Origin of the sequence: Bradyrhizobium sp. WYCCWR 12699, assembly GCF_032144035.1 — a bacterium.
GTDB lineage: Bacteria > Pseudomonadota > Alphaproteobacteria > Rhizobiales > Xanthobacteraceae > Bradyrhizobium.
Window position 1 is genome coordinate 333,394 of sequence record NZ_JAVTJN010000032.1, and the last position, 57,268, is coordinate 390,661.

General features: G+C 64.5%; 49 protein-coding genes (1 of these 49 cut by a window edge). 22 read left to right on the forward strand and 27 right to left on the reverse strand.

The window, feature by feature from the left end; all coding sequences use genetic code 11:
• A protein-coding gene (locus tag RPS27_RS16420; protein ID WP_212067936.1) for a glycosyltransferase crosses the window boundary here: on the forward strand, window positions 1-144 show its final stretch. 849 nt of this gene lie to the left of the window's left edge; 144 of the gene's 993 nt are visible here — the last part of the coding sequence; its start codon lies beyond the left edge, outside the window; the stop codon is at window positions 142-144.
• 3 nt (window positions 145-147) lie between these two features.
• Here RPS27_RS16420 and RPS27_RS16425 read toward each other — a convergent pair whose 3' ends face one another.
• On the reverse strand, window positions 148-1,176 hold the full coding sequence (locus RPS27_RS16425; protein ID WP_212067935.1) for a glycosyltransferase family 2 protein: 1,029 nt from the start codon (window positions 1,174-1,176) through the stop codon (window positions 148-150).
• A gap of 6 nt (window positions 1,177-1,182) precedes the next feature.
• Window positions 1,183-1,407, reverse strand: coding sequence for a hypothetical protein (locus RPS27_RS16430; RefSeq protein WP_313754136.1), 225 nt, complete (start codon window positions 1,405-1,407; stop codon window positions 1,183-1,185).
• A 163-nt stretch (window positions 1,408-1,570) separates the two neighbouring features.
• Here RPS27_RS16430 and RPS27_RS16435 point away from each other — a divergent pair, with 163 nt between their 5' ends.
• From RPS27_RS16435 to galE, 4 genes are all read left to right on the forward strand, one after another.
• The gene (locus RPS27_RS16435; protein ID WP_212067934.1) at window positions 1,571-2,371 is read left to right on the forward strand and encodes a bifunctional 2-polyprenyl-6-hydroxyphenol methylase/3-demethylubiquinol 3-O-methyltransferase UbiG; all 801 of its coding nucleotides are present in this window, start codon (window positions 1,571-1,573) and stop codon (window positions 2,369-2,371) included.
• 291 nt (window positions 2,372-2,662) lie between these two features.
• On the forward strand, window positions 2,663-5,035 hold the full coding sequence (locus tag RPS27_RS16440; RefSeq protein WP_313754137.1) for an exopolysaccharide transport family protein: 2,373 nt from the start codon (window positions 2,663-2,665) through the stop codon (window positions 5,033-5,035).
• A complete protein-coding gene (locus RPS27_RS16445) occupies window positions 5,028-5,831 on the forward strand; it encodes a WecB/TagA/CpsF family glycosyltransferase (RefSeq protein ID WP_194405990.1) in 804 nt (267 codons plus the stop codon). Before RPS27_RS16440 ends, RPS27_RS16445 begins: the two co-directional genes overlap by 8 nt.
• A gap of 21 nt (window positions 5,832-5,852) precedes the next feature.
• Entirely contained in the window at window positions 5,853-6,845 is a 993-nt protein-coding gene (gene galE / locus RPS27_RS16450; RefSeq protein WP_212067932.1) for a UDP-glucose 4-epimerase GalE, read from the forward strand.
• A 22-nt stretch (window positions 6,846-6,867) separates the two neighbouring features.
• On the opposite strand, the gene RPS27_RS16455 is transcribed toward galE, so the two are convergent.
• On the reverse strand, window positions 6,868-10,983 hold the full coding sequence (locus RPS27_RS16455; RefSeq protein WP_313754138.1) for a GAF domain-containing protein: 4,116 nt from the start codon (window positions 10,981-10,983) through the stop codon (window positions 6,868-6,870).
• 293 nt (window positions 10,984-11,276) lie between these two features.
• On the opposite strand from RPS27_RS16455, the gene RPS27_RS16460 reads away from it, so the two are divergent.
• Genes RPS27_RS16460 through RPS27_RS16470 form a run of 3 tightly spaced genes read left to right on the forward strand, consistent with a single transcriptional unit; the run spans window position 11,277 to window position 14,517 of the window.
• Entirely contained in the window at window positions 11,277-12,329 is a 1,053-nt protein-coding gene (locus RPS27_RS16460) for an Ldh family oxidoreductase (protein ID WP_211418567.1), read from the forward strand.
• Window positions 12,330-12,348: 19 nt separating this feature from the next.
• Window positions 12,349-13,716 (forward strand): LLM class flavin-dependent oxidoreductase, encoded by a 1,368-nt coding sequence (locus RPS27_RS16465; protein ID WP_212067930.1) that lies wholly within the window; start codon window positions 12,349-12,351, stop codon window positions 13,714-13,716.
• A 15-nt stretch (window positions 13,717-13,731) separates the two neighbouring features.
• The gene (locus RPS27_RS16470; protein WP_313754139.1) at window positions 13,732-14,517 is read left to right on the forward strand and encodes a fumarylacetoacetate hydrolase family protein; all 786 of its coding nucleotides are present in this window, start codon (window positions 13,732-13,734) and stop codon (window positions 14,515-14,517) included.
• A 112-nt stretch (window positions 14,518-14,629) separates the two neighbouring features.
• Here RPS27_RS16470 and RPS27_RS16475 read toward each other — a convergent pair whose 3' ends face one another.
• Window positions 14,630-15,085, reverse strand: a complete 456-nt coding sequence (locus RPS27_RS16475) for an Lrp/AsnC family transcriptional regulator (RefSeq protein WP_212067928.1) — start codon at window positions 15,083-15,085, stop codon at window positions 14,630-14,632.
• 154 nt (window positions 15,086-15,239) lie between these two features.
• Between RPS27_RS16475 and RPS27_RS16480 the strand changes: the two genes are divergently transcribed.
• Window positions 15,240-18,689, forward strand: a complete 3,450-nt coding sequence (locus RPS27_RS16480; RefSeq protein WP_212067927.1) for an indolepyruvate ferredoxin oxidoreductase family protein — start codon at window positions 15,240-15,242, stop codon at window positions 18,687-18,689.
• A gap of 46 nt (window positions 18,690-18,735) precedes the next feature.
• On the opposite strand, the gene RPS27_RS16485 is transcribed toward RPS27_RS16480, so the two are convergent.
• Window positions 18,736-19,797, reverse strand: coding sequence for a DUF3616 domain-containing protein (locus tag RPS27_RS16485; protein WP_313754140.1), 1,062 nt, complete (start codon window positions 19,795-19,797; stop codon window positions 18,736-18,738).
• A 319-nt stretch (window positions 19,798-20,116) separates the two neighbouring features.
• Window positions 20,117-21,028 (reverse strand): LysR family transcriptional regulator, encoded by a 912-nt coding sequence (locus tag RPS27_RS16490; protein ID WP_212067925.1) that lies wholly within the window; start codon window positions 21,026-21,028, stop codon window positions 20,117-20,119.
• A 132-nt stretch (window positions 21,029-21,160) separates the two neighbouring features.
• Here RPS27_RS16490 and RPS27_RS16495 point away from each other — a divergent pair, with 132 nt between their 5' ends.
• Genes RPS27_RS16495 through RPS27_RS16505 form a run of 3 tightly spaced genes read left to right on the forward strand, consistent with a single transcriptional unit; the run spans window position 21,161 to window position 24,418 of the window.
• The gene (locus RPS27_RS16495) at window positions 21,161-22,312 is read left to right on the forward strand and encodes an HlyD family secretion protein (protein WP_212067924.1); all 1,152 of its coding nucleotides are present in this window, start codon (window positions 21,161-21,163) and stop codon (window positions 22,310-22,312) included.
• Window positions 22,313-22,316: 4 nt separating this feature from the next.
• Window positions 22,317-23,927 (forward strand): MDR family MFS transporter, encoded by a 1,611-nt coding sequence (locus RPS27_RS16500; RefSeq protein WP_212067923.1) that lies wholly within the window; start codon window positions 22,317-22,319, stop codon window positions 23,925-23,927.
• A gap of 29 nt (window positions 23,928-23,956) precedes the next feature.
• Complete coding sequence (locus RPS27_RS16505) at window positions 23,957-24,418, forward strand: carboxymuconolactone decarboxylase family protein (RefSeq protein ID WP_211418575.1); 462 nt, start codon at window positions 23,957-23,959, stop codon at window positions 24,416-24,418.
• A 125-nt stretch (window positions 24,419-24,543) separates the two neighbouring features.
• Here the strand turns inward: RPS27_RS16505 and RPS27_RS16510 are convergent, their stop codons facing one another.
• The 6 genes from RPS27_RS16510 to RPS27_RS16535 form a co-directional block, all read right to left on the reverse strand.
• A complete protein-coding gene (locus RPS27_RS16510; RefSeq protein WP_211418576.1) occupies window positions 24,544-25,404 on the reverse strand; it encodes a D-amino-acid transaminase in 861 nt (286 codons plus the stop codon).
• A 205-nt stretch (window positions 25,405-25,609) separates the two neighbouring features.
• Entirely contained in the window at window positions 25,610-26,341 is a 732-nt protein-coding gene (locus RPS27_RS16515) for an amino acid ABC transporter ATP-binding protein (protein WP_135166113.1), read from the reverse strand.
• A 12-nt stretch (window positions 26,342-26,353) separates the two neighbouring features.
• On the reverse strand, window positions 26,354-27,046 hold the full coding sequence (locus tag RPS27_RS16520) for an amino acid ABC transporter permease (protein ID WP_194405976.1): 693 nt from the start codon (window positions 27,044-27,046) through the stop codon (window positions 26,354-26,356).
• Between the two features lie 3 nt (window positions 27,047-27,049).
• Window positions 27,050-27,781, reverse strand: coding sequence for an amino acid ABC transporter permease (locus RPS27_RS16525; protein ID WP_212067922.1), 732 nt, complete (start codon window positions 27,779-27,781; stop codon window positions 27,050-27,052).
• Window positions 27,782-27,895: 114 nt separating this feature from the next.
• On the reverse strand, window positions 27,896-28,807 hold the full coding sequence (locus tag RPS27_RS16530; RefSeq protein WP_409517550.1) for an amino acid ABC transporter substrate-binding protein: 912 nt from the start codon (window positions 28,805-28,807) through the stop codon (window positions 27,896-27,898).
• Between the two features lie 37 nt (window positions 28,808-28,844).
• Window positions 28,845-29,819, reverse strand: coding sequence for a LysR family transcriptional regulator (locus RPS27_RS16535; RefSeq protein ID WP_212065998.1), 975 nt, complete (start codon window positions 29,817-29,819; stop codon window positions 28,845-28,847).
• 424 nt (window positions 29,820-30,243) lie between these two features.
• Here RPS27_RS16535 and RPS27_RS16540 point away from each other — a divergent pair, with 424 nt between their 5' ends.
• Window positions 30,244-31,509, forward strand: coding sequence for a D-amino acid dehydrogenase (locus RPS27_RS16540; RefSeq protein ID WP_212065978.1), 1,266 nt, complete (start codon window positions 30,244-30,246; stop codon window positions 31,507-31,509).
• 191 nt (window positions 31,510-31,700) lie between these two features.
• Window positions 31,701-33,284: an amidohydrolase family protein gene (locus RPS27_RS16545; RefSeq protein WP_212065977.1), complete on the forward strand. Its 1,584-nt coding sequence runs from the start codon at window positions 31,701-31,703 to the stop codon at window positions 33,282-33,284.
• 178 nt (window positions 33,285-33,462) lie between these two features.
• Here RPS27_RS16545 and RPS27_RS39720 read toward each other — a convergent pair whose 3' ends face one another.
• From RPS27_RS39720 to RPS27_RS16560, 3 genes are all read right to left on the reverse strand, one after another.
• Window positions 33,463-33,738 (reverse strand): hypothetical protein, encoded by a 276-nt coding sequence (locus tag RPS27_RS39720; protein ID WP_409517551.1) that lies wholly within the window; start codon window positions 33,736-33,738, stop codon window positions 33,463-33,465.
• A 70-nt stretch (window positions 33,739-33,808) separates the two neighbouring features.
• A complete protein-coding gene (locus RPS27_RS16555) occupies window positions 33,809-34,720 on the reverse strand; it encodes an amino acid ABC transporter substrate-binding protein (protein ID WP_194405972.1) in 912 nt (303 codons plus the stop codon).
• Window positions 34,721-34,824: 104 nt separating this feature from the next.
• Window positions 34,825-36,219 (reverse strand): M20 family metallopeptidase, encoded by a 1,395-nt coding sequence (locus tag RPS27_RS16560; protein ID WP_212065976.1) that lies wholly within the window; start codon window positions 36,217-36,219, stop codon window positions 34,825-34,827.
• 322 nt (window positions 36,220-36,541) lie between these two features.
• Between RPS27_RS16560 and RPS27_RS16565 the strand changes: the two genes are divergently transcribed.
• Window positions 36,542-37,918 (forward strand): LLM class flavin-dependent oxidoreductase, encoded by a 1,377-nt coding sequence (locus RPS27_RS16565; RefSeq protein WP_212065975.1) that lies wholly within the window; start codon window positions 36,542-36,544, stop codon window positions 37,916-37,918.
• 85 nt (window positions 37,919-38,003) lie between these two features.
• On the opposite strand, the gene RPS27_RS16570 is transcribed toward RPS27_RS16565, so the two are convergent.
• From RPS27_RS16570 to RPS27_RS16585, 4 genes are all read right to left on the reverse strand, one after another.
• Window positions 38,004-39,665, reverse strand: coding sequence for a thiamine pyrophosphate-binding protein (locus RPS27_RS16570; protein ID WP_212065974.1), 1,662 nt, complete (start codon window positions 39,663-39,665; stop codon window positions 38,004-38,006).
• Window positions 39,666-39,952: 287 nt separating this feature from the next.
• Window positions 39,953-40,456, reverse strand: a complete 504-nt coding sequence (locus RPS27_RS16575) for a GFA family protein (RefSeq protein WP_212065973.1) — start codon at window positions 40,454-40,456, stop codon at window positions 39,953-39,955.
• 144 nt (window positions 40,457-40,600) lie between these two features.
• The gene (locus tag RPS27_RS16580) at window positions 40,601-41,728 is read right to left on the reverse strand and encodes an alkene reductase (RefSeq protein WP_212065972.1); all 1,128 of its coding nucleotides are present in this window, start codon (window positions 41,726-41,728) and stop codon (window positions 40,601-40,603) included.
• 112 nt (window positions 41,729-41,840) lie between these two features.
• Window positions 41,841-43,337, reverse strand: coding sequence for an aldehyde dehydrogenase family protein (locus tag RPS27_RS16585; RefSeq protein ID WP_212065971.1), 1,497 nt, complete (start codon window positions 43,335-43,337; stop codon window positions 41,841-41,843).
• A 182-nt stretch (window positions 43,338-43,519) separates the two neighbouring features.
• On the opposite strand from RPS27_RS16585, the gene RPS27_RS16590 reads away from it, so the two are divergent.
• Window positions 43,520-44,365, forward strand: a complete 846-nt coding sequence (locus RPS27_RS16590) for an SDR family NAD(P)-dependent oxidoreductase (RefSeq protein WP_212065970.1) — start codon at window positions 43,520-43,522, stop codon at window positions 44,363-44,365.
• Window positions 44,366-44,401: 36 nt separating this feature from the next.
• Here the strand turns inward: RPS27_RS16590 and RPS27_RS16595 are convergent, their stop codons facing one another.
• The 3 genes from RPS27_RS16595 to RPS27_RS16605 all read right to left on the reverse strand — a co-directional run bounded on the left by RPS27_RS16595 (window position 44,402) and on the right by RPS27_RS16605 (window position 45,762).
• Window positions 44,402-44,608, reverse strand: coding sequence for a hypothetical protein (locus tag RPS27_RS16595; protein ID WP_028134265.1), 207 nt, complete (start codon window positions 44,606-44,608; stop codon window positions 44,402-44,404).
• A 143-nt stretch (window positions 44,609-44,751) separates the two neighbouring features.
• Window positions 44,752-45,027: a YiaA/YiaB family inner membrane protein gene (locus RPS27_RS16600; RefSeq protein ID WP_063197515.1), complete on the reverse strand. Its 276-nt coding sequence runs from the start codon at window positions 45,025-45,027 to the stop codon at window positions 44,752-44,754.
• A gap of 39 nt (window positions 45,028-45,066) precedes the next feature.
• Complete coding sequence (locus RPS27_RS16605) at window positions 45,067-45,762, reverse strand: PspA/IM30 family protein (RefSeq protein WP_211418586.1); 696 nt, start codon at window positions 45,760-45,762, stop codon at window positions 45,067-45,069.
• 101 nt (window positions 45,763-45,863) lie between these two features.
• Between RPS27_RS16605 and RPS27_RS16610 the strand changes: the two genes are divergently transcribed.
• Window positions 45,864-46,472, forward strand: coding sequence for a TetR/AcrR family transcriptional regulator (locus RPS27_RS16610; RefSeq protein ID WP_212065969.1), 609 nt, complete (start codon window positions 45,864-45,866; stop codon window positions 46,470-46,472).
• Window positions 46,473-46,536: 64 nt separating this feature from the next.
• Here the strand turns inward: RPS27_RS16610 and RPS27_RS16615 are convergent, their stop codons facing one another.
• Window positions 46,537-47,214: a peroxiredoxin-like family protein gene (locus RPS27_RS16615; protein ID WP_211418588.1), complete on the reverse strand. Its 678-nt coding sequence runs from the start codon at window positions 47,212-47,214 to the stop codon at window positions 46,537-46,539.
• A 98-nt stretch (window positions 47,215-47,312) separates the two neighbouring features.
• Here RPS27_RS16615 and RPS27_RS16620 point away from each other — a divergent pair, with 98 nt between their 5' ends.
• The gene (locus tag RPS27_RS16620; RefSeq protein WP_212065968.1) at window positions 47,313-48,194 is read left to right on the forward strand and encodes a LysR family transcriptional regulator; all 882 of its coding nucleotides are present in this window, start codon (window positions 47,313-47,315) and stop codon (window positions 48,192-48,194) included.
• A gap of 38 nt (window positions 48,195-48,232) precedes the next feature.
• On the opposite strand, the gene RPS27_RS16625 is transcribed toward RPS27_RS16620, so the two are convergent.
• A complete protein-coding gene (locus RPS27_RS16625; protein WP_212065967.1) occupies window positions 48,233-49,576 on the reverse strand; it encodes a glycoside hydrolase family 3 protein in 1,344 nt (447 codons plus the stop codon).
• Between the two features lie 189 nt (window positions 49,577-49,765).
• Between RPS27_RS16625 and RPS27_RS16630 the strand changes: the two genes are divergently transcribed.
• The 3 genes from RPS27_RS16630 to RPS27_RS16640 are packed head-to-tail and all read left to right on the forward strand — an operon-like array spanning window position 49,766 to window position 53,568.
• Window positions 49,766-51,268, forward strand: coding sequence for a DUF4173 domain-containing protein (locus RPS27_RS16630; RefSeq protein ID WP_212065966.1), 1,503 nt, complete (start codon window positions 49,766-49,768; stop codon window positions 51,266-51,268).
• A 12-nt stretch (window positions 51,269-51,280) separates the two neighbouring features.
• Complete coding sequence (locus tag RPS27_RS16635; protein WP_212065965.1) at window positions 51,281-51,985, forward strand: response regulator; 705 nt, start codon at window positions 51,281-51,283, stop codon at window positions 51,983-51,985.
• Complete coding sequence (locus RPS27_RS16640; RefSeq protein ID WP_212065964.1) at window positions 51,982-53,568, forward strand: ATP-binding protein; 1,587 nt, start codon at window positions 51,982-51,984, stop codon at window positions 53,566-53,568. The genes RPS27_RS16635 and RPS27_RS16640 overlap by 4 nt, the downstream gene beginning before the upstream one ends.
• Here RPS27_RS16640 and RPS27_RS16645 read toward each other — a convergent pair.
• Window positions 53,565-53,705, reverse strand: a complete 141-nt coding sequence (locus RPS27_RS16645) for a hypothetical protein (protein WP_164718835.1) — start codon at window positions 53,703-53,705, stop codon at window positions 53,565-53,567. The genes RPS27_RS16640 and RPS27_RS16645 overlap by 4 nt on opposite strands.
• A 150-nt stretch (window positions 53,706-53,855) precedes the next feature.
• Between RPS27_RS16645 and RPS27_RS16650 the strand changes: the two genes are divergently transcribed.
• Entirely contained in the window at window positions 53,856-54,356 is a 501-nt protein-coding gene (locus RPS27_RS16650; protein ID WP_313754206.1) for an alpha-ketoglutarate-dependent dioxygenase AlkB, read from the forward strand.
• Window positions 54,357-54,416: 60 nt separating this feature from the next.
• Here the strand turns inward: RPS27_RS16650 and RPS27_RS16655 are convergent, their stop codons facing one another.
• The gene (locus RPS27_RS16655) at window positions 54,417-56,567 is read right to left on the reverse strand and encodes a methyl-accepting chemotaxis protein (protein ID WP_212065963.1); all 2,151 of its coding nucleotides are present in this window, start codon (window positions 56,565-56,567) and stop codon (window positions 54,417-54,419) included.
• A 2-nt stretch (window positions 56,568-56,569) separates the two neighbouring features.
• Window positions 56,570-56,896 (reverse strand): hypothetical protein, encoded by a 327-nt coding sequence (locus RPS27_RS16660; RefSeq protein WP_212065962.1) that lies wholly within the window; start codon window positions 56,894-56,896, stop codon window positions 56,570-56,572.
• Window positions 56,897-57,268 lie beyond the last annotated feature (372 nt).

Consider the following 57,268-nt stretch of genomic DNA (forward strand, 5'->3'; position numbering starts at 1 on the left):
CTCATCACCTATGCGGCGATGCAGGCGGTTCGCTTCGGCCGCTATCGCCAGGCCCTGGGCTATCTCGGGATGATCGGCCGGCGTTCGCTCAAGGCGCTGCCGCGTGCCACGGCAAGGACCGCCCTCGCCCGCTTCGGCATCTGACCGTCACGACACGATCTTGGAGGCCTCGTACGGCTTCGGCGCGAAGCCGAACGCTGCGAGCATGGAGCCGAGCGCGACCAGCGCCGGATGCATGGCGACGACGGCCTTCGACGTCGCCAGCAGGCGCGCGGACCGGACCAGCGACAGCGGCAGCCGCCCCAGCATCTGCGCGAACACCCACGCGCGGGCGCCGGCGCTTTGAGCCGCCTTGGACTGCACGCGGTAATTGATCGCACCGATGCGCAAGCCGCGCTTTGCGATCCAGCCGAGGCTGGTGCGGCTTTGCGGCACGGTCTCGGTGATGACGGCCTCCGCCGTCCAGTGGAACATCATGCCGGCGTCGCGGCAGCGCACGAAGAAGTCGCAATCGCCGCCGCCGAGGAAATTGAAACTGAGGTCGAAGGCGGGACGATCGAACCGCTCGAAAACGGACCGTGTGATCAGGCAATTGCCGCAGCCATAGATCAGCGGCACCGCGCCGGAATAGTCGTAGGCGGGAGCGAAGGCGGGGTGACGCGACAGCCAGGGCTTGCTGTCGTCCTCGAAGTCAGGCAGCACCGGCCCGCCGACCACGTCGGCGCCGGTCGCCTCCGCCGTGCGGACCATCAGCTCGAGCCAGTCGGGTGATGCAATCTCGTCGTCGTCGATCATCAGGAAACGGGTCGCGGCGGGAAACAGCGCCTGCGCCGTCTCGAACGCAGCGTTGATCGCCTGGCAATTGCCCTGCCGTTTCTCGACGAGGCAGACACCCTGGAGCCTGCCGGCGGCCAGAAACTCCGCGGCGACCGGGGCGCTTTCGCGCCGCGCAGCATCGTTCTCGACCATGACGACGGCAAAGGAACGCGGGGTCCGCTGGTTCGCCAGCGAGTCCAGTGTCAGGCGCAAATGCTGCGGACGGCGGAAACAGGGAATACAGACGACGATGCCGACCGACAGGTCGATCACGCGGGAGCTCGCCGCGATCTCCCGGTTGGGATCGCGCACGGCATCCGAGATGCGCGTGGCGGCCAGGTCTGTCGGGATCAATGTCATGACGTCTTAGATGTCCGAGATATGTTGAAAAAGCCCTGCGTCGATCACGCATCCCGCGACGGCACATCGCCGCGGGACAGATGCATCCCAAAATGAACAGCCAGCCGAAGGCGCTTGCAGAGGCCTCGCGCCGATCTGCCGGCTGTCCCCAGACATCATCATGCGCTTAACCGCTTTCGCCTGTTTCTCCCGCGAAATCATGCGCACGTGATACTGCAATTCGCGGTCCATGCGACTGCAGCCATCCAACATGAACAATACCGTAGTTAATGCGCATGCGCATTAACCGGACCCTAAGCACTGCGATCGGTGACAGCGCCCGGCATCAGATTTGCTCTTCGGGCATGCGAGATTTTTCCTGTAAATTTGAATAGAACAAGCGCGGTCAAGAAACATGAACAAGCCAGCCACGATCGATTTCGCGACAGCCACGGCGATCCAGATCCCCGCGGCCACCGCACCCGTCCAGGCGCTGCACGATCTCGTCCCCGGCGAAGCCCGCGACAGCCTGCTCACCGTTCACGACCTGCTGCGCCGCGAGTTGCCGAAAGGCCAACTCGCCATCTACGAGGCCGGTGGCGGCTCGTGCAGCGTCCTGCCGCCGGAATTGCTCGGCCGCAGCAAAGTCACCGTCGTCGATATCGACGAGGACCAGGTCCGCAACAACGGCTATGCGGACGAGGCGATCCTCGGCGACGTCCAGACCTACCGTTTCGCGCAGCAGACCTTCGATCTCGTGATCTGCTACAACGTGATCGAGCATCTGCCCCATGTCGACGCCGCGCTCTTGAACTTCCGCGATGCGCTCAAGCGCGGCGGCATGATCCTGATCGGCGCGCCCAATCCGCGTTCGCTGTCCGGCGTCGTCACCAAATATTCGCCGCACTGGTTTCACGTCTGGTTCTACCGGCACATTCGCGGCATCAAGGATGCCGGTCTGCCCGGCGAGCCGCCGTTCCCGACCTTCTTCCATCCGCTGGTGACGCTGCCCCGGCTCGAGGCGTTCGCGGCCGCCAACGGCCTCGAAATGATCTACCTCCGCGAGGTCGAGAGTCCGCGCTATCCCGAGATGCGCCGGCGCAAGCCGCTGTTCGCGGCCCTCGTGGATGCCGGCGCCGCCTTGCTGAACACCATGCTATCGCACGGCACCGACGTCCGCCGCGGCGACTATCACGTCATCCTGCGCAAGAGCTGACGATCATGGCGCGCAAGCGGCTCATCATAGGACATGCGGAGACCCGCAGCCGAGCCGTGCGCGGTAACGAACCGTTAATGTCCAGGGAGCCCTCGCGACCCCGGCGTCACGAGGACGCATCGCGGAGTGGCAGGCGCTTAAACGGTTTGTTTGCCATTTCGGTGAATAGTCCCTCAATGAGTATGGTTAATTTTCCCTGTTGCGTTGATTGGGCACCTATATCCCGGGTGCATGGCGTAGAGCGAAGAGTAACCCCTCAGCCTGCGGCAGTTGGAATGGAAGCTGGGGATCATGCTTGACTATAACCAGCCAATAGATCGGGCGAGACCCGAGTCCCCGCAACAGAAGTCCCAGGCCGGCTTCAACGTGTTGGAGCTCGCCAATCTGCTCTGGCGGCGCAAGGTCGCGATTGCCGCGGCTGCCCTGCTCGGCGCAACGCTTGCCGTCACCATCGGCAAGAACCTGACGCCCCGCTACACCGCTACCGCCCAGCTCTACGTCGATCCGCGCGAGCTTCAGCTCGTCGACCGTGAGCTCACGCCGCGCGCGCAGGACGTCTCCGGCATGTCCATGGTGGTGGAGAGCCAGGCGCGCCTGATCACCGCCAATAGCGTCCTGCTCAAGGTGATCCAGCAGGCTGGTCTCGACAAGGATCCGGAATTCGGCGGCGGCGACGGCAAGAGCCTGATGTCGTCGCTGCTCGGCCTGATCGGCCTTCAGTCTCCCCCGCCTTCCGCCGCGGCCAACAGCGAAGTGCAGCTCGCGGCGCTCGAGGCGCTGAACCGGCACATCACGATCCGCAAGACCGAGAAGAGCTTCATCGTCGACATCGAGGTGTGGTCGATGGATCCGGCGAAGGCGGCGATGCTCGCCAACACGCTGACCAACGCCTACCTCACGGAATCCCGCAATTCGCAGGCGTCAGCCGCCCGGCGCGCCACCAACGATCTCTCCGGCCGCCTCAAGGAGCTGCGCGAGCGGCTGCGCAACGCCGAGACCGCGCTCGCCACCTACAAGGCCCAGAACAATTTCGTCGGCACCCAGGATGCGCTGATCAGCGACCAGCAGCTCTCCGCCAGTAACCAGCGGCTTTCCGCGGCCCGCGCGGCGACGATGGATGCCCAGGCACGGCTCGACCAGATCGAGGCGAGCCGCCGCACCGCCGCCGACGCCGGGGCGATTCCGGAAGCGCTGCAATCGCCGACGATCGCGAATTTGCGCGCGCAATATGCCGATGCGCGCAAGAAGTACGCGGAGCAGGCCGGTGAGCTCGGGCCACGCCATCCGGCGCTGCGCCAGACCGAGAAGCAGGTCGAGGACCTCAAGCGTACCATCAGCGAAGAGATCGACCGCTTCGCCCAATCCGCCAAGAACGATCTGACGCGCGCCCGCGACTTCGAAGCCTCGCTCAACCGGGCGCTGGAGGCGCAGAAGCGGCAAAGCGTCCAGCTCAGCCAGGCCGCCGTGCGCCTGCGCGAGCTCGAGCGCGAAGCCGATGCCAGCCGCGACGTCTACCAGTCCTTCCTCAAGCGCTCTCGCGAGACCGAGGAGCAGGAGAGCCTGAACACCTCGGCGGCCCGAATCATCGGCGAGGCGACAGTGCCGCAGCGGCGCTCGTTCCCGCCCGCGATGAGCCTGTTCGCCATGATCGGCTTCATCTTCGGCGCGCTTGCGGCGTCGAGCTGGTTCGTCGCGGCCGAGTTGCTGTTCGCCGGCGCAACCGCGCCAGCGCCCGCGCCGGCCCGCCGCGAACGCAAGCCGGTGCCGGAGAAGACCCGCGTTCCCGAGGTTTCGCGAGAGCTGGAAGCATCGCAGCCCGAGCCGGCGTTGCGAGCCCCCGAAGTCGCGCAGCTCCCGCCCGAACTTGCCGCACCACCGCTGCAACCCGCGATGGTCGAAAGCCCCTTGATCGAAAAGCCGCTGATCGCGCGCCTGCAGGAGGCCGACGTCATTCACACGCTCGGCGCCATTCTCACCACCGGCGGCGGCGTCGATCTCACCCGGCTCGGCTGGCCGACATTGCGGCCCGGCTTTCCCCTGACGAAGCTGCTCAACGCCTGGCGCGACATGCGCGCGGCCGTGGCCCGCCGCGCCGGCGGCAAGGCGATGCCCGTCATTGCGCTCGTCGGCACCGGCGAGACCACCGGACGCAGCGTGAGCGCGCTGAACTTCGCGCTCGCGGCTGCGCGCGATGGCGCCCGCGTGCTGATGATCGACGCCGACCATCAGGCCCACGCGCTCTCGAACAAGGTCAGCCGCCCCGGCAAGAACGAGCCGAGCAGGCTCGGCTGGCTCTCGATCGGCAGCAAGGCCGCACGCGAGATCAAGACGGTCAACGGCATTTCGGTGCTGCCGGCCGGCGAGGGCGATGCCGGCAAGGCCGCCGAGGCGATCCGCAAGGCGATCGCGCAGGCGCGCGCCGCAGGCGGCTACGACCTCGTGATCCTCGACGGCCCCGCGATGCCGCTTGTTGCCGGCGACCGCAAGCTGCTCGACGACACCGACGCGCTGGTGGCGGTGCTGCCGACCAGCCACGACATCAACGACAGCCTCGAAGAGGTCCTGACCGCGCTGGGCCGCGCCGAGCGCAAGCTCGTCGGCGTCGTGCTCGACGAGCTCACCCCTTCAGTCGAAGCGCGTCAGCGAGGCAGACAATATGCTTGAGCGCCGCGTCAACCTCGATGGACGGGCAGCGACTGCCGACGTGCCGCGGATCACCGTCGGCGGGCTTCGCATGGCCGCGCTCGACCTGGAAGCCACCGCCGATTTCATGATCGAGGCGACCGATCCCAATCACCGTATCGGCCGTCCGCTGTTCCTGACCTCGGCCAATGGCGAGGTGCTGGCGCGCTGCTCGACCGAGCCGCAGACCGAGCATCTGTTCCGCGCCGCCGATCTGATCAATGCGGACGGTCAGCCGCTGGTCGCCGCCTCGAAGCTGCAATCCTGGTTTCCGCTGCCCGAGCGCGTGGCCACCACAGACCTGTTCCACGTCGTCGCGCGCAAGGCGGAAGCGGCCGGCCGCACCTTCTACATGTTGGGCGCCAGCGAGGCGGAGAACGCCGCGGCCGTCGAGAACGTCCAGAAGATGTATCCCAATCTCAGGATCGTCGGATACAGCCACGGCTATCTGCGAGGCGAGGCGCTGCGCGCAAAGGTCGATGAGATCAACGCACTTGCGCCTGATTATCTGTGGGTCGCGCTAGGCGTGCCCAACGAGCAGGCATTCGTGAAGGAGTTCACGCCGCACCTCACCAATGTTGGCGTTATCAAGACATCAGGCGGGCTGTTCAACTTCTTGTCAGGAAGCCGTTCCCGCGCGCCGCAATGGATGCAGAAGATCGGACTCGAATGGGTCTGGCGCACCTTGCTCGAGCCGCGGCGCCTGTTCTGGCGCTATTTGACCACCAACCCCCGCGCGCTCTATCTTCTCTTCAGCCGCAAACGACCCCTCCGCTAAGAGAAGAGCAGAAGACACGACATGACAGACCGACCGACCGTCCTCGTCACCGGGGGCGCGGGCTACATTGGCTCGCATGCCTGCCGCGCATTGACCGCCGCCGGCTATCAGCCCATCGTTTATGACAATCTCTCGACAGGCCATCGCAGCTTCGTTGCCGGCCCCCTGGTCACGGGCGATCTGCTCGACGGCGCGGCGCTGGCACGCGCCTTCGCCGACCATGAAATCACGGCGGTGATGCATTTCGCGGCGGCGAGCCTGGTCGGCGAATCCATGACCGATCCGCAGAAATACTATGTCAACAATGTGCAGGGAACGCTGTCGCTGTTGCAGGCGATGCGCAACGCAGGCTGCCAGCGCATCGTGTTCTCCTCAACCGGCGCCGTCTACGGCAATGCCGATTCGAAGGAACTGCCGGAAGACTTTCCCTGCGCACCGATCAACCCCTACGGCGCATCGAAGTGGATGATCGAGCGGATGCTCGCCGACTACCGCTCTGCCTATGGCTTCGGCGCGTTCTGCCTGCGTTATTTCAACGCCAGCGGTGCCGATCCCGCCGGCGGCATCGGCGAGCTGCGCGACAATGAGACCCATCTCATCCCCCGCGCCATGATGGCGCTGCAGGGCCATGTCGACTTCGCAGTGTTCGGCGACGACTACGACACGCCTGACGGAACCGCGATCCGCGACTACATTCACGTCACCGACCTTGCGGCGGCGCATGTCGCGGCCCTGAAGCTTCTGGAAGGCGGACATGCCGGCGGCAGCTTCAATCTCGGCACCGGAGCCGGCTTCTCCGTGCGCGAGATCCTCAACGCCATCAGGCAAGAGACCGGACGCGAGGTGCCGCACACCGTCAAGCCGCGCCGCGCCGGCGATCCCACCTATCTGGTCGCAGATCCGTCTGCCGCGCGACAGGTGCTGAACTTCGTGCCGCGCCATTCCGACCTGGCTACGGTGATCCGAACCGCCTGGGCCTGGCACCAGACGGCACATCCGTTCAGGCCGCGTTAGGCAATCAACGCAGCCGCAGCCGTCAGACGACGGCGCGCTTCAGCCGTGACGCCACGGCTTCCGTGGCGACGGCGTCCGGCTCCGGCTGGAGCGGCGGGGCGATCGGCAGCACCATCGGCCGTAGCAGCTCGGCCATCTCGCGCGCCGGTACCGGTTTCGAGATCAGGAAGCCCTGCATCTCGTCGCAACCGTGGGTGCGCAGGAAGGCCTCCTGCTCGGCATTCTCGACGCCTTCGGCGACGACGGTCATGCCGAGCGCCTTGCCCATGCTGATGATCGCCTGTGCGATCGCCTGGTCTTCCGAATCCTGCGGCAGGTCCCGCACGAAGGAACGGTCGATCTTGATGGTGTCGATCGGGAAGTGCTTCATCAGCGACATCGACGAATAGCCGGTGCCGAAATCGTCGATGGCGAGGCGAATGCCGCGGCTCTGGATGGCGTCGAGCACCTTGAGCGCGCGGCCGACATTGCGCATCATCATGCTCTCGGTGACTTCGAGCTGCAGCAGCACCGGCGACATGCCGCTGGCCGCCAGCGCCTCGTCGACGTCCTGCAGCAGGTGCTCGTCGGCGAACTGCCGCGGCGACAAATTGACCGCCATCGACAACGGCAGCAGGCCGCGGCGCTGCCAAGCCATGGCCTGCGCGCAGGCCTCGTTGAGCACCCAGCGGCCGATCGGCACGATCAGCCCGGTTTCCTCCGCAAGCGGAATGAACTGCGCCGGCGAGACGTTGCCGAGCTCGGGATGGTTCCAGCGCAGCAGCGCTTCGACACCTGTGATCTGGCCGGTCTCCATCTCCACCTTGGGCTGGTAGTTCAGCGAGAACTGCCCGCGCTCCAGCGCCCGGCGCAGCGCGCTCTCCAGCGACAGCCGCTCGATCGACTGCGTCTTCACTTCCTTGGAGAAGAAGCGATAGCCGTTCTTGCCGTCTTCCTTGGCGAGATACATCGCCATGTCGGCGTTCTTGGTCAGCGTCTGCGCGTCGGAGCCGTTGGCCGGATACATCGCGATGCCGATCGAAGCCGTGGTGTGGCACTCGTGCCCGGCCAGTTCCATGGGCTGGGCGAGCGCGGCCAGGATCTCGGTCGCGATGTGCTGAACGTCGTCGATCTCGCCGCACTGGTCGAGGATCACCACGAATTCGTCGCCGCCGAGCCGCGCCACCACGTCGCTTGCCCGCAGCGCGCCGCGCAGGCGGTTGGCCACTTCGAGCAGGAGCAGATCGCCAGCCTCGTGCCCCAGCGAATCGTTGATGACCTTGAAGCGGTCGAGATCGATGAACAGCACGGCAAAGCGATGATCATGCCGCTCCGCCGTGGCGATCGCCTGGCGCAGCAGCGCGTTGAAAGTCTCGCGATTCGGAAGGTCGGTCAGGCTGTCATGCGAGGCGAGATACTCGATCCGCTCATCCGCCTGGTTCTTGGCGTCGGCGCGATCGAAATTCTCCACCGCAAAGGCGACGTTGTCGGCGAGTCGCTGCAACAGCTCGACGAACTCGGTCGTAAAAGTCGCCGGCTCGGTCGACATGTAGATCATGACGCCGACGGCCTGGTCGTGCACGATGAGCGGAAATGCCGCGCCGGAGCGCGCGCCGTCGCCGCGCACGACGGCGTGGAAGGCGCTCACGCGCTGGTCGTTGAGATAGTCGTTGCTGATGCAGGGCTGGCGCGTGCGGAACGCCGTGCCGCTCATCCCGCGTCCTTCGGGCCGCTCGGGGTCGATGGAGAGGCGGACGTTGCGCGTGGTGTCGGCGGAGGGGCCGGCGCTCGCCACGATTTCCAGCTGATCGCTGTCGGCCCTTGCCAGCGCGATGGTGGTCGAGGTGAACTTGGCACCGTTCGACGCCGCAAGACACACGAGATCGAACAGCTCGGCGCGCGACTTCGCCCGCATGATCGCCTCGTTGGTCGCGCTCAGCGCCGCGAACATGCGCCTCAGGCGCTCCTTCTGCGCCTCGGTGCGGGCCTTCTCCTCGGCACGCTCGAAATTGTCGAGTGCGAACGAGACGTTTTCTGCAAGACGGGCCAGCAGCTCGACCAGATCGGGCGTGAATGTGTCCTCCTCCGGAGCGAGGAAGAGCAGAATGCCGATCGGCTTCCGGCCGTCGCGCAGCAGCGGGAAGCTCGCAGCCGCGCGGGTCCCGTCCTCGACGGCCTTGGAGTGCCAGTGCGCCGAGCGCGGGTCGTGCATATAGTCATTGATGACGCTCGGCCGGCACGTCCGCAGCGAAATTCCGATGATTCCCTGGCCCTCGGGGTGATCTGCGGAAATCGCGCAGGTGCGCCCGACCATCCGCTCCTGAAGCCGCCCCTTCACGGCGACGACCCGGACCAGTTCGGATGCCTCGTCGATGATTCCAATCGTCGCCGAGGCGAACATGTCGCCCAGCACGGCTGCCTGGCATGCGACGTCGAACAGCTCCTCGCGGGTCTCGGCACGCATGATGGCTTCGTTGGTGGCGCTCAACGCCGCGAACATGCCGCTCAGCCGGTTTCGCTGCTTGTCGGCCTTGGCCTTCTCCTCGGCGCGGTCGAGATTTGCGATCGCGAGTGACACGTTGCGCGCAAGACGTTCCAGCAGTTCGACCAGCTCGGGCGTGAACGTGCCGATCTCCAGGGAATTGAACAGGAACACGCCCTCGGTACGATCACCGTTGAGCAACGGCAGCGCCGCGGAGGACTTGACGCCGGTGCGGCGCGCGCTGTCGTACCACGGCTTGAGGCGGTCGTCGGCCAGCAGGTCGTTGGTCAGGCACGGCTTTCCGGTGCGGAAACACGTGCCGGTCAGGCCTCGTCCTTCCGGCACCTTGTCCGTCGTCGCAAATTTCAGGCTGCGCACCTCATCGGAATTCGGTCCCGCAGAGGCGACGACGCGCAGCAGCTCGGAGGCAGGCTCAGCGAGCGCGATCGTAGCCGAACCGAACTTGCCGCCTTGCACCGAGGCTTCGCAGACGAGATCGAACAGCTCGGCCCGCGATGTCGCCCGGATGATCGCTTCATTGGTCGCGCTGAGCGCGGCATACATGCGCGCCAGGCGTTCCTCCTCCGCCGAGATGCGGGCCTTTTCGGACTCCCGGCCGAAATTCTCGATGGCGAACGAGACGTTCTCGGCCATGCGCAGCAGCAGCGCGACGATCTCCTCGTCCTTGGCCCAGGAGCGGCTGATGAAGAACAACAGCACGCCGACACTTTCGCCGCGCTTGACCAGGGGCGCGACCACGCAGGCGGCGACGCCGGTATTGACGTTAGCCTGCTCCCAGGGCGAGCCCCTGGTGCGGCTGGCGAGGTCGTCCTCGACGATGGCCTTCTGCGTCCGGAACACCTCGCCTGAGATGCCTCTGCCAAAAGGATTATCCGGGTCGACCGAATAGCGTGCCTGGGTGACGAGCTCCAGGTTCTGTCCGGTGGCGGCGACCGGCTTCATCCAGTGGGAATCCGGCTCGCGGAGCAGCACGATGGTCGCCAGCGACTTGCCGCCGTGGACGGAAGCGTCGCATACGAGCTGGTACAGCTCCTGCTCGGTCTTGGCGCGCAGGATGGCTTCGTTGGTGGCGCTAAGCGCGCCGAACATGCGATTGAGCCGCCGCGCAGCCCGCTCGGTGGTCTTCTGCGCGGTCGCGCGCGCGAAATTATCCAGCGCATAGGAAATGTTCGCCGACATGCGCTCGAACAGCGACACCATCTGCTCGTTCAGCGAGCCGGCTTCGCGGCGGGTCACGTAGAGCACGCCGACGCTCTTGCCGTTGCAGAGCAGCGGCAGCGCAGCAGCCGCGCCGATGCCGGCCGAAGCCGCGCCCTCGCGCCACGCCAGCGAGCGCGGATCGTTCAGATAATCATTGCTGACGCACAGCTTCTGGTCGCGAAACGCCTCGCCACCGACCCCAGATCCCTCGGGTGTACCGGCTTCCGTCGTGATGACGATCGAGCGAAGGCGCGGGATGTCGTCGCCGCAGCCGGCGGCGAATTGCAACAGACGGCCGTCCGGTTCGGCCAGGAACACGGCCACGGCCAAAAAGTCCCCGCTCGAAAACCCGGCGTCGCAGACCTTCTGGTACAGCTCGTCCGGCGATTTCGCATAGAGAATCGCTTCGTTGATGGCGCTCAACGCCGCAAAGGTGCGCGCGAGTGTCGTCGGCACGATCTCAGCTCCCGGGCATTCTGCCAGTTTCTCCCGGGTGACTTTATGAACGGCCATCGCCTAAGTGGTCGTTATTGCGCGCCGCAAACCGTCAATCAAAGTGAACGAGCTGCGAACGGGATGCGCCAAACTGCCGAAAATACCGCCGCGCGGGACGGGTCTTCGACCAAAGGCGCGTTCTCTTTACGAATCTGCAGCCCTGTATTGGTTTACGGGAGATTGATATCGCCGCCGCGCTTTGAGACGATGGCCTTAACCAGCGCCCGCCAAGGGCACGAACGTCGGGGAACGCCATGCCGATCGTCAAGGCCGATCGCCTCACGCGCGTCAGCGCCGCCCTGCTCCGCGCCGCCGGAGCCTCCGAGGAAGAGGCGGACGCCGTCGCAAGCGGTTGCGTCAACGCCAATCTCGCCGGCCACGATTCCCACGGCGTCATCGCTATTCCCACCTATATCGACCGCATCAAGGCCGGCCACATCGTTCCCGGCGCCGAATGGACCATCGTCCAGGAATCGCCGACCACGACCGTGATCGACGGTCATTGGGGTTTTGGCTTCCACGTCAACGCCAAGGCGATGGCGCTGACGATCGAGAAGGCCAAGACGGCGAACGTCGCGGCGTGCACCGTGTTCCGGCAGAGCCATGTCGGCCGCCTTGCCGCCTATCCCCTGATGGCGATGCGCGCAGGCATGATCGGGATCGCGACGGCGGATTCCGGCCGCTCGCCGAAGCACGTGGCGCCGTTCGGGGGCAAGGAGGCGCGGCTCGGCACCAACCCGATCTCGATCGCGGTGCCGTCCGATCTCGATGCGCCGTTCTATCTGGACATGGCGACCTCGGCGGTCGCGGCCGGCAAGATCCAGCTTGCGGTCGCGCGCGGCGAGGACATTCCAAACGGATGGATCATCGACGCCGAGGGACGGCACACCACCGATCCCACGCAATACCGCAAGGGCGGCGCACTGCTGCCGCTCGGCGGCACCGAAGGCTACAAGGGCAGCGGCCTCGCCGCCATGGTCGAGGTGCTGTGCGGCTTGCTGACCGGTCTCGGCTTCGGCGTCGAGCCGACGGGGCGGCACAATGACGGATGCTTCATGGCGGTGTTCAACGTCGCCGCGTTCCGGCAACTGGCGGAGTTCAAGCGCGAGGTCGCCGAGTTCGCGCATTATCTGAAATCGACGCCGCCGTCCGAGGGCAGCACGGGCGTCTACTATCCCGGCGAGATCGAGGGCCTGCGCGAGCAGCAGCGCCTGCGCGACGGCATCGAGATCGAGGATGCCACCTGGGAGAAGCTGCGAGCGCTGGCGCGGGACTACCGGCTCGACACTGTGCTCGATCTGGCCTGACGGAATGGAGAACAGCAGCATGAATCGACAGATGGTCCTGGTCGGCTTCCTCCAGGCGCAGAACTGCACCAATTTGCCGAGCTCCTGGCGGCATCCGGACTCGCGCGACGATTCCATGTCGGCGGACTATTATCAGGCGATCGCCAGAATTCTCGAAGCCGGCAAGTTCCACATGGCCTTCTTCGACGATCGCCTGGCGATGCCGGACCGCTATGGCAACGACCACGCCCACACCGTCGAATACGGCATCCGCTGCGTGAAGATGGATCCGCTGATCGTGCTGACCACGATGGGCATGGTCACCGAGAAGCTCGGCTTGGGCGCGACCTGCTCGACCACCTATTACGAACCGTTCGACGTCGCGCGCCGGTTCGCGACGCTCGACCTGATGTCCGGCGGGCGCGCGGGCTGGAACGTCGTGACCTCGCTCAACGACGGCGAAGCCCTCAACATGGGGCGCGACTCCCATCCCGAACATGATTCCCGCTACGACAAGGCCGACGAGTTCATGGAGGTCGTGCTCGGTCATTGGGACACCTGGGAGGACGGCGCGCTCATCATGGACAAGAAGACCGGCCGCTTTGCCGATCCGACCAAGGTGAAGCGGCTCGACCACAAGGGACCGGCCTTCAAGTCGCGCGGGCCGTTCACCGTGCCGCGCTCGAGCCAAGGCCACCCCGTGATCATCCAGGCCGGCGCATCCGGCCGTGGCCAGCGCTTTGCGGGGCGATGGGGTGAAGTCATCTTCACTGCTGCGCGCAATCTTCAGGCCGCCAAGGACGGCTATGCCGCCGTGCGCAACGAGGCCGCCAAGGCCGGCCGCGACCCCGACCAGATGTTCCTTTGCAATCTGACGACGCCGGTCTGCGCCGCGACCAAGGCGGAGGCCGAGGACAAGATGGCGCTGATCAACAAGCTGCCGCTGCAGATCGATGCGCTGTCGTTGCTCGCCGAAGCCCTCAACTATGATTTCGCCTCCAAGGATCTCGACGAGCCGCTGACGACGGACGAGCTGAAGAGCATGCAGGGCATTCTGGGCATCCGCGACGGCGTGCTGAAGGCTTCGGGCAAAAGCAATCCGAGCGCGCGCGACTTCGTCACCTTCTCCGGCCGCGGCCAGGTCCAGGACGCGATGGTCGGCGGCCCCAAGGAGATCGCGGACAAATTCGAGGAAATGTTCGTCGAGCGCGGCTGCGACGGCTTTGTCATCGCGGCAACCTACGTCCCTGGCTCCTACGCCGATTTCGTCCAGCATATCGTGCCCGAGCTGCAGCGCCGCGGCCTGTTCCAGAAGGATTATCGCGGCAAGACGCTGCGGGAGAATCTCGGACTGAAGCGGCCGGCGGCCGGCGCCTGGAAGGTGCAGCCGCGCGATGCCGCAGAATAACGACGAGGACACAGCATGCGCTGGTTGAAATTCACGGCTGCGGGCAAGACCTCGTGGGGGATCATCGAGGGCGACAAGGTCGTCGCGGTCGAGGGCGAGCCCTTTGGTGAATGGCAGCGCTCGTCGCGCACGCATGCGCTGTCGGATGTGAAGATCGAGCTGCCGCTGATCCCCCGCACCTTCTATTGCGTCGGCTTGAACTATCTGAAGCACCTGAAGGAGGCCGCCGACAAGGCCGGCACCGTACCGGCTGTGCCAGACCGCCCCGAGATCGGCTATCGCGCCCAGAATGCGCTGATCGCGCATGACGAGGACGTGGTGATCCCGTCCTTTGCGACGGAGAAGATCCACTATGAAGGCGAGCTCGTCGTCGTCATCGGCAAGAAGGTGAAGCATCTCACCGAAGAAAACGCGATGGATTGCGTGTTCGGCTACACCATCGGCAACGACGTCAGCGAGCGAAGCTGGCAGAAGGCCGACCGCAGCCTGTGGCGCTCGAAGAACGCCGACACGTTCAAGCCGATGGGCCCGTGGATCGAGACCGAGGCGGATCTCGCGAAGATGGAAACGGTGGTTCGGGTCAACGGCAAGGAGACCAACCGCTTCGTGACCGGCGACATGATCTTCGGCGTGGTGCCGTTCATGGTCGAGCTGACCAAGTATTTTACCTTGTGGCCGGGCGATTTGATCTGGATGGGCACCGACGGCGCCTCGCCGGACATCAAGCACGGCGATGTCGTGGAGATCGACATCACGGGCGTCGGGACGTTGCGGAATCGATTTGTGCGGGAGGAGCGGTAAGCAACGGTGCCGTAGGGTAGGCAATGCGAAGCTTGCCCACGCCTTTCTTCGACGCGTCAAGAGATCGTGGTCGCGGCGCAAGGGCGCCTTTGCCCACCTTGCGAGACCTCCTTCAAAACGGCAGCGCCACGCTCGACTTGATCTCCTTCAGCACCACATTGCTGCGGACATAGCGGATGCCGGGGATGCGAAACATGAATTCGTCGAGGAAGCGGTTATAGGCCGCCATGTCCTGCACGACGACGCGCAGATGATAGTCGGCGTCGCCCGTGGTCGCGAAGCACTCCAGCACCTCGCGCCGCTTCGTCACCCGCGCGACGAATTCGTCGACGAACTTCGCGTCATGCCGCTCCAGCGAGACGTGGAGGATGGCCGACATCGCAAAGCCGGCCTGCTCGCGCGCGACCAGCGCCGCATAGCCCTGGATGACGCCGGCCTCCTCCAGCGCGCGGACCCGGCGCCAGCAGGCCGAGGTCGACATGCCGACCTCATCCGCCAATTGCTGGTTGGTGGCACGACCATCCTTCTGAAGATGAGCGAGAATCCGGGTGTCCTGGTCTTCAATCATGGAGCTCTCCCAATTCAGTTAAATCTACCAGATTTCACCACGTTACGAGAAATTCTACCAGAAATCGGCTCCCGTTCGAGAAAATAGGTAAGAACTACCAGCGCTCCGGGCATACCCTTCCACCATTCCGGCAGGGTGCCGCGCGAGGTCTGCCATGGACGCCATTCCGTCACTCGACACCTATGAGCTTTCCGACCGCTACGACCGCGAAGAGGGCCGCGTCTTCCTCACGGGCACGCAGGGCATCGTCCGCATCGCGCTCGACCAGATCAGGCGCGACCGTGCCGCGGGGCTCAACACCGCCGGCTTCATCTCCGGCTATCGCGGCTCCCCGCTCGGCGGCGTCGATCTCGAGCTGTGGCGGATCCAGGAGCGTCTCAAGAGGGACCGCATCGAATTCCTGCCCGCCGTGAACGAGGATCTCGCGGCGACCGCAGTGCTCGGCTCGCAGCAGGTGGAGACGCAGGGCGACCGCGAGGTCGATGGCGTGTTCGGACTCTGGTACGGCAAGGGCCCCGGCGTCGATCGTTCCGGCGATGCACTGAAACACGGCAATGCCTACGGCTCCTCGCCGCATGGCGGCGTGCTGGTCGTTGCCGGCGACGACCATGGCTGCGTTTCCTCCTCGATGCCGCACCAATCCGACGTCGCCTTCATGAGCTGGTTCATGCCGACGCTGCATCCGGCCAGCGTCAGCGAGTATCTGGAGTTTGGTGAATATGGCTACGCGCTGAGCCGCTTCTCCGGCATGTGGGTCGGCTTCAAAGCGATCTCGGAAATCGTGGAATCAGGCGCCTCCGTCGCGCTGCGCCCGCCGCGCGCCTTCCGCACGCCTGACTTCACGCCGCCGCCTGATGGACTGCACTACCGCTGGCCCGATCTGCCGGGTCCGCAGATCGAGGAGCGGCTGGAGGCGAAGAAGCACGCAGTCTACGCCTTCGCCAAGGCCAATCCGATCGACCGTCACATCTACGACATCAAGGATGCGACCTACGGCATCGTCACCACGGGCAAGGCGCATCTCGACCTGATGGAAGCGCTGCGCCTGATGGGCCTCGATGAAGCCGCCTGCCGCAGCATCGGTATCGACATCTACAAGGTCGGCATGGTCTGGCCGCTGGCGCTGCATGACGCCATGGCCTTCGTGAAAGGCAAGCGCGAGATTTTGGTGGTCGAGGAGAAGCGCGGCATCATCGAGAGCCAGTTCAAGGAATATTTCTACGATTATCCCGGCAGCAAGCCCGAGCGCATGGTCGGCAAGCACGACGAAACCGGGGCCAGGCTGATCTCCTGGATCGGGGAATTGTCGCCGCGCGCACTGGCGGGCGTCCTGGCGCGGCGGCTCGATCCGATGTTTCCCGGCCTCAATCTTGCCGCACGCGCAGCCGCCCTGATGCCGGAGGCGGCGCGCAGCATCAACGTCCCCGGCGCGACGCGCACGCCCTATTTTTGCTCGGGTTGCCCGCACAACACATCGACGAAGGTGCCCGAGGGATCGAAAGCGCTGGCCGGCATCGGCTGCCATTTCATGGCGAGCTGGATGGACCGGGAGACCTCGTCGCTGATCCAGATGGGCGGTGAAGGCGTCAACTGGGCGGCGTCGTCGCGGTTCACCGGCCGCAAGCACATCTTCCAGAACCTCGGCGAAGGCACCTACTACCATTCCGGCTCGATGGCGATCCGGCAGGCAATCGCGGCCAAGGCCAACATCACCTACAAGATCCTGTTCAACGATGCCGTCGCGATGACGGGCGGCCAGCCGGTCGACGGCCCCGTCAGCGTGCACGCGATCGCGCACAGCGTTCGCGCCGAAGGCGTGACGCGCATCGCGCTGGTGTCGGACGATCCCGCACAGTTTTCGCCCGCTGACCTGCCAGCCGGCGTCACCATCCATCCGCGCGAGGAGATGGACGCCGTACAGCGCGAGCTGCGTGAAGTGCCCGGCGTGTCGGTGCTGATCTATCAACAGACCTGCGCCACCGAGAAGCGGCGCCGGCGCAAGCGCGGCGAGATGGCCGACCCCAAGCGCTTCGCCACCATCAACGATCTCGTCTGCGAAGGCTGCGGCGACTGTTCGGTCGAATCCAACTGCCTCAGCGTCGAGCCGAAGGAGACGCCGTTCGGCCGAAAGCGGCAGATCAACCTGTCGTCCTGCAACAAAGATTTTTCCTGCCTCAACGGCTTCTGCCCGAGTTTTGTGACTGTCGAAGGCGCGACGCGCCGGAAGAAGGCCGCGAGCCAGATCGACGCGGTCGGCCATGCCGCCACGCTTCCCCTGCCCGCGACCGCAACCCTCGACCGCCCCTACGACCTGCTCGTGACCGGGGTCGGCGGTACCGGCGTGATCACGGTCGGCGCACTGATCGGCATGGCCGCACATCTCGAACGCCGTGGCGTCTCGGTGCTGGACTTCACCGGCTTTGCGCAGAAGTTCGGGCCTGTGCTCAGCTATATTCGCCTCGCACCAAATCCCGAGGCCCTGCACCAGGTGCGCATCGACCAGGGCGCGGCCGATGCGCTGATCGGCTGCGATCTCGTCGTCAGCTCTTCGCCAAAGGCATCGGGCACCTATCGCCGAGGAACGCGCGCCGCGGTCAACACCGCGGAGATGCCGACCGGCGACGTGGTCCGCTTCCGCGACGCAGATCTCGCCTCCGGCGCCCGCCTGCGCGCGATTGGCCGGGTCATCGGCGAGCACGATCTCGGCACGATCAATGCCAACGCGCTGGCCGAACGGCTGCTCGGCGATGCCGTCTATGCCAATATCATCATGCTCGGCTTTGCCTGGCAGCGCGGCCTGGTCCCGATTTCATTGCAGGCGCTGCTGCGCGCGATCGAGCTCAACGGCGTCGCGGTCGAGCGCAACAAGCAAGCCTTTGCCTGGGGCCGCATTGCCGCTTCCGATCCCGACTTCCTGCCGAAGGCGAGCGAACAGCCTGAGGTTGAGACGCTCGACCAGATCATCGAGCGCCGCGCCGACTTTCTCACCGCCTATCAGGACAGCGCCTATGCGGAACGCTACCGAACGACCATCGCCGGCGTTCGCAGCGCCGAGGCTGCCCTGAACAGCGAAGCCCTGACCGAGGCCGTCGCCCGCGCGCTGTTCAAGCTGATGGCCTACAAGGACGAATACGAGGTGGCACGGCTGCACATGCAAAGCGGCTTCCTCGACGAGCTCAAGCGTGAATTTGAGGACGGCTTCAGCGTGCAATATCACCTCGCCCCACCATTCCTCCCCTCGAAGCGCGACGCACGTGGACGTCCGCGCAAACGTGCGTTCGGCCAGTGGATCCAGATGCCGCTGGCCATGCTCGCGCGCTTGAAGGGGCTGCGCGGAACGCCGTTCGATCCGTTCGGCTATACTGCGGAGCGGCGTACCGAGCGCGAGCTGATCGCGTGGTATGAAAATCTGATCAAACGGATGCTCGCCGAGCTCGATGCGGCATGTCTTCCGAATCTCGTCGCCATTGCAAAGGCGCCGATGGAGATCCGCGGTTATGGCCCGGTCAAGGACAGCGCGATCGGGACGACGAAGACGGAGGTCGAGCGGCTGTTTGACAAACTCCACACGCCATCACCGGCGAGGATGCTTGCTACTGCTTGACGCGGCGCCGGTGAGATCTCTACCTCTAATACCAAGGGGCGCGGCTTCAGCTGGCAGGACAGGATGAAGATCGCGGGCCCGATCCCGATATTTCGATCGGGGTGGGCGCGCCTTCCTTGTCGCCGTCGAACATGATCAGGACACGCAATCCGGATGACGTCTTGTCCAGCGGCAGAAGCCCCTCCGGCTTTCGCTCCGGATCGAACGGCAAGTCCTTGAGCAGCTCGACGGACTCTGACGTACCGTCCCACGCGTAGACCGAATAGGCGCCGGGTCCGTCGGCAACGGGACCCGCCAAGACAAGAATGCGGTCCCCGAATGATGCGAGATCGCGCACGCCACGACCGTCGCCGAGCGGCAGCCGGTACAGGCGATGGTCCGTGCTGTTTCCATTGCCAAACAAAGAAGTCAGCTCGACCGACAGAACGACGGCGCATTTCCCGTTCAGCAGGGGGCCCCGAAACCCGGCCAGCAGCGTCCGGTCGTCCTTGATCGCCAGGCCTTCGATCGTCAGCCCGTTCGTCTCCAGCCGCATGTCCATGAACGGGCGGAGAGCCGGATCGCTTGCGATCACGTCTCGTAGCCGCGGCGTACGCTCGAGGCTCGACACATTGCCGTCTGCTCCCGTCGTGCGGAACCGGACGATCTGGCTGTTTGCGGCGATCTTCGCCTGAATCTTGGCGGCATCTGCCTTGGGATCGAGCTTGTGCTTCTTGTCCCGCGGATGCCCATGCGAGCCGATGATGTAAAAGTACTCATATTCCCCTTTGGAAAAGGCGACGCCCTCGCCGTCGAGTTCGAGTGCTTTGCCATCAAACGTGTTGTCGATCAATTTGACCGGGCTGCCGGCAACAAGCTCGCCGTCGGTCAATTCGATGAACTGGGCGTCCTGGAGATTGTCGTCGATGACGAGGCATGACCGGGGAAACCCTTCCGTGGTCGTGCAGGCGATGCCGCTGACATCCTTGGACTTGCCGCCGTCCTCGCCGAGCAGTCTCTTCGTGACCGGCCACGCATCGTCGGCCGCAGCAAGAGCAGGCTGCATGCCGCCCGCCGCCACGAGCCCGAGCAGCAAAGTCGCAATCCATCCCGTTCTGGCGAGGGTCATTGAAGCCTCCGATCAGCGTTTGCCGGTTCAGATGTGACCAAGTCCGGCTTCACCGCAATATGATGCCGCCAACCCCTGCGAAGCTCACGCAATCGAACGCCGATCGGCTTGCCGCCTGTCGATGCGCCGAACAAAGCAGAGCTTGAGAAGCAGAGCCGGAAAGCCGGCATGTGCAAAACATCACATCGAAGAAACAGGATCGGGCCGAGCCAACTCGGTCCAAAATAGATCACTCATATCTTAAGTTGTATTTTTCCAGATGCCTTGGCGATGTCAACTCACTTCCCAGCGACAAACAAGGCGTCGCCGGTGAGCGGCCTCAGGAATACGGATTGATCAGCTTCTGTTGCTCGGCACTGTGCTGCACGAGCATGTCGATGAAGGTCTTGACCTTCGCCGACAAATGATGGCGATGCGGATAGACCGCATTCATCGACATCTCGACCGGCCGATATTCGGGCAAGAGCCGAACGAGGTGACCGGCTTCGAGATCGTCCCGAACGAGAAACCCGGCCATCAGGCAGACCGCAGCGCCGTCTAGCGCCACCTTCCGCAACGCTTCGCCGCTGTTGGTGATGAAACTGCCGGAAACGCGCACCGATGCCGGCACGCCCTTGCGATCAAGGAAGCGCCAGTCGTCGCCAAACGGGTAGTTCAGATGACGGCCGCAATTGTGCGCGCCGAGCTCATCGAGCTTCTGCACGCGACCGTGCCGTTCGAGATAATCGTGCGAGCAGCACAGCACGTGGCGCCAGGTCGCGAGGCTGCGGACGATCAAGCTGGAATCAGGCGGCGAGGTCATGCGCAAGGCGACGTCATAGCCTTCCTCGATGAGGTCGATCTCGGCTTCGCCCATGCGCAGGTCGATCTTGAGCTCCGGATAGGCCGACAGGAGCTTCGCCACGACAGGCGCGACGAACGGCACCATGTGCGTGGCGACGTGGACGCGCAACGTGCCGCGGGGCACCGACTGCAATTCGCTCGCGATATCGTCGGCTTGCTCGAGATCGGCCAAGATCTGGGTCGAGCGGTCGTAATAGGCTTTGCCGATCTCGGTGAGGCTCACCTTCCGCGTGGTGCGGTTGAGCAGGCGCACGCCGAGCCGGTCCTCCAGCGCCTGCACGTGGTTGCTCACCATGGTCGTCGACATGTTGAGCCGGCGGGCGGCGGCGGAAAAGCCGCCGTTTTCAACCACTTGGACGAACGCAGTAAGGCCGGTGAAGCGATCCATGGCTCCGATTATCCGTTCCTGCTGGATAATGCTTCCATAAATTCAGAGATTATCACAACGAACGGGACAGCACATCTTGCGGATACCAGCGGCGCACCGTTCAGACGGGCGTCCGGGAAATCCGAGGATGCCATGTCGAACGCTTCTTATGCCCCTGAAACCAATGAAAAAATCAGCCTGCGCCCGTCCCGTCAGGCACTCAGGCGGGCGGCGATCGGCCTGGCGCTGGCGATCGGCGTCGCGGTCGCCGGCGACTATGGCTACGACTACCTGAAAACCGGCCGCTACCTGGAATCCACCGACGACGCCTATGTGAAGGCGGACTCCACGATCATTGCGCCGAAGGTCTCAGGCTACATCGCCAAGGTGCTCGTCGCCGACAATGAGAGGGTCAGGGCGGGCCAAACGCTGGCCAGGATCGACGACCGCGACTTCGGGACCGCGCTCGACCAGGCGAAGGCCGACGTCGCCGCCGCCGAAGCCTCGGTGCGCAACATCGATGCCCAGCTCGAACTGCAGCAACCGGTCATCGAGCAGAGCACGGCGGATGTCGCTGCGGCCGACGCCAATCTGAAATTCGCGCAGGAGGAGCGCGCCCGCTACGACGACCTGATGAAGTCCGGATCCGGCACGATCCAGCGTGCGCAGCAGACCGACGCGGCGCTGCGCGCCAGCAGCGCGCAAGCGCAACACGCGAAATTCGGCCTTCTGGCCGCACAGCGCAAGATCGACGTGCTCACCACCCAGCGCGCGCAGGCCACCGCTCAGCTCGCGCGGGCCCGCGCGGTCGCGCAGCAGGCGGCGTTGAACCTGTCCTACACCGAGATCACCGCGCCGGTTGACGGCACGGTCGGCGCCCGGAGCTTGCGGGTCGGCCAATACGTCCAGGCCGGCACGCAATTGATGGCGGTGGTGCCGCTCGACGCGGTCTATGTCATCGCGAACTTCAAGGAGACCCAGCTCACGCATGTGCGGCCGGGACAGCCGGTCGAACTGCACATCGACAGCTTCCGCGACAAGACCCTGCGGGGTCATGTCGACAGCCTGTCGCCGGCGAGCGGGCTCGAATTCGCACTGCTGCCGCCTGACAACGCCACCGGCAATTTCACCAAGATCGTGCAGCGCGTCCCCGTGAAGATCGTGCTCGACGACCACAGTCTCGCCGGCCTGCTGCGCCCCGGCATGTCGGCGGTGCCGACCGTGGACACCAAGCAGGCCGTGCTGGCCGCGCGCGAGACGGCCAAACGCCTCGCCGACAACACCTCCCGCGCGCACGGGGGCTGAAGCCATGAGCACGCTGCAACCGACCGTCGACGCTGCTGCCGGCCTCTCCGCCCCCGCTGCGCCCGCCGCGCCGGCGGTGTCCGCAAGAACCTGGATCGCGGTGATCGGCGCCACGCTCGGCGCCTTCATGGCGGTGCTGAACATCCAGATCGTCAACGCCTCGCTCGCGGACATCCAGGGCGCGATCGGCGCCGGCATCGACGACGGCGGCTGGATCTCGACCTCCTATCTGATCGCCGAGATCGTGGTGATCCCGCTGTCCGGCTGGCTCGCGCAGGTGTTCTCGATCCGAATCTATCTTCTCACCAACGCGATCCTGTTCCTCCTGCTGTCGGCGGCCTGCGCGCTGGCACAGGATCTGTCGCAGATGATCGTGCTGCGTGCCGTCCAGGGATTCACCGGCGGCGTTCTGATCCCGATGGCATTCACGCTGATCATCACGCTGCTGCCGCGCGCAAAACAGCCGGTGGGCCTGGCGCTGTTCGCGCTGTCCGCGACATTCGCCCCCGCGATCGGCCCGACGATCGGCGGCTATCTCACCGAGAATTTCGGCTGGGAGTACATCTTCTACGTCAACCTCGTCCCCGGTGCGGTCATGGTCGGCATGCTCTGGTACGCGCTCGAGGCCAAACCGATGAAGCTGTCGCTCCTCGCGGAGGGCGACTGGGCCGGCATCATCACCATGGCGATCGGGCTATCGGCGCTGCAGACCGTGCTGGAGGAAGGCAACAAGGACGACTGGTTCGGCTCACCATTCATCGTCAAGCTCTCAGTGATCGCGGCCGTCGCACTGACCGCCTTCCTGGTCATCGAGCTGACGGTGAAGAAGCCGCTGCTCAACCTGCGCCTGCTGGTCCGCCGCAATTTCGGCTTCGGCATGCTCGCGAACTTCCTGCTGGGCATTGCGCTGTACGGCTCGGTGTTCATCCTGCCGCAATATCTGGCGCGCATCCAGGGCTACAACGCCGAGCAGATCGGCATGGTGCTGGCATGGACCGGACTGCCGCAACTGGTGCTGATCCCGCTGGTGCCGCGCCTGATGCAGAAATTCGATGCGCGGCTCGTGATCGGAATCGGCTTCGTGCTGTTCGCAGGCTCCAACTTCATGAACATCACTATGACCAGCGACTATGCCGCCGACCAGCTGCTGTGGCCCAATGTCGTCCGCGCGATCGGCCAGGCGCTGGTGATGGCACCGCTGTCGGCGGTCGCAACCGCGGGCATCGAGCCGGAGAACGCAGGCTCGGCCTCCGGACTGTTCAACATGATGCGTAATCTCGGCGGCGCCGTCGGCATCGCGCTGCTGCAAACGGTGCTGACCAAGCGCGAGCAATATCACTCCAACGTGTTGACGCAATCGGTGTCGGTGTTCGAGCAGGCGACGCGGACGCGGCTGGAACAATTGACGCAATACTTCGTCAATCACGGCATCCTCGACCGTGCGGACGCCGCGCATCGCGCCTATGTCGCGATCGGACATACCGTGCAGAAGCAGGCGTACATCCTCGCCTTCAGCGACACTTTCTATCTGCTCGGCATGGCGCTGATCGTGGCTTTGGTTGCCGTCCTTTTCCTGAAGAAGCCCGGCCAGACCTCGGCCGGCGGCGCCCACTGACGTCAACCCAACCAGCAAGGAGAACGACCATGAAGCCCCGCATGAATTTCTATCAGGCCGCCCCTGACACGATGAAGGCGCTGATGGCACTGGAGGAGCAGATCCAGTCCACCGGACTCGAGAAATCGCTGATCGAGCTCGTCAAGATCCGGGCGTCGCAGATCAACGGCTGCGCCTTCTGCATCAACATGCACACCGAGGACGCCCGCAAGCGCGGCGAGACCGAGCAGCGCATCTACCTGCTCGATGCATGGCGCGAATCCCCGCTCTATTCCGACCGCGAGCGCGCGGCGTTGGCCTGGACTGACGCGGTGACGCTGATCTCGCAGACCCACGCGCCCGATGATGTCTACGAGCAGGTCCGCGCGCAGTTCTCCGAGGAGGAGACGGTGAACCTGACCATGCTGATCGGCGCCATCAACGCCTGGAACAGGATCGCGATCGCGTTCCGCGCGGTTCATCCGGTGAAGGTGAAGGCGTCGGTGGCGTAGGCCCCAGCGAAGGTGCCGTAAGGTGGGCAAAGGCGCACTTGCGCCATGCCCACCATCTTTTCATGGTCGCAAGAATGCGTGTGTACGCTTCGGTTTGCTCACCCTACGATAGGCGCTTATGCGGCCTAAACCGCCGTCGCCTTGGCGAACTCCACGTAGATCTCGCGCAACCGGGTGGCCATCGGGCCCGGCTTGCCGTCGCCGATCTTCTTGCCGTCGATGGCGACCACCGGCTGGACGAACAGTGACGCCGAGGTGGCAAAGGCTTCCTTGGCGGCGAGCGCCTCGGCGACGGTGAAGGAACGTTCCTCGACGCGGAGCTGGCGCTCTTCGGCGAGCGCCACCACGGCCTTGCGGGTGCAGCCCGGCAGGATCGCGTTGGAGTTCTTGCGGGTCACGATGACATCGTCCTTGGTGAGGATGAACGCCGAGGACGAACCGCCCTCGGTGACGTATCCATCCTCCAGCATCCAGGCCTCGCCGGCGCCGGCCTCGGCGGCGGCCTGCTTGGCCAGCACTTGCGCGAGCAGCGCCACGCTCTTGATGTCGCGGCGCTCCCAGCGGATGTCCGGCACCGTGATGACGTTGATACCCGTCTTCGCCGCGGCGGCGTTGATGATGTCCTTCTCCGAGGTGAACATCACGAGGCTCGACTTGACGTCGGCCTTCGGAAACGGAAAGTCGCGGCCCTTGTCGGCGCCGCGCGTCACCTGGAGATAGACGAGACCGTTCACGAGTTTGTTGCGCGCGATCAGCTCCTTCTGCAGCTCGGTGATGCGCTCGACCGTCTCCGGCAGCTTAAGCTTGATCTCGCCGACCGAGCGCTCCAGGCGGGCCAGATGCGAGGCGTTGTCGACCAGCTTGCCGTCGAGCACGGCCGAGACCTCATAGATGCCGTCGGCGAACAGGAAGCCGCGATCGAGGACCGAGATCTTGGCATCCGAGAGCGGGACGAATGAGCCGTTGACGTAGGCGAGCGGGTCCAAGGCAGGTCTCCTGGGGACTGAAATGGGAAATTGGCGCGCTTATACGCCAGTTAGAAGGACGGATCACCCTCTATTCGTCTTTCCGGGGCGTTGCGAAGCAACGAGCTATGGTGCGCAATTGCGCAACTGAGAATCCATCTCGCTCCGCGTACGCGGCCTGATGGATCCCGGGTTCGCGCTTCGCGCGCCCCAGGACGAGGACCGGTCAGTGCGACAGGATCTTCGACAAGAACTTCTGCGCGCGGTCGCTGCGCGGCTTGCCGAAAAAGTCTTCCTTTGCCGCGTCCTCGACGATCTCGCCGCGGTCCATGAAGATCACGCGATTGGCCACCTTGCGGGCAAAGCCCATCTCGTGGGTGACGACCATCATGGTCATGCCCTCATGAGCGAGGTCCACCATGACGTCAAGCACCTCGCTGACCATTTCCGGGTCGAGCGCGGAGGTCGGTTCGTCGAACAGCATGACGATCGGATCCATGGCGAGCGCACGGGCGATCGCAACACGCTGCTGCTGGCCGCCTGACAGGTTCGCGGGAAACTTTTGCGCCTGCTCCTTGAGGCCAACGCGCTCCAGCAGCTGCATGCCTTTCGCCATCGCCTTGTCGCGCGACCGGTTCAACACCTTCTCCTGCGCGAGGCAGAGATTGTCGATGATCTTGAGGTGCGGGAACAGCTCGAAATGCTGGAACACCATGCCGACGCGCGAGCGCAGCTTCGGCAGATTGGTCTTGGGATCGTTGACCTTGGTGCCGTCGACGCTGATGTCGCCGCTCTGGAACGGCTCCAGCGCATTGACGCATTTGATCAAGGTCGACTTGCCCGAGCCCGAGGGGCCGCAGACCACGACGACCTCGCCCTTGGTGACGCTGGTCGTGCAGTCGGTCAGCACCTGGAAGCTCGGCGTGTACCATTTGTTGACGTGGCTGATTTCGATCATGAGCGGGGAGCCCTAGCGAATGATGGCGATGCGCGCCTGCAGGCGGCGGACGCCGAAGGACGCGATACAGGAAATGGTGAAGTAGACCACGGCTGCGAACAGGTACATTTCGACGAGGCGCCCGTCGCGCTGCGCCACCTTGCTCGCCGCACCCAGGAAGTCCGTGATCGACAGGACGTAGACCAGCGAGGTGTCCTGGAACAGCACGATGGTCTGCGTGATCAGCACCGGCAGCATGTTGCGAAACGCCTGCGGCAGCACGACGTAGCGCATGGTCTGGGCGTAGGTCAGTCCGAGCGCACTGGCCGCGGACGGCTGGCCGCGCGAGATCGACTGGATGCCGGCGCGCATGATTTCGGAGAAATACGCGGCCTCGAACATGATGAAGGTAATGAGCGAGGATGCGAACGCGCCGACGCTGATCGGACGCGAGGCGCCGGTCACCCACTGCCCGATATAGGGCACCAGGAAGTAGAACCAGAAGATCACCAGCACCAGCGGCAGCGAGCGCATGAAGTCGACATAGACCCCGGCGATGCGGCCAAGGATCTTGAAGCCGGAGAGCCGCATCAGGGCGAGCGCCGTGCCGAAGATAAGGCCGCCGAGGGCCGCGAGGCCCGTCAGCGTCAGCGTGAACGTCATGCCCTCGTAGAACAGGTAAGGCAGCGCGCGGCGGATGACGTCGAAATCGAGATTGGCGAACATCGCTTATTTCCCCGTGATGTAGCCGGGGATCGCGACCCAGCGCTCGAGGAAGCGCATCGCGGTCACGACAACGGCATTGACGAGGAGATAGAGGATCGTCGCGGCGGTGAAGGCCTCGAACACCTGGAACGAGAATTCCTGCATCGAGCGCGCCTGTCCGGTCAGCTCGAGCAGACCGATGGTGATGGCGACCGCCGTGTTCTTGATGGTGTTGAGAAACTCGGAGGTCAGCGGCGGCAGGATGATGCGGAACGCCATCGGCAGCAGCACGTAGCGATAGCCCTGCGTGGTGGTCAGGCCCAGCGCCGTTGCCGCCATCTTCTGCCCGCGCGGCAGTGAACCGATGCCGGCCTGCAGCTGCACGGCGACGCGCGCCGACATGAAGAAGCCGATGCCGATTGCCGCCGTCCAGAACGGCGCGTTCGGCAGCTGCTTCAGCCAAGTGCCGGCGCCTTTTGGCAACAATTCCGGCAGCACGAAGAACCACAGGAAAAGCTGCACCAGCAGCGGCATGTTGCGGAAGAATTCGACGTAGGCGAAGCCGAACCAGTTCGCCCCCTTCGACGGCAGCGTGCGCATCACGCCGACGAGCGAGCCGGTGATCAGCGCGATGACCCAGGCCAGCGCCGCGGTCTTGAGGGTCAGCACCAGGCCCGACAAGAGCAGGTCGAGATAGGTGCCGGTGCCCATCGGGTTCGGCTGGAAAAAGATTCCCCAGTTCCAGTTATAGTTCACGTGTCCCCCGCGCGAACGCGCCAGTTATGGATGTCCCGGCGCCTATGCAAATGTCCGGCCACCCCTGTGTCAAGAGTGGCCGGACATGATTCCTATCGAAAGATCGAAGTTATCTTACTTATAGTCGTCCGGGTTCGGCGAGTCCAAGGGCTTGGCGAACTCGTTCTTCAGCTCGGCCGAGATCGGCGTGTTGAGGTTCAGCCCCTTCGGCGGGACCTTCTGGGTGAACCACTTGTTGTAGATCTTCTCGGCCTCGCCCGAGGTGTAGAGGGCAGCCGTCGCAGCATCTACCACCTTCTTGAAGGCCACGTCATCCTTGCGCAGCATGATGCCGTAAGGCTCCGGCTTGGAGAACGCGTCCTTGGAGATGGCATAGTCATCCGGATTCTTCGAGCCAGCGACGAGGCTCGCCAGCAAAATGTCGTCCATGACGAAGGCGACCGCGCGGTCGGTCTCGACCATCAGGAAGGCTTCGGCGTGATCCTTGGCCGGGATGATATTGGCGCCGAGGCCCTTGGCAACGTTGGCTTCGGTGAGCTGCTTGATATTGGTGGTGCCGGCGGTCGAGACCACCGTCTTGCCCTTGAGGTCATCGATCGACTTCAGGCCGCTCGACTTCTTGAAGACGTAGCGGCTGGCGGTCAGGAAGTGGGTGTTGGTGAACCACACCTGCTTCTGGCGCTCGGCGTTGTTGGTGGTCGAGCCGCATTCGAGGTCGATGGTGCCGTTGGCCATCAGCGGGATACGGGTCGCCGACACGACCGGGTTGAGCTTGACCTCGAGCTTGTCGAGCTTGAGCTCCTTCTTCACGGCGTCGACGATCTTGTAGCAGATGTCCATCGCGAACCCGACGGGCTTTTGGTTGTCATCGAGATAGGAGAACGGGATCGAGGAGTCGCGGAAGCCGAGCGTGATGGCGCCGGTGTCCTTGATGTTCTTCAGCGTTCCCGTGAGTTCCTGGGCCAACGCCGGCCCGGCGGACAACGCGCCAGCAAGCAGACAGAAGCTTATCCGACGGTATTTCACGAAATTCTCCCTCTTTTGGTTATTGACTGACGATACTTCAGCGACTCGATCTCGAAGGCCTGGCAGGCGATTTGACCGGGCCTTTCGCAACCTTCCCCGTACGCCCGTCTGCGGCATGGGCCGCATTATTCCTGCGCAATTCGGACCAAAAGAGATTTAGCGATCGCTGGCTATTCGTCCGGTCCTTGAATGCGACTAAAGATAGCGGCAACGCCCACTTGTTGCCCCCGATGGCCGCCAATCCCTTGTGGCCATGCGCCGCGGCGGTACCTTCCGTAAGCCAAGCGACGCCGCGTCCGGCCAGCGCCATCTCGCATAGCACATCGGACATGTCGCTTTCGATCAGCCGCTGGCCGGTGATCGGGGCATTCTCCAGGATGAGATCGACCAGGCGCGCGAAATAGACACCGGGCGAATACATCAGCAGCGGCACCGGATGCGACGCCTTGCCCGGCAGCGATATGCCTCCCTTGGCGGCCAGCGCCTCGCTGACATAGGGCCGCAAATACTCGGTGCCGAGGCTCACGCGCTCGTAGCGATCCGGATCGAGATGGATCGGCTGCTGAGCGTGGTGATAGCAGATCATCAGGTCCGCGTTGCCCGACACCAGCGAGGTGACGAGATCATGGATGTTGCCGACCACGACCGAACAGCTCATGCGCCGCTCGGCGGACCAGGCTTGCCACCACTGCGGCAGCTGCGCCGTCGCCATGGCGAACGGCAGTGCGATCCTGATGTGCTCATGCGAGCGCAGCGGCTTGCCGCCAAGCTCGTCGCGGCTGTCTAGCATCTGCCGCAGCAATTCCCCGGCATGCTCGCGAAAGCGCTCGCCTTGCGGCGTCAATTGCGTCGGATAGACGCTGCGATCGATCAGATCGAAGCCGAGCCAGGCCTCCAGCGACTTGATGCGGCGGCTGAACGCCGCCTGCGACGTGTTGCGCCGCTCGGCCGCACGGGTGAAGTTGCCGGTCTCGGCCACCATCAGAAAATCCTGCAGCCAGCGCAGTTCCATCACGCGACCTGTCTTAATGCCGGACGCTGCGGCAGGTTCCCCGCGATACCCTGCTCCCGACGGCGCAGAACGGCGCGCGTCGACCGGCCATGCTTGCTGCCACGGTATTGGTTGCCCCATGGCGCGCAACCTAGCGAAGCGGCATATGGCCCGACCAATGCAAGCTTTGCATCAGGGCCTTCCGAGGCCGATTCCCGCCCAATCCCCTTCAAATCCCAGCCTTTCATGCGCCGATCCGCATTCGCCCGATGCCGCCCGACTGCTTCAGCGTGCTACGGCGGGGTCCATCATGCAAGTTTTGCATGATGCAGACATGGCATCGCCGGGGGCGATCAGGCCGCCCTAGGTTGGCGGCCGCAACGCCACTCCTCGTCCCGATCGGCTCTGTTGCCGCATCGGGCGACAGTCCAGAATGAGTCCTTACATGAAAATCTGTGTCCTCGGCGCCGGCGTCATCGGACTGACGACGGCATGGTGCCTCAGCGAGGCCGGACATGACGTGATCATCGTCGACCGCCAAGCCGAGACCGGCGCCGACGCCAGCGCCGCCAACGGCGGCCAGCTGTCCTATGCCTTCGTGACCCCGCTGGCATCGCCTGCGACACTGTTGAAGCTGCCCTCGCTGCTGGTCGCCAGAGACTCGCCGATGCGTATTCGCCCCGGCCTCGATCCGCATCTGATATCCTGGGGCGTTCGCTTCCTGCTCGCCTGCCGCTCGGCCGCCGTGCGCGACACCGTTGCCGCGCAGCTCGCGCTTGCCGCCATCAGCCGGGACGAATTGACACGCCTGTCGCAGACGCTCGATCTCACGTTTGGATTGCGAACCGCCGGCAAGCTGGTGCTGTTCCGTTCGCCCAGCGAATTCGACGCCGCGCGAAGCGCCGTCACCGGCAAGGCCGACGCTGATAATGCGCAGCAGGTGCTCACGCCGGCCGAGTGCCTCGCACTGGAGCCCGCGCTCAAGCTCGGAGCACGCGAACTCGCCGGCGGCATTTTCACCGCCTCCGAACAGGTCGGCGATTGCGCCGTGTTCTGCGCCGCGCTTGCCGACCGGCTGACACAGCGAAACAATGTCGAGTGGCTGCTCGACACGCCTGTGACCGGACCGGTCCGGTCCGGCGGCCGTCTTGTTGGTGTGGACACCGCTAAAGGGCGCGTGCAAGCCGACCGCTTCGTTCTCTGCATGGGAGCATCCTCGAGCGCCTTTGCAAGAGCTTGCGGATTCTACCTGCCGATCTACCCGGTCAAGGGCTACAGCATCACGCTGCAGCCCGCGGGCGAAGTCAGCGCGCTTCGCCACAGCGTCACCGACTTCGAACGCAAGCTGGTGTTCGCGCCGCTCGCGCGCGACGAAGGCACGGCGATCCGGGTTGCGGGGATCGCCGATCTCGACGGCAACGATGCAAGCCTCGATCCGGGCCGTCTCGACATCCTGCGCCGCGCGGCGGCGAAAATGCTGGGGATGGCGACTGACGACGACGTCGAGCCATGGTGCGGGCTACGCCCAATGACGCCCGATAGCCGGCCGATCATCGGGTGGTCGCCGCTCTCCGGGCTGTTCATCAATTCGGGCCACGGCATGCTCGGCTGGACGCTGGCCTGCGGCAGCGCCCGCCTCACCGCTGACCTGATCGACGGCAGGCCGGCGGCGATTGAAGCCGGCGCGTTTGCGGTGCGGCGCGCGGCGTGACGGTTCTGTCAGGTACGTTTCCCTTTCTCGCCGAGATCCCAGAACAGGTCCCCCATGAGCGCAAGGGTCGGCTCTGTTGGCGAGGAAGAGCTTTTTGGGTGCCCGGGAGATGCGCCTCCAATGCAAAGCTTGCATTGGATGGCCGGGAGAACGCGAACTAGCCTGCTGCTCGCATGACGGAGACTTTTCAGATGAAATGCCTGCCTGCCCTTCTTGCCGCCATTTGCTTTGGTCTCGTCCCGACTGCCCCTGCCATCGCCGCAGGCACGGCCGATCTCATCATCAGCGGAGGGACGATCTACACCGGCGCCGACGAGGCTCCGTTCGTCGGCGACGTCGCGGTGAGCGGCGACAGGATCGTCTATGTCGGCCCGCATGCCGGCGCGCCGGCGGCAAAGGCCAGCATCGACGCACAGGGCATGATCGTCGCGCCCGGGTTCATCGACGTCCACACCCATCCCGAAAGCTATATCCGATCGGGCGATGCGGCCAAGCGGCTGAATGCGCCATGGCTGATGCAGGGCGTTTCGACCATCTTCATCGGCGTCGACGGCAGGGGTACGCCCAACGTCGCGGCCGATCAGGCCGAGCTCGAGGCGCAAAAGGTCGGCACCAACATAGTCAGCTATGTCGGCTTCGGTGCGGTCCGCGAGGCGGTGCTGGGCCATGATGCCCGCGCGCCTTCGCTTGATGAACTGGAACGCATGAAGGCGCTGGTTGCCAAAGCGATGTGCGAAGGCGCCATCGGCCTTTCCGCCGGGCTGTTCTACGCTCCGCAGAGTTTTGCCAGGACCGAGGAAGTGGTGGCGGTGGCGAAGGAAGCCGCGCGCCGCGGCGGCATCTACGACACCCACCAGCGCGACGAGAGCTCGTATTCCATTGGTCTGATGAATTCCGCGAAGGAGGTGCTCCAGATTGGCCGTGAGGCGGAGATGCCGGTGCATTTTGCGCATCTGAAGGCGCTCGGCGTCGACCTGCAGGGCCAAGTGCCGGAAGTGATCCGCCTGATCGAGGCGGCGCGCGCGGCGGGCCAGAAGGTGACGGCGGATCAATATCCGTGGCTGGCGTCGAGCACGAGCCTCGATGCGGCGCTGGTGCCGCGCTGGGCGGTCGATGGCGGCTATGCGGCGATGATCAAACGTTTCGACGATGCGGCACAGATGGCGAAAATCCGCGACGAGATGATGGAGAATTTGCGACGCCGCGGCGGCGCGGACTCGATCCTGCTGACCAGCGTCGATCGGGAATGGACGGGAAAGCGGCTGTCGGAAATGGCCGAGGCGTGGAAGGTCGAGCCGGTCGACGCCGCGGTGCGCATCCTGCGCGCCAACCCGCGCGACTCGATCGCTTCCTTCAACATGATCGACAGCGATGTCGACCTCGTGATGAAGCAGCCATGGGTCGTCACCGGCTCCGACGGCACCGACGGCCATCCCCGGCAATTCGCCACCTTTCCGCGCAAATACGTCGTCTACGTCAGGGAGCGCCAGGTCATCGATTTGAAGACGTTCATCCGTCAGTCCACCGGGCTGTCGGCCGACATCTTCAAGCTCGACCGCCGCGGCTATCTGCGGCCGGACTATTTCGCCGATGTCGTGGTGTTCGACCCGGCCCGCTACGCGCCGAAGGCGGACTATGTGCGCCCGCGCGAGCTGACCGTCGGCGTGCACACGCTATTGGTCAACGGCGCGCTGACGATCCAGGACGGCCAACTGACGACGGCGGCCAGCGGCCGCGCGCTCAAGCGCACGCCGGCGCCGGGGACTTGTCCGTAGAGATCGCCCGAGGGCCTTTCAAATGACGACCTGATTATGAACGTTGTATCAAAGGAGCGCGCCACAACAGAGGTACCGGTCGCTGCGCGCCGCCCCTGATCAATACCGAGGAACAGATCGCCGATATCTTTGCTGCCATCGGCCGTGCATTGAACAGCATCAGCTGACGGCCGACCTCTCAAAGTGCCGCCACCGTTGCAAGGCCGTGCTCCGCGGCCTCGAGCGCAGCGGCGATGTCGGTCTCGGTATGAACGGCGCAGAGGGACATGTTGTGCTTGGGATGGAAGTAGGCTCCCCTTGCAAGCACCAGCAGCGGCATGTTGCAGAAGAGTTCGACGTAACAGAAGCCGAACCAGTTGGCGCCTTTCGACAGCAGCGTGCGCATCACCCCGACGATCAAGCCCGTGATGAGCGCCCCGCGCGAACGCGCCAGTCTTGGTTGTGCCGGCGCCAATGCAAATGTCCGGCCCCCCTGTGTCAAGAGTGGCCGGACATGATCCCGATCGAAAGATCGAGGTTTTATCTTACTTGTAGTCGTCCGGATTGGGCGAATCCGTCGGCTTGGCGAACTCGTTCTTCAGCTCGGCCGAGATCGGGGTGTTGAGGTTCAGCCCCTTCGGCGGGATCTTCTGCGTGAACCACTTGTCGTAGATCTTCTGCGCCTCGCCGGAGGTGTAGAGCGCCGCGGTCGCGGCATCGACGACCTTCTTGAAGGCCGCGTCGTCCTTGCGCAGCATGATGCCGTAGGGCTCCGGCTTGGAGAACGCATCCTTGGAGATCTCGTAGTCGCCCGGCGACTTCGAGCCGGCGACGAGGCTCGCGAGCAGGATGTCGTCCATGACGAAGGCGACCGCGCGGTCGGTCTCGACCATCAGGAAGGCCTCGGCGTGGTCCTTGGCCGGGATGATGTTGGCGCTGAGCTTCTTCTCGACGTTGGCCTCGGTGAGCTGCTTGATGTTGGTGGTGCCCGCGGTCGAGACCACCGTCTTGCCCTTGAGGTCGTCGATCGACTTCAGACCGCTCGACTTCTTGAAGACGTAGCGGCTGGCGGTCAGATAGTGGGTGTTGGTGAAGGCGACCTGCTTCTGGCGCTCGGCGTTGTTGGTGGTCGAGCCGCATTCGAGATCGATGGTACCGTTGGCCATCAGCGGGATGCGGGTCGCGGAGGTCACCGGGTTGAGCTTGACCTCGAGCTTGTCGAGCTTGAGCTCCTTCTTCACGGCGTCGACGATCTTGTAGCAGATGTCCATCGCGAACCCGACGGGCTTCTGGTTGTCATCCAGATAGGAGAACGGGATCGAGGAGTCGCGGAAGCCCAGCGTGATGGCGCCGGTGTCCTTGATGTTCTTCAGCGTGCCGGTCAGCTCCTGGGCCCCAGCCTGGCTGACGGCGAAAGTCGCGGCGAGCGCGAGCCCAATGCTACGGAAATGTTTCACTTTTTTGTCCCCTTTCAGGATGATGCGTGCGGGATGCAAGCACAAATCGGCTTGGATTAGAATGTGACTTTCGGCGAGATCGAGGCTCAGGTTAACGGCTCAGTTTAGCGGGCTTTTGCCAGGGGTCCTGGCAACTGGCCGAGATCCCAGAACAGCCCGGCCATCACCGTCAAGGCCTCCTCGGTCAGAGGCAGCAGGATGTGCTCATTGGGCGCATGCTGGGAACAGCCGGGATAGGAGTGCGGGACCCAGATCGTCGGCAGGCCCAGGATCTCGGAAAATACGTCGTTGGGCAGCGAGCCGCCGAAATTCGGCAGCACCGCGGGCGTCTTGCCGGTGGTCTCTTTCACCGAATCCGCCGCCCATTTGATCCAGGGACTGTCGAAATCGGTGCGCGATGCAGCAAAGCTCTGCGCCGCCCGCACCTCGACCATCGGAAAGCCGTGTTCGACCAGATGGGCGCGGATCGCGTCGATCAGGCCGTCGATCTTGGTGCCGACCACGAACCGCAGTTGCAGCACGGCGTTGGCGTGGCCTGGAATGGCGTTGGCCGGCTTCTCGATATTGCCCGACGACATCGCCAGCACTTCCAGCGTATTCCAGGCATAGAGCCGTTCGGCGGCCGAAAGACCTTCCTCGCCCCAGTTCTCGGCCAGCGCGGGCTCGTCCGCACTCGGCAACACCTGCACGTCGGCGAGATAGGAGCGGATCTGGTTGGTGAGGCGCGGCGGCTTCAGGGCGTCGAGCTGGAGGCGGCCGTGACCGTCGACCAGCGTTGAGATCGCATTGACCAGAATGGTCGCGGGATTGGCCAGCACGCCGCCCCAATTGCCGGAATGGTGGCCGCCGTCGCGCAAATTCACATCCAGATGGATGCGGATGCCGCCGCGGCAGCCCAGGAACAGCGTCGGACGTTCCGCGGACAGGCGCGGCCCATCGGAGGCCATGAACAGATCGGCCTTGAGCGCGTCACGGTTGAGATCGCAGACCTTGCCGAGATCGGGCGAGCCGATCTCCTCGCCCATCTCCACGATGAACTTGGCATTGAAGCCGAGCTTGCCGCCGCGGGCACCGCGCACCGCGCGGAGTGCCGCCATGTTGATGCTGTGCTGACCCTTGTTGTCGGCGGTCCCGCGGCCATAAAGGCGCGTACCCGAAACCGTGGTGCGCCAGGGATCGCGGGCGTCGCGCCACTCACCTTCCATCCCATCGACGACGTCGCCATGGCCATAGACCAGCACCGTGGGCACTGAGGCGCTCTCGTGATGCTCGGCGAACAGGAACGGCGCCTTGCCGCTCGGGGATTCGACGATGCGGCTGGTGAAGTCGAGCGCGGCAAAAGCCGGCTGCATCTCCTGTTCCAGATAGGCACGCAACTCGGGGCCGCGTGACGGATTCTGGCTCTCGGTCTTGAAGGCGACGCGGCGGTCGAGCTCGGCGAGGAAGGCGCCTGATGTAAAATCCTCACGGGCGCGGGCGATGGCGTCGGCTCTGGTCATGACTTGCTTTTCGAGACGTTGAGGCGAAGGACCTTACCCGATACGAGCTGGCCTTCGAAAGTGGCGGGGACTTGGATAGTTCTTGCGGTTGGCTTGTACTTCTCTTGTCGTTCTCTTGCACTTCCCTTGCACTTCTCTTGGGATTTCGTCCTTGCATCCCCGGGATTGGCTTGCCAAGCGCAGCAGCGCCGCTGATTTTGGCCTTGCCAAGCGCAAGCGATATGCAAAAACTTCGCCAAGTAGGACATCAAGTTGAGCGTCAAGTTCGGGGCGCACATCTACCATTCGAAGAGCGCTCAGTACAGGGCGCCGGGGAGCCAGCATGGCCAAAGAGATCAGACTCAACGCATTTGCGATGAATTGTGTCGCACACCAGTCACCCGGCCTCTGGACCCATCCGCGCGACCGCACCGCCGAATATAATCGCCTGCCCTACTGGATCGATCTCGCCAAGACGCTGGAGCGCGGCCGTTTCGACGGACTGTTCCTCGCCGACGTGCTCGGGGTCTACGACGTCTATGGCAACAGCCCTGACGCGGCCTTGCGCAACGCAGCGCAGACGCCGTCAAACGAGCCGCTGCTCCTGCTCTCGGCGATGGCGGCCGTCACGCAAAATCTCGGCTTCGGCGTCACCAGCAATCTGTCGTTCGAGCCGCCCTATCCGTTCGCGCGGCGAATGTCGACGCTCGATCACCTCACTGAAGGGCGGATCGGCTGGAATGTCGTCACCGGCTATCTCGACAGTGCCGCGCGCGGCGCCGGCAAGGACAAGCAGACCGGGCACGACGACCGCTACGACATCGCCGACGAATATATGGAGGTTGTCTACAAGCTCTGGGAAGGCAGTTGGGAGGACGACGCCGTGCTGCGCGACCGCAAGCGCGGCATCTTCACCGATCCGAGCAAGGTTCACCGCATCAATCATGAGAGTGCGAACTACCGCATCAACAACACCATCCATCTCAGCGAGCCCTCGCCGCAGCGCACGCCGGTGCTGTACCAGGCCGGCACCTCGCCGCGCGGCCGGCAGTTCGCAGCCAAGCACGCCGAATGCGTCTTCATGTCGGGACCGTCGGCCAAGATCATCGCGCCGCGCGTCGCTGCCATTCGTGAAGAAGCCGCCAAGTTCGGCCGCAACCCGGCGGAGATTTTGATGTTCAACATGATGACGATCATCCTCGGCAATACCAAGGCTGAAGCTGCGGCGAAATATGCCGACTACCGCTCGCACATCAATCCGGAAGGCGCGCTCGCCCTGATGTCGGGATGGACCGGCATCGATTTCTCCGGCTACGAGCTCGACCAGCAGGTGCGTCACGTGCAGAACGATGCCGGCCGCAGCGCCCTCGACAACGTCACGCGGGGCGATCCAGACCGCGTCTGGACCGTGCGCGACGTCATCGAGCATGTCGGCATCGGCGGCGCCGGCCCGGTCGTGGTCGGCACACCCGAAAGCGTCGCCGACAAGATCGAGGACTGGTTCGAGAAGACCGACGTCGACGGCCTCAACGTCGCCTTCGCGATCTCACCCGGCGATTTCGAGGACATCTCCGACATGCTGGTGCCGGAGCTGACGCGGCGCGGACGCTACAAGACCGAGTATGCAAAGGGCACGTTGCGGGAAAAACTATTCGGCGGCCGAGCGAGGCTCGATGCACCGCATCCGGCGGCGGGATATCGGGTGGGGAAGAAGGGGTAGGTCCCCGGCGTCGCACACCCTCGATATCGTCCCGGCCTAGTACGCAATTGCGCACGGGCGCCGGGACGACAGCGGAGCAGAGTGGCTACACCTTCCCGTCCACCATCACCTCGATCAGCTTCGTCCCCGGCCGGCCAAACGCCGAGGCCAAAGTCGCCTTCAGCTCACGGGGGTCGCTGATCCTGATCGCCTCGCAGCCGAGCGCCTTCGCCACACCGGCGAAATCCACGGGCGGATCGACGAAATCCATGCCGACATAATTGTCGTCGCCGTGGAAGGCCAGCAGGCGCTGCTTGATGATGCGGTAGCCGCCATTGTTGGCGATGACGACGTTGAGCGGCAGCTTGTGATGCGCCGCCGTCCACAGCGACTGGATCGAATACATCGCGCTGCCGTCGCCGGAGAAGCACACCACGGGGCGATCCGGGTTGGCGATGCTGGCGCCGACGGAGGCCGGCAGGCCCCAGCCGATGCCGCCGGAGGCAAGGCCGTGATAGCCGAAGCGGTCGCGATGCGGCCGCAGCGCCGTGACCTGGCGGCTCGAGGTGAGGCCTTCGTCGACCAGGATGGCATTCTCCGGCATGGCCTCGACCATTTGCAGCACGAGGAAGTCCGGATCGATGGGGCTGCGGCCGGCGCTCTTGCCGATCTGCTCGACCAGCGCGGCACGGCGTGCGGTCCAGTTCTTCGGCGCAAGCTCGGCGAGGCGCTGCTTGGCGCGGCCCGTGAGCGTCGCGCCGCCTATCTCCTTCAGCACCGGGATCAGCGCGCGCAGCGTCTCCTTCAGGTCCGCCTTCAGCGCGATCTCGGCGCCGTAATTCTTGGCGATCTCCCAATCGACGAGACCGACCTGCACGATGCCGAGCCCATCCGGCAGCGCATCGACTTCGCTATAGACCGACATCCGCAGCGGATCGCCGCCGAGCGCTATCAGCAGGTCGTAAGGCGCCAGCGTATCGCGCGCGACTTTCTGCACGCGCGCGAGCGTGCCGACGAAGCTCGGGCTCTCCGACAGGAAGTGCGAGCCGTAGGGCGTCGAGGACTGGTAAGCGGCGGCGCCGAGCAGCTCGGCGAGTTCGGCGGCCTCCTTGAGCGCATCGCTCTTCACCACCTCGTCCATGGTTACGATGACCGGTCGCTCCGCCTTCAGCAGCCGCGCGGCAAAGGCTTTCAGCGCTTCGTCCGACGGCTTGACGCGCGCATCGATGCGGGTGGAGCGGCCGAGGTCGATGCCGGCCTCGCTGTTGAGAATGTCGCCGGGCAGCGAGATGAACACCGGGCCGGTCGGCGGCGTCATCGCCACCTTGGCGGCGCGGCGCACGATGCGCGGCAGATCCTCCAGCCGCGTCACCTCGACTGCCCATTTCACCAGCGGCTCGGCCATGCGCACCAGCGGGCCATACAGCACCGGCTCCATCAGGCCGTGGCCCTGCTCCTGCTGTCCCGCGGTGAGGATCATCGGCGTGCCCGTGAACTGGGCGTTGTAGAGTGAGCCCATGGCATTGCCGAGCCCGGGCGCGACATGGACGTTGCAGGCGACGAGCTTGCCGGAGGCCCGGCTGTAGCCGTCGGCAATTGCGACCACCAGGCTCTCCTGCATCGCCATCACATAGGTGAGGTCGGGATGGTCCTTCAGCGCATGCATGATCGGCAGCTCGGTGGTGCCGGGATTGCCGAACAGATGCGTGATGCCCTCGTCCTTGAGCAGCGCGAGAAAGGCGGAGCGGCCGGTGATCTTGTTCTTCATGTTTCCTCCAGGAGCGGACGTTGCCGCAAGGACGGAAGGCATGATGGCCGAATTTTCGCGAGGCGCGCAAGGAAGTGGAGTCATGGCAGCGTTGCGTGTGACGGTTTCGTGTCCCGGACGCGGCGCAACGTGCAACGTTGCGGCGCAGAGCCGGGACCTAAATTCACGCAGCGCTCGCCGACGCATGGGCCCCGGCTCAGCAGCGCATCACCGCGCCGGACGATGCTGTGCATCGCCGGGGAGGCGCTGCGCTGCGTCCGGGGCACGAGAACTGAACGCGGCTCGCGCTACATCTCCTCGCGCCCCAGCTCGAACGGATCCTCGCCGCCCGCGCGCTTCTTCTTTTTCGAGCGCTGCCAGACCACGCCCGGAAAGCCCTTCAGCGGCACCAGCGGCTCGCCGGTATAGGCCCATTCCTGCAGCTCTTCGATCCCTATGTGATAGAGCGGCTGCCGGCCGGTACGTTCTCTGAACAGAGCACGGGGGATGTTGACCATATGCGGCCCGCGCGGACGCTCATAGGCGATCGGCGTGCCGCAATGCGAGCAGAAGCTGCGGGTGGTCTTGGTCGCCTTGTCCTCGTAGCGCGTCAGCGCGGTCTTCCCTGACGTGATGCGAAAGCGCTTCTTCCAGCTGCCGACATAGGTCGCATAGGCCGCGCCATGGGCACGGCGGCTCGCGGCGGAATGATCGTGCCAGGCCCAGCGCGCGGGGATGTCGATCTCGAAGCTGACCTTGCCGCAGAGACATTGGCCGGTGGCGATCCCTGCGGCGGCTGCGGCTTTGGCCATGGACGTCTCCCGTCGTCATGTACGCGATATACGCTTGTCATTCCGGGGCACGACGACGTCGCGAGCCCGGAATCCATCGAACAGCAAGCCAGGACGTGAGATGGATTCCGGGCTCGACGCTTCGCGTCGCCCCGGAATGACTGGTCAGGCCGGCGTCAGCTCGTCATAAACAGGGTAGTCCGTATACCCCTTCTCCTCGCCGCCATAGAACGTCGCGCGGTTGTACGGCGTGATCGGGTAGCCGTGCGCGAGGCGCCGCGGCAGATCGGGATTGGAGATGAAGATGCGGCCGAACGCGATGATGTCCGCATGGCCGTCGGCAATCGCGGCATTCGCGGTCTCGCCGGTAAAGCCGCCGGCGGTCATCAGCACGCCGCTGTAGAGCGGTCGGAATAGCACCATGGCCGACGGCACGTTCTCCCAATGGACGTCGGCACGGCCGGCGCCGCTGGAGCGCGGCTCGATGAAATGCAGATAAGCGAGGCCAAGCTTGTCGAGCGCCTTCACCACATGCGTGTAGAGCGGCATCGGATCCGGCTCGCCGGAATCATTGGCGATGCCGTGGGGCGAGAGCCGCACGGCGACGCGGTTCGCGCCCCAGACGTCGATCGCAGCCTGCGTGACCTCGAGCAAGAGCCGCGCGCGGTTCTCGATCGAACCGCCATATTGATCGGTGCGCTGGTTGCTGCGCGACTGCAGGAACTGCTCGAGCAAATAGCCGTTGGCACCGTGGATCTCGACACCGTCGAAACCGGCGGCGAGCGCGTTCTTCGCGCCTTGCCTGAAGGCCTCGACAATCCCCTTGACCTCCTCGGTTTCCAGCGCGCGCGGCGTCTCATAGTCGGAGATCTTGCCGTCGGCGGTCATCGCCTTCATCCCGGCCGCCTTGATCGGGATCGCCGAAGCCGAAACCGGCAGCTCGCCGCCATGGAACGAGGAATGCGAGACCCGGCCGACATGCCAGAGCTGGAGGAAGATGATGCCGCCCTTGGCGTGCACCGCATCGACCACCTTGCGCCAACCGTCGATCTGCGCCTGCGAATAGATGCCAGGAGTCGCCGGGTTGCCGCGGCCGTGCGACAGCACCGGCGAGGCTTCGGCAATGAGCAGGCCGCCGGGCGTCGCGCGCTGGGCATAATATTCGGCGTTGAGCGGCCGCGGCGAAAAGCTCTCGCGCTCGGCCCGCATGCGCGTCAACGGCGCCATCGCGACACGATGCGCAAGCTTGTACGGACCGACCTGCAACGGCTTAAACAACGCTTCGAATTTCATGCTGGCCCCGGATGTGTATGAAAGAATGCCGATCATAGTGCGAGGGGCGGCACCGGAAAAGGTACCGCCCCCAAGCAGATATTCTCCCTCGCGGAACGCGAGAGCGCCGGGCTTACGCCGTCTTGATCCAGACGGCCTTCACGTTGAGATATTCCTCGACGTGCTGCTTGCCGGACTCGCGGCCGTAGCCGCTCATCTTGTAGCCGCCGAACGGCACGGCCGGGTCCATCGCCTGGTAGCAGTTCACCCACACTGAACCTGCGCGCAGCGATTTTGCAACCGCATGCGCCTTGCTGACGTCGCGCGTCCACAGGCCGGAACCGAGGCCGAAGGTGGTGTTGTTAGCGCGCTTGACCAGCTCGTCCATGTCCTTGAACGCGATCGCGGAGATGACGGGACCAAAGATCTCCTCCTGCGCGATGCGCATGTTGTCCTGAACGCCCGCGAACACCGTCGGCGAGACGAAGAAGCCTTTCGACAGCGCGCCTTCAGTCACCCGGCCGCCGCCGGCGAGAGCGCGTGCGCCTTCCTTCTGACCGATGTCGAGATAACCGGTGACGCGCTCGAGCTGCTGCTCGGAGACCAGCGGGCCGATCTGCACGTTGGGATCGAGACCGTTGCCGACCTGCAGCTTCTTGCCGAACTCGGCGACGCGACCGACGAACTCCTCGTAGATCGCCTGCTCGACGAACAGGCGCGTGCCCGCGCTGCAGATCTGCCCGGAATTGGCGAACACAGCCATCGCAGCACCCGGCACGGCGGCATCGAGATCGGCGTCGGCAAACACGATGTCCGGCGACTTGCCGCCGAGCTCCAGCGAGACGCGCTTGAGATTGCCGGCGGAGGCGCGGATGATCGACTGGCCCGTGACGTGCGAGCCCGTGAAGGCGACCTTGTCGACGTCATGATGCGAGGCGAGCGCGGCACCCGCGGTCTCGCCATAACCGGGGACAACGTTGACGACGCCCGGGGGAATGCCGGCTTCCATCGCCAACTCGGCGATGCGCAGCGAGGTCAGCGGCGCTTCTTCCGCGGGCTTGAGCACCACGGTGCAGCCGGTCGCGATCGCGGGACCGATCTTCCAGATCGTCGCGGTGAGCGGCCCGTTCCAGGGAATGATGGCGCCGACGACGCCGATCGGCTCCTTCAGCGTATAGGAGAAGATTTCGCCCGGCAGCGAATTCTCGATGGTCTCGCCGTGGATCGCGGTGGTCTGGCCGGCATAGTAACGCAGCATGCCGACGGCGCGCAGACGATAGGCACGGGTGCGGCTGAGCGGCGCGCCCATGTCGAGCGTGTCGAGCTGCGACAATTCGTCAAAATTCTTCTCGACGAGGTCGGCAAGCTTGAGGAGCAGGTTCTGCCGCTCGAACGGCTTGACCTTGCTCCAGGGGCCTTCGAAGGCACGGCGGGCGGCGGCGACCGCACGATCGACGTCTTCCTTGTCACCCTCGGCGACGGTTGCGAGCAGCTCGCCCGTTGCGGGATTGCGCGTCTCGAAGCGCTTGCCCGAGGCTGCGTCGACCCATTTCCCGTCGATCAGCATCTGCTTGTAGGACCCGTTGGCGAACGGATGGCGCGTGATCGGAATAGCCTGCGACACAGCCATGGCTGCACTCCCTGTCAAATGATTGATTGGTTCGATCTGGGCGGGATCGTTGCGTCGAAGGATACCGCGGTGCCGGATAGGCGTAAAGGCAGCGCGGAACGAAGACCTCCCATGCCGACTTGTGCAGGGTCGCGCAGCCGCCATGTTATAGCTCGCGCAAATCCCTCTTGCGGAGACGCACCATGCCCCATCCCGCCATCGTCAAAGACAATGTTGCCGTGATCACCGGGGGCGCGTCCGGCATCGGATTTGCCGCCGCCGTCGCCTTTGCGCGCGCGGGAATGAAGCTGTGTATCGTCGGTGTCGACGAGCCCCGGTTGGCAGAAGCTGCAGCAAGACTGTCATCCGTCACCACTGCCGCAGATGTGATAACCTTCGCGGTCGATGTCAGCAAGGCCGACAGCGTGACGGAACTGGAGCGCGTGGTGCGCGAGCGGTTCGGCGGCACCGACGTCCTGATGAACAATGCCGGCATCCAGCCCGGCAGCACGCTGTTCGGCGAGCCCGACCATTGGCAGCGCATCATCGGCGTCAACATGTGGGGCATCATCAACGGCTCGCGCATCTTCGCGCCGGGCATGATCGCGCGCGGCAGGCGCGGCCTCATCATCAACACCGGCTCCAAGCAGGGCATCACCACGCCGCCCGGCGATCCCGCCTACAATGTCTCCAAGGCCGGCGTGAAAGCGTTCACCGAGGCGCTCCAGCATGAGCTGCGCAACACGAAGGACTGTCGCATCACGGCGCACCTGCTGATCCCCGGCTTCGTGTTCACCGGCCTCACCGCGAAGGGCCGCACCGAAAAGCCGGCCGGCGCCTGGACGCCGGAACAGACGGTCGATTTCATGCTGGCGCGGCTGGAGGCCGGCGATTTCTACATCCTGTGCCCGGACAACGACGTGCCACGCGCGCTCGACGAGAAGCGCATGCTGTGGGCCGCCGGCGACATCGTCGAGAACCGCCCGCCACTGTCACGCTGGCATCCGGATTATGCGGATGCGTTCAAGAGGTTTGTGGAGGGGGAGTGACCGCCCTCCTTCTCCCTTGTGGGAGAGGGAACAAGCCTACAGCGTCTCCTGCTGGTGCCCGCAATTCTTGCAGGCGAACTTGACCCGGCTCTGGCCCTTCTCCGCCTGCACCCGGTTCGGCGCGCCGCACTTGCCGCAGACGGCCTCGATGCGGGTCGTGCCCTGCTTGACGACGATGGACTTCTTTTCCATGGATTCGCGGATCAGGCGCTCGGCCTCCTCACGCAGCGATTGTTTCGACAAAGCTCGTCTCCGCCTCTGGAAAGCGCGCGAGCCATATCGCACCTGCGGCCGGAGCACAATGCGGGATGCGGATCGATGACGCCGAAAGCCGCGGGGCGCTGTTCCGCGGCTCTCTTGCGCGTCGTCCGGATCAGGCGCGTCGCTTACGCGGCTTTGGAAACCTCCATCAGCAACCGCTCGGCCTTCGCGTCCTCGATGCGATTGACCAGCCGGCTGCTCTCGTGATTGTCGCGCACGGTCTTAGTGAGGGTGATGCAGGTCTGGATCAGCATGACGATACCCATGGTGAGATAGCCCTTCATCCAGAAATCGATCGGCAGGAAAAAGACGCCGATGGCGACGAGGAAGGCGGAGGCTGCGAAGGACGCATAGGTGAAGGTCACCCAAGCGCTGCTGTGGGGCTGGCCGTTCTGGTTCATGATGGTCTCCTGTGTTGCTGCGATGATGATGGGTTTGGATCAGGCTGCCGGCGCGCGCCTTGACTTCAGCCGTGCGAGCACGTCGTCCGCGGTGGTTTTCAGCCGCGGGCCAAAGCCCTGCTCGGCGAGCCTCTCGGCGGTCGCGATGGGACCTGTGGCCGCATCGAGCTCGACCAGCGCATCGTCGGCGGCCTGCGCTTCCATCTGCCGATCGCGCAGACGCCGCAACGTGCTCTCCGCCTCCGGCAGCGTGGATTCGTAGGGACGCGCCGCCTCGATGCCGCTGCGGCGAAGCGAGCGCACGGCTTCCGAAGCGCGGGCCAGACGGCGGCCGCGATCGAGCTCGGTGATGCGGGCCTGCGCGCTTGCAACATGCCGCTTCAGGCGGGCGATCTCGGTCGCGAACAGCGCACGGGCCGTCATCGCGGCATCGCGGTCGGCCTCCAGGCCGGCGATGGCTTCGGCGGCCTCCTTGGCGAGATCCTCACGACCGCCGTCGAGCGCCGCAACCGCGCGGGTTTCGAGATCGGTAATGCGGGCAATTGTCGCGTCCAGCTTGCGGCCCTCCTGCTGGTCCTGCGCAATCGCCAGCGCCAGCGTTCGCTTGCTGCGCTCGACGGCGGCGGCCGCATCGCGCATCTGCTGGTCGAGAATGAGAAGGGCCGTCCGGTCCTCCAGCTCCTCGCCGGCGGCGGCGACGCTGCCGCGGAAAAGTGTCACGACGGTCTTGAACATCTGCTGCTCCCTGTTATGAGCGTTGCTCACAACCGTTTGTAGCGCAAACTTGAACATCGTTCAATAATATTTTGAGCAACGCTCAAAGAATTTTGCAGTTGATGTCTAAGGCCTTGGAACGACGAGAAAAACTTCGATCCGATCTGATCCTGGCGGCGGAGCGGATGATCGCCGACCGCGGCTTGTCCGGCCTGAAAACCCGCGATCTCGCCCGCGAGATCGGCTGCGCCAATGGCGCGGTCTACAATCTCGTGGCTGACATGGACGAGCTGATCCTGCGTGTGGGCTCGCGCACGCTGCTCCGACTCGATGGGGCACTCAGTGCCGCGGTCAGTGCCGGCGAGCCATCCCCGCAGGAGACCCTGGTCCGCATCGCCATCGCCTATTGCGATTTCGCGGCCGAGAATCTCCAGCTCTGGCGCGCGCTGTTCGAGCACCGTATGGAGGCCGACAAGACCGTCCCCGACTGGTCGGTCCAGGACCAGATGCAGCTGTTCCGCCACATCTACCAGCCGCTGGCCATGCTGTTTCCAAAGCGCAACCGCGAAGAGCTCGGCATCACGGCGCGCAGCCTGTTCTCGGCCGTGCATGGCATGGTCGCGCTGGGACTGGAGCAGAAGCTGGTCGCCGTGCCGCTGCCGCTGCTACGCGAGGAGATCGCGGGCCTCGTGCGCGCGATGGTCGACGGATTGATCGCACGCCAGCGGTAGCGCTTCACGGCGGAATCCGACTACCCCGCGCGCCTCGGCGCGCGGAGCGGTCATGTCGCAAGTCTCAAGCCGCCTTGCCGGCCCGCAGGCGATCCAGCACCGGCAACAGTTCCGACGGATCAGGACGGCGCGTGTAGTCGGGATTCACCTCCGCATAGGCGATGATTCCGTCGCGGCCGATGACGTAACGCGCCGGCATCGGCAGCACCCAGGCCGGATCGTCGTTGAACGTCGGCAGGTCGTTCTTGAACGCTTTGTAGAGCGCGACGAGCTCGGCCGGCAGCGCGAAGCGAACGCCGAAGGCCTCCGCGACCGCACTCCTGACGTCGCTCAGTATCGGGAACGACAGCTTGTTGTCGCGTTCCGATTTCCGGCTGTTCGGCGCAGTCTGCGGCGAGATCGCAACCAGGCTGGCACCGCGGGCGACGATCTCCGGCAGCGCCTCCTGCAGCGCCTGGAGCTCGAGATTGCAATAAGGACACCAGGCGCCGCGATAGAACGACACGACCAGTGGTCCCTTGGCGAGCAGCTCGCGCAAGGCGACCTGCTTGCCCTCGGGGTCTTTCAAGGTGAAATCCGGCGCGGCATCACCGGCCTTTTTCGCGCGCTGCACCTGGCCGCTCGCGATCAGCTCGGCGGTCGCGCGGTGCATGATGTCGAGCACCTCCCGGCTGGGCTTGAGCGGCAGGCGGCCGCCTTCGAAATCGGCTTTGAAGGCATCGAGCTTGTCTTGCAGGGCCATGGCGAAACTCCATCGATTGCTGTTGGCCGGCCCTATCTGGATCATTCGGCAGCGCGAGGGTATACCGCTCGGACGCAGAAGATTTATTTGGAATACAAATGAGTGATCGGCTTCAGGAAATGGCGGTGTTCGTCCGGGCCGCCGAATGCGGCAGTTTTTCCAAGGCTGCCCGCGAACTTGGCCTGTCTCAGCCTTCGGTGTCCCGCATCATCAGCGAATTGGAGGCGCGGCTCGACGTCAAGCTGCTGCTGCGGACCACGCGCCGCATCACCGTGACCGACGCCGGGGCGCTCTTCCTCACGCGCGCACGTGAGGTCCTCGCCGACATCGAGGACGCCGAGGACGCGGCGCGCGGAATCGACTCGCTGCGCGGGACCATCCGCATCGCAATGCCCATCATGTACGGCATGCGGCAGGTCATTCCGCATCTGCGGAAATTCCTGGCGATGCATCCGTTACTCCACGTCGAGCTGTCGGTGGTCGACGAACGGCAGAATCTCGTTGCCGAAGGCGCCGACCTCGCCATCCGCCTCGGCGAACTCGACGATTCCGCGTTCGGCGCACGCAAGCTCGAAACCTTGCAGCGTCTCCTGGTGGCGTCCCCCTCCTATCTCGCCGCGCGCGGCACGCCGAAAACGCCGGCCGATCTCGCTTCACATGATTGCATCTTCGGACCCGGTCATTCCGGCCGGGCGAGTTGGGTGTTCACGCGCAACGGCGCGGAAACGTCGGTGGACGTGCGCGGCCGGATCCACACCGACTCGGGTCCGGGCGTGTTCGCCTGCGCCCTGGCGGGCCTCGGAATTTCGATGGCAACGTCGGTGATGGTCGCCCCCGAGATCAAGTCGGGCGCGCTGGTCCCGTTGTTGAAAGGCTACAAGGCCTCGCCGCTCGCCGTGCATGCCGTCTTCCCGGGTGGACCACGTCCTTCCAGCAAGATACGGGCCCTGGTCGACTACCTGGCGGAGGAGTTGAGATAGGCGGCAAGGCCCAGACCTCGCTCGACATGCAGGAGAAGCTAATGCGTACCGACGATGCGGATCACGCCTGACGCCGCGCGCGCCTGCTCGGTCGAAAAGCCCCGTGCCAGCCGCGCCGCGCTCGCATGCAACATCATGGCATCGAGCTTGCCCTGCCGCGCCCCGTCCAGGGCGCAGGCGAAGACGCGGTAGAACTGCGCGCCGTCATAGGCGACCAGCAGCAAATCGACGCCGGCATTGACCGCTTCGACCACGGCCTTGCAGACGTCGTTCTGGTAGATCGCGCCCATCACGAGGTCGTCGGTCATCACCACCCCCTGATAGCCCCATGTCTGCCGGAGGATGCCTTCGACGACGCGTTTCGAATGCGATGCGGCGCGATCGGGATCGACCGCCGTGAGCGTGACATGGCCAATCATGAGCGCGCTGCGCGAATGCGACAGCACCTCGCGGAACGGAAGCCAGTCGGATGCCTCCAGCTCCTTCACCGGCGTGACGAGATTGGCGCTGAAATGATGCGTGTCGGTGCGCACGCGGGCGATGCCGGGAAAATGCTTGAGCGTGGCACCGACGCCGGATTCTTCCAACCCGCGCACATAGGCGCCCGCAATCGTCGAGACGACGGCCGGATCGGTCGCGATCGCGCGCTGGCCGATCAGCGTGTGGAAATCGAGCCGGTTGCGCCGCGCCGGCGGCTTGAGATCGAGCACCGGGGCGAGGTTGAGATTGACGCCGAGGCCGGCGAGCTCGCGGCCGTGGATGCGGCCGAACTCTTGCGCCTTGGCCTGCTGGTCGTCGGAAGCAAGCCCGGCGAGCGTCGCCAGGGCCGGCACTTTCGTCAGCGGCGGCGCGAGATGGCCGACGATGCCGCCCTCCTGGTCCGCAGCAACGATCAGCGGCGGCAGGCCCGCTGAGCGCCTGATGTCCTGAAGCGCCGCGATCTCGGCCTGCAGCGCCGCGACGGTCCTGCCGCGAATGTTGTGGCGGGTGACATAGACGCCGCCGATCAATCCCTGCTTGGCAAGGCGTGCAACCTCCGGGAAGGAGGAATAGCCGACCATGAAATGAGGCCCGAGCTGGCGCGCATCGGCGGCACTGGCACCGAGAACTTCGTGCTTGCGCCACTCGAACTTCAGATGCGCCGCGGTCATCAGGACCGGCGGCAGGCACCAGAGCATGACGAGCAGCTTGCCCGCAATGGTGCGCCAACGTCCTTTGCGCAGCAGAAGGATGACGATCGCGATGCTTGCGATGGCAAGCACGATGTTTCCAGCGCCACGCATCACGAGCAGATAGGGATCGTTCTTGTTCGCTGCCGCGAATGCAAGGAGAGGCGCAGCCAGCCAGAGCAGGATGAGACCGATACGACCGAGGAATTGCATGATGCATCACATGTGAGGAGCGGCGAATGCTTCGCACCTATCAAAGCGATTTGCCCCGCGCGAGGGGCAAACGCATGCCTGCACGAAAACTGCAAAAGACTCCTGAAACCATGCAGACGGTGATCCCGCCTTCTGCACAAACGACGTTCAGACTTCGTGATGCCAACCATCACGAAAGGTCTTACCGATATGACAAGTCTGGCTTCGACGATCGTGGAAGAGATCAAGCCGATCGGTCATTCCTCGATCCCGGCCAAGGTCGGCCTCGCGCTGCTGCTGGCCGCACTCGCCGACTGGCTGTTCTACGGGCAGCGGGTCGGACTGTCGCTGACGCTCTTTGCGATCGCGCTCGCCGGCGTATCGGTGCTCGTCAATCGTGCGGCGCTGGACCTGCGTCGCGCCATGATCGGCTCGGCCGTTCTCGCCGTCGGGCTGGTGCCTGTCGTCGAGGAGCTCAACAGTTTGTCGTTCCTGATCCTTGTCGCCTCGATGGCCATTGCGTTGCAGCTCGTGACCAACGCGGAATCGACCGGCCTCGCCGACCGCGTTCGCGCATTGCGCAATTTTGTCCTGCTCGGTCCCTTCAGGTTCTTTCTCGATGCGCCCCAGGCGTTGAACGCGTCGGCATTCACCCGCGGCATCGCGCTCTGGCTGATGCCGGCGGCGCTCAGCGCCGTCTTCGTGGCGCTCTTCGCCGCGGCCAATCCGGTGATCGAGCAGTGGCTGTCCCTGCTCAATCCGAAACTCATCCTCGGATATATCAGCATCCCGCGCGTGCTGTTCTGGGCCTTGATGCTGGCGCTGGTCTGGCCGTTCATCCATGTGCGCTGGCGGCGCAAGAAAATCACCACCGCCGCCGAAGCCGTAGAGCCGCCTCCGCTTCCACCGCTCGTCTCGGTGGAATTTCTTGGTCCCTCCACCATCCTGCGCTCGCTGATCCTGTTCAATCTGTTGTTCGTGGCGCAGTCCGTTCTCGACGGCATATATCTGTGGGGCCATCTGGCGCTGCCCGACAATCTGACCTATGCGGGCTACGCGCATCGCGGTGCCTACCCGCTGATCGTAACCGCCCTGCTCGCCGCGGCCTTCGTGCTGGTGACGATGCGGCCGGGCGGGCCGGCCGAGAAATCGAAGGTCATCCGACCGCTGGTGTATCTCTGGGTGGGACAGAACGTCCTTCTCGTCGCCTCCTCGATCCTGCGTCTCGACCTCTACGTCGACATCTACATGCTGACCTACTGGCGCATCGCGGCGTTCATCTGGATGGGACTGGTCGCGCTCGGACTGATCCTGATCGTCGCCCGCATCGTCCTCGACCGATCCAACCAATGGCTCGTGGGCGCCAATTTGATCGCGCTCGCGATCTCGGTTTATGGCTGCTCGCTGGTGAACTTCGACGCCTTCATTGCCGACTACAATGTGGCCCACAGCCGGGAAGCTTCGGGCAACGGCCTGCAGATCGACATGAACTATCTCCTGACGCTCGGACCGCAAGCGCTGCCCGCCATCGACAAGGCGATCATGCTTCGACCCGGCACTCCCGAGAGCTGCCTTGTGTCGCGACGCGACCGCCTTGTAGAACAGCAGCGCCAGGATCTGGCCTGGCGGAGCTGGGGCTTCCGGAGCTGGCGGCTGCAGCGCCGGCTGGACGCGCTGGCGAAAGACCCGTCCGGCAGCCGGCCGGTCGGGTGAGCGGAGAGTTTCTTGGCGCATCGCATCCTCATCGTCGACGACGAAGGCCACATCCGCGAGGTCATCCGCGTCGCCCTGAAGAAGGCCGGCATGGACGTGATCGAGGCCCGCGACGGCAAGGAGGCGCTTCTCCGCGTCGCCGCCGACAAGCCCGACCTGATCGTGCTCGACATCGGCATGCCCGAGTTCGACGGCCTCGACGTCTGCCGCGAGGTGCGCAAGACCTCCGACGTGCCGATCCTGTTCCTGTCGGCGCGCGACGAGGAGATCGACCGCATCCTCGGTCTCGAAATCGGCGGCGACGACTATGTGACAAAGCCGTTCAGCCCGCGCGAGCTGGTGGCGCGGGTCAATGTCATCCTGCGCCGCCTCAGCCCGCGCAATGGCGAGGCCAAGGCTGGCCCCAGCACGCTCTCCCAGGGCGGTCTGCTGATCGATCCCGAGCAGCACGTCGCGTCCTTTGCCGGCACGCCGCTGAAGCTGACCGCGATCGAGTTCGGCATCCTGCGTGCGTTCCTGACGCGGCCGACCTCGGTGTTCAACCGCGAGCAGCTGATGCGGGCAGCCTATCAGCTCAACATCCAGGTCTCCGACCGCACCATCGACAGCCACATCCGCAACATCCGCGCCAAGCTCGCGGCGCAGAATTGCGAGAGCGTGATCGAGACCATCCACGGCGTCGGCTTCAAGCTCGGCCGCTGCGAGAAAGAGGCATGAGCGCGGCGCCCGACAAATGGCGGCCGTCGCTCGCCCTCGTGATCTTCACGGTGCTGGCCACCGTCGCCGTGCTGCCGCTGGTCGGCCTGTTCTTCTTCCGTCTCTACGACAACCAGCTGATCCGCCAGACCCAGGCCGAGCTGATCGCGCAGAGCCGCGTGCTCGCGACGATCTATGCGCAGGAGGTCACGGCGCGGCTCGACAGCGGCCTCACGCTCGGGCCCGAAGTGCCGCCGAACGTGCTGCCCGACCCCGGCGACCAGGTCTCGCCGATCCGGCCCGCGCTCGATCTCACCGCCAACGACCTGCTGCGGCGGCGGCCGGATGCGCTGCCCGCGTCCCAGCCCGCGCAGCCCGGCTATGTCGAGATCGGCGCAAGACTGACGCCGATCATCCGCGAGACCCAGAAGGTGACGCTGGCGGGCTTCCGGATCCTCGATCCCCAGGGCGTCGTCATCGCCGGCCGGCAGGAGGTCGGGCAGTCGCTCGCCCATATCGAGGAGGTCGCGGACGCACTGCACGGGCAATACCGCGCGACCTTGCGCAACCGCGTGCCGGACAAGCCGCCGCCGCCGATCTATTCCTTCAGCCGCGGCCTTGGCGTGCACGTGTTCTCGGCGATGCCCGTGATCGTCAACAACCGCGTCGCGGGCGCCATCTACACCACGCGGACGCCGAGCAACATTTTCGATCATCTCTACCAGGAGCGGGCCAAGTTCGTGCTGGCGGGACTTGCCGTGATCCTCGGCACGATCGCGATCGGCCTGGTGTTCTCGCGCACCATCACCCTGCCGATGCGCGAGCTGATCAACCGCGCCGCCCGGATCGGCCGCGGCGACCGTGAGGCGTTTCGGCCACTCCGGCATTACGGCACGCGCGAGTTCGCCCAGCTCTCGCACAGCTTCCTCGGCATGGCCGAGCAGCTGGCGCGGCGCTCGGACTATATCGCGACATTCTCGGCCCACCTCACCCATGAGCTGAAATCGCCGCTGACCTCGATCAAGGGCGCGGCCGAGCTGTTGCAGGATTCGGTTCAGGGCAAAGCGGGCAGCCTGACGCCGGCGGAGCAGAACACGTTCATCGCCAACATCCTGTCCGACACGCAGCGGCTGGAGGCGATGGCGCAGCGCTTGCGCGAGCTCGCCCGCGCCGAGAGCCTGCCGCAGAACGAGCGCACCGAGCTCGCGCCGGTGATCGCCGACCTCAAGAGCCGGTTTCCGGCAAGTTCGATCGAGGCGAGCGGCCCCCTCGACCGCGCCATCGGCATGTCCGGCGAAAAGGCGCTGATCGTGCTGTCGCATCTTGCCGACAACGCTGTGCGGCACAAGGCGCGGTCAATCCGGCTGGAGGCGAGCTTCGAGCGGACGACCCTACGTCTGACGGTGAGCAATGACGGCGAACCGATCTCGGCGCCGAACCGCGACAGGATTTTTGACGCGTTCTTCACCACCCGCCGCGACCAGGGCGGCACCGGGATGGGGCTGGCAATCGCACGCTCGGTGATGGCGAGCCATGGCGGCTCGATCAGCCTCAGGCCGACCAATGAAGGGGCCGCCTTCGAGCTTCGGTTTCCAACGGCCTAGATCGCGAACACCCAGGCCGCGACGATGGTGCCGATGGTGACCAGACCGGCGATGGTCCAGCCGGCGGCATATTCCAGTTCGGGGTGACCGGTCGCCCGCATGATCTCTGCCGGATCGGCGGTATGCTTCTGTGCCATGACAGCCTCTCGCACGTTCCTTCCCGCGTCATATGTAAGTCGCTTGGGCCGGCAAAAGGTTCCGTCACGGAAATGCGAAGAATGACGCAGCTCGGATTGTTCACTGAGGCGGAAGTTGGGCCTTCCTGACTTTGCTATGTCGACAATTTTATCGAAGCCGCTGTCGAGCAGGATCTGATCGGCCGCATCGCAGCATTGCCGCTCGAGCGTTTCCAGTTCGGGGCGTTCGAGGGCAACCGCCGGGTGGCGTCGTTCGGCTACCGCTATGACTATTCCCTGCAACGGCTGGCCGAGGCGGAGCCGATCCCGGACTGGCTCCTGCCGATCGCGCGGCGGGCCGAGGCGTGGGCTGGGCTGGCGGAGGCCGGCGTCCGGCAGGTGCTGTGCACCGAATACGAGGTCGGTGTCGGCATCGGCTGGCACCGCGACAAGCCGCATTTCGACAAGGTCCTCGGACTGTCGCTCGGCTCGGCCTGCAAGTTCCGCTTCCGCCGCCGCAGCGGCGACACATGGCAGCGCCACACGCTCGAGGCGCAGCCGCGCTCGCTCTACATGATGGACGGTGAGGCGCGCTCGCAATGGGAGCACAGCATCCCGCCGGTCGAGGCGCGCCGTTACTCCGTCACGTTCCGGACCATGAAGCGGACCTGACAGGCCGCCCAAAACAAAACTTCGAAAACAACCCCATGCACAGTAGACCGCCCAGCCGCTTCAAGCCGCGCGGATGGTCGCCAGGAACCTGTCGACTTCGGTCTTCAGCCGATTGCTCTCGATCGACAGCGACTGCGCCGAGGACAGCACCTGAGACGAGGCTGATCCCGTCTCCGACGCGCCGCGCTGCACGTTGGTGATGTTCGACGAGACGTCCTGCGTGCCCTGAGCCGCCTGCTGCACGTTGCGGGAGATCTCCTGGGTCGCGGCGCCCTGCTCCTCGACCGCCGCAGCGACCGCCGCCGAGATCTCGGACAGACGGCCGATCGATTCTCCGATCGTCCCGATCGCGACGACCGATTCCTGTGTCGCTACCTGAATACCAGTGATCTGTTGGCTGATCTCTCCAGTCGCCTTGGCCGTCTGCTCCGCCAGCGCCTTCACCTCGGACGCCACGACGGCGAAGCCCCGACCAGCATCCCCGGCGCGCGCGGCCTCGATCGTCGCGTTGAGCGCCAGCAAATTGGTCTGGCCCGCGATGCTGTTAATCAGCTCAACAACGTCGCCAATCCGGGCGGCAGCTCGCGACAATTCGCTGACACGGTCGTTGGTCTGCCGGGCCTGAGTGACCGCCTCCGCCGCCATTCTGGCGGAATCCTGTACGCGATGGCTGATTTCCGTCACGGAGGACGACATCTCCTCGGTCGCCGAGGCGACGGACTGCACGTTGGTAGATGCCTCCTCCGAAGCCGCCGCGACGGCGATCGACAGTTGCTGGGTCGATTCAGCGGTGCTCGTCAACGTTCCGGCGGATGCTTCGAGCTCCGTTGCCGCGCTCGCCACGATTTCGATGATGTTCCCCACGGCGGCTTCGAACTCGCCCGCCAGCCGGCGCATATCGGCCTGACGCTGGGCTGCTGCGCGCCTCTCCATATCGCGTTGCGCCTCCCGATCGAATCCAAGCTTGGCCTGGAGCGCCTGAAGATTGCGCAGTGCAACCCCAACTTCGTCGTCTCGCTCGACATTGACGCGGCTGTTGAAGACCCCTTGCGCGATCTTCGACATGATGTCGTTCAGATGGCCGAGCGGCCTTGCGATGGCCCGGACGGTCGCCACGGAGAACCAGGCCGCCAAGAGCAGACCAAGGCACAGCGCGGCCATCGCGGCGACTTCCGCAACGAAGAACGTGCTCTCCGCTGCGTCATACTCGAACTTTGCTTCCTTGACCTGAATCGAGACCAGACGATCCATGTCCACCTTCGCCGCCTGGAAAAGGTCCGCCGCCCTGCCGGTCATGTGGACGTTCAGTTCGTCATATTTTCCGTCGGCCAGCATTGCGAGCGCCGGCTTGAGGCCATGATCGACATACGCGATGCGCTTCGGGGTGAACGACTCCGCGACCGACTTCTCTTCCGGGGTCAAGTAGGTGGACATGTAGTCCGACCAGAGCCTGGTGATCCGTTCGATGTTGGCCGTGATAATACCCTGGACCTCCGAGAGATCGCGGCGGTTACGTCCCTCGATAGCGGATCGCAACATGACGAGCGAATTTTCCTTCATGCGGTCGTTGATCTCGAAGAGCTGAGCCAGAGGAACCGAGCGATCCTCGTAGATCGACTTGGCGCGCTGATTGACTTCCTTCATCTCCAGCAAACCGACGGCACCGATGACCAGCATCGCAAGAGACAGCACGCCGACCATCGTGGTCAGACGCGCCTTGAAGGACCTCGTGAATGGAGCAAGGACGTCGAAAATCGAGCGCTTGCGGATCATGCCCGCCTCTATCTTGAAGGCGCCCGCCTTCTTCTCCCGGATCGCTGCGTAGACCTGTTCGGCCTGTTCGCGCTGGTCTCGGGGCAGTTTTGTGCGGATGGACATGTAGCCGACGACACCTTCCCCTTCCCAGATCGGCGTCGCGCTGGCCATCACCCAATAATAGTCGCCGTTCTTGCGCCGGTTCTTGACGGCACCGGCCCAGGGCTTGCCGCTCTTCAGCGTCTCCCAGAGATTGGCAAAGGCTTCAGGCGGCATGTCCGGATGCCGAACGATGTTGTGCGGCTGTCCGGCGAGTTCCTGTTCGGTGAACCCCGAGGCCTGGACGAATTGATCGTTGAAATAGGTCAGCTTGCCCTTGAGATCGGTCTTCGAGACAATCAGCGTCTCATCCGTGAGCGGATACTCGGTTACGGTAATAGGCAGATTGGTTCGCATCGTTATTTTCCCGGAAAAGGAGGGCGTCGGCCATCGTCAGGTGGCGCCCCGAATTGGAGGAGCAATATCTTGAGATGCGCGACTTCGAGCAAACGCTGGGTGAGTTCGATCCGATCGCTGAATAGCCGACGCATTTCGGGATTGTGAATACGCGGTTCGATGATGCGCGCATGCTGGATGGCAAGTTCGAGTTGGCTGGTCAGTAGGCCGAGCGCATCTCCTGCGCTCGCGCACAATGCGGCTGCCCCAACGTACTTTTTTGAGCCGCAAGACCCCTTCGGCGCTTCGGCGTCACAACGCTTCGAGCGGAATTGAATGACATTCGCCATGCTGTGTTCCCGCGGCGGAAAATCCCCCGACGAGATCGCTAGTATCCTATTCGAGTTATCAGTGTATTTGACCGATCTACGACACTCTGGCCGGATTCTGTCACACGCGTTAAGCCGGCAGTGGCGTTTGACGGTAACGGGGGCGGCCTTTCTAAGCCTGAGCTAAAATAGCTATCGATAATCGGCAGCGCTTGAGCGCCACGCAGGTCCGCCGGGGACCAAGGCGCACGCTCCGACAGCCTTGGGCGCGATGACTTTGCAACTTGCATTTGGGTGAGTTCGGACCCTGGCATACCTCGACGAGCGTGGCACGCCGCGAAATTGCCTCAAGCCGACACAAAACTATAAAGGCGAATTGAAAAGACAGGCCAA

What these genes read in the sequence shown, in the direction of transcription:
- RPS27_RS16480 (WP_212067927.1), top strand. Translation starts at nt 15,240, where the DNA reads ATGGACGCCATTCCGTCACTCGACACCTATGAGCTTTCCGACCGCTAC.
- RPS27_RS16485 (WP_313754140.1), bottom strand. Translation starts at nt 19,797, where the DNA reads ATGACCCTCGCCAGAACGGGATGGATTGCGACTTTGCTGCTCGGGCTC.
- RPS27_RS16445 (WP_194405990.1), top strand. Translation starts at nt 5,028, where the DNA reads ATGCTTGAGCGCCGCGTCAACCTCGATGGACGGGCAGCGACTGCCGAC.
- RPS27_RS16560 (WP_212065976.1), bottom strand. Translation starts at nt 36,219, where the DNA reads ATGACCAGAGCCGACGCCATCGCCCGCGCCCGTGAGGATTTTACATCA.
- RPS27_RS16535 (WP_212065998.1), bottom strand. Translation starts at nt 29,819, where the DNA reads ATGGAACTGCGCTGGCTGCAGGATTTTCTGATGGTGGCCGAGACCGGC.
- RPS27_RS16465 (WP_212067930.1), top strand. Translation starts at nt 12,349, where the DNA reads ATGAATCGACAGATGGTCCTGGTCGGCTTCCTCCAGGCGCAGAACTGC.
- RPS27_RS16470 (WP_313754139.1), top strand. Translation starts at nt 13,732, where the DNA reads ATGCGCTGGTTGAAATTCACGGCTGCGGGCAAGACCTCGTGGGGGATC.
- RPS27_RS16475 (WP_212067928.1), bottom strand. Translation starts at nt 15,085, where the DNA reads ATGATTGAAGACCAGGACACCCGGATTCTCGCTCATCTTCAGAAGGAT.
- RPS27_RS16495 (WP_212067924.1), top strand. Translation starts at nt 21,161, where the DNA reads ATGTCGAACGCTTCTTATGCCCCTGAAACCAATGAAAAAATCAGCCTG.
- RPS27_RS16505 (WP_211418575.1), top strand. Translation starts at nt 23,957, where the DNA reads ATGAAGCCCCGCATGAATTTCTATCAGGCCGCCCCTGACACGATGAAG.
- RPS27_RS16660 (WP_212065962.1), bottom strand. Translation starts at nt 56,896, where the DNA reads ATGGCGAATGTCATTCAATTCCGCTCGAAGCGTTGTGACGCCGAAGCG.
- RPS27_RS16600 (WP_063197515.1), bottom strand. Translation starts at nt 45,027, where the DNA reads ATGAACCAGAACGGCCAGCCCCACAGCAGCGCTTGGGTGACCTTCACC.
- RPS27_RS16500 (WP_212067923.1), top strand. Translation starts at nt 22,317, where the DNA reads ATGAGCACGCTGCAACCGACCGTCGACGCTGCTGCCGGCCTCTCCGCC.
- RPS27_RS16430 (WP_313754136.1), bottom strand. Translation starts at nt 1,407, where the DNA reads ATGGACCGCGAATTGCAGTATCACGTGCGCATGATTTCGCGGGAGAAA.
- RPS27_RS16540 (WP_212065978.1), top strand. Translation starts at nt 30,244, where the DNA reads ATGAAAATCTGTGTCCTCGGCGCCGGCGTCATCGGACTGACGACGGCA.
- RPS27_RS16520 (WP_194405976.1), bottom strand. Translation starts at nt 27,046, where the DNA reads ATGTTCGCCAATCTCGATTTCGACGTCATCCGCCGCGCGCTGCCTTAC.
- RPS27_RS16460 (WP_211418567.1), top strand. Translation starts at nt 11,277, where the DNA reads ATGCCGATCGTCAAGGCCGATCGCCTCACGCGCGTCAGCGCCGCCCTG.
- RPS27_RS16590 (WP_212065970.1), top strand. Translation starts at nt 43,520, where the DNA reads ATGCCCCATCCCGCCATCGTCAAAGACAATGTTGCCGTGATCACCGGG.
- RPS27_RS16645 (WP_164718835.1), bottom strand. Translation starts at nt 53,705, where the DNA reads ATGGCACAGAAGCATACCGCCGATCCGGCAGAGATCATGCGGGCGACC.
- RPS27_RS16610 (WP_212065969.1), top strand. Translation starts at nt 45,864, where the DNA reads ATGTCTAAGGCCTTGGAACGACGAGAAAAACTTCGATCCGATCTGATC.
- RPS27_RS16440 (WP_313754137.1), top strand. Translation starts at nt 2,663, where the DNA reads ATGCTTGACTATAACCAGCCAATAGATCGGGCGAGACCCGAGTCCCCG.
- RPS27_RS16605 (WP_211418586.1), bottom strand. Translation starts at nt 45,762, where the DNA reads ATGTTCAAGACCGTCGTGACACTTTTCCGCGGCAGCGTCGCCGCCGCC.
- RPS27_RS16625 (WP_212065967.1), bottom strand. Translation starts at nt 49,576, where the DNA reads ATGCAATTCCTCGGTCGTATCGGTCTCATCCTGCTCTGGCTGGCTGCG.
- galE (WP_212067932.1), top strand. Translation starts at nt 5,853, where the DNA reads ATGACAGACCGACCGACCGTCCTCGTCACCGGGGGCGCGGGCTACATT.
- RPS27_RS16620 (WP_212065968.1), top strand. Translation starts at nt 47,313, where the DNA reads ATGAGTGATCGGCTTCAGGAAATGGCGGTGTTCGTCCGGGCCGCCGAA.
- RPS27_RS16545 (WP_212065977.1), top strand. Translation starts at nt 31,701, where the DNA reads ATGAAATGCCTGCCTGCCCTTCTTGCCGCCATTTGCTTTGGTCTCGTC.
- RPS27_RS16630 (WP_212065966.1), top strand. Translation starts at nt 49,766, where the DNA reads ATGACAAGTCTGGCTTCGACGATCGTGGAAGAGATCAAGCCGATCGGT.
- RPS27_RS16490 (WP_212067925.1), bottom strand. Translation starts at nt 21,028, where the DNA reads ATGGATCGCTTCACCGGCCTTACTGCGTTCGTCCAAGTGGTTGAAAAC.
- RPS27_RS16575 (WP_212065973.1), bottom strand. Translation starts at nt 40,456, where the DNA reads ATGGCCAAAGCCGCAGCCGCCGCAGGGATCGCCACCGGCCAATGTCTC.
- RPS27_RS16515 (WP_135166113.1), bottom strand. Translation starts at nt 26,341, where the DNA reads ATGATCGAAATCAGCCACGTCAACAAATGGTACACGCCGAGCTTCCAG.
- RPS27_RS16435 (WP_212067934.1), top strand. Translation starts at nt 1,571, where the DNA reads ATGAACAAGCCAGCCACGATCGATTTCGCGACAGCCACGGCGATCCAG.
- RPS27_RS16585 (WP_212065971.1), bottom strand. Translation starts at nt 43,337, where the DNA reads ATGGCTGTGTCGCAGGCTATTCCGATCACGCGCCATCCGTTCGCCAAC.
- RPS27_RS16640 (WP_212065964.1), top strand. Translation starts at nt 51,982, where the DNA reads ATGAGCGCGGCGCCCGACAAATGGCGGCCGTCGCTCGCCCTCGTGATC.
- RPS27_RS16655 (WP_212065963.1), bottom strand. Translation starts at nt 56,567, where the DNA reads ATGCGAACCAATCTGCCTATTACCGTAACCGAGTATCCGCTCACGGAT.
- RPS27_RS16615 (WP_211418588.1), bottom strand. Translation starts at nt 47,214, where the DNA reads ATGGCCCTGCAAGACAAGCTCGATGCCTTCAAAGCCGATTTCGAAGGC.
- RPS27_RS16580 (WP_212065972.1), bottom strand. Translation starts at nt 41,728, where the DNA reads ATGAAATTCGAAGCGTTGTTTAAGCCGTTGCAGGTCGGTCCGTACAAG.
- RPS27_RS16425 (WP_212067935.1), bottom strand. Translation starts at nt 1,176, where the DNA reads ATGACATTGATCCCGACAGACCTGGCCGCCACGCGCATCTCGGATGCC.
- RPS27_RS16570 (WP_212065974.1), bottom strand. Translation starts at nt 39,665, where the DNA reads ATGAAGAACAAGATCACCGGCCGCTCCGCCTTTCTCGCGCTGCTCAAG.
- RPS27_RS16565 (WP_212065975.1), top strand. Translation starts at nt 36,542, where the DNA reads ATGGCCAAAGAGATCAGACTCAACGCATTTGCGATGAATTGTGTCGCA.